At 36.1% G+C, this 57,671-nt stretch carries 52 protein-coding genes, 2 pseudogenes, 1 riboswitch and 1 other annotated feature (2 of these 56 cut by a window edge); of the genes and pseudogenes, 47 read left to right on the forward strand and 7 right to left on the reverse strand.

Going from position 1 to position 57,671, the window contains the following annotated elements; genetic code table 11:
• The 4 genes from G5W_RS0106795 to G5W_RS0106810 all read left to right on the forward strand — a co-directional run.
• Positions 1-258 carry the end of a sugar ABC transporter ATP-binding protein gene (locus tag G5W_RS0106795; protein WP_010095295.1) on the forward strand. The gene continues 1,263 nt to the left of window position 1, outside the view, so the window shows 258 of its 1,521 coding nt (coding positions 1,264-1,521); the start codon falls outside the window, past its left edge; it ends in the stop codon at positions 256-258.
• Positions 255-1,325 carry an ABC transporter permease gene (locus G5W_RS0106800; protein ID WP_010095297.1) on the forward strand — a complete coding sequence of 357 codons (1,071 nt, stop codon included), beginning with the start codon at positions 255-257 and terminating at the stop codon, positions 1,323-1,325. The genes G5W_RS0106795 and G5W_RS0106800 overlap by 4 nt, the downstream gene beginning before the upstream one ends.
• A 250-nt stretch (positions 1,326-1,575) precedes the next feature.
• On the forward strand, positions 1,576-1,899 hold the full coding sequence (locus G5W_RS0106805) for a hypothetical protein (protein WP_010095299.1): 324 nt from the start codon (positions 1,576-1,578) through the stop codon (positions 1,897-1,899).
• Positions 1,900-1,938: 39 nt separating this feature from the next.
• Positions 1,939-2,310 carry a hypothetical protein gene (locus G5W_RS0106810; RefSeq protein WP_010095300.1) on the forward strand — a complete coding sequence of 124 codons (372 nt, stop codon included), beginning with the start codon at positions 1,939-1,941 and terminating at the stop codon, positions 2,308-2,310.
• An 18-nt stretch (positions 2,311-2,328) separates the two neighbouring features.
• Here the strand turns inward: G5W_RS0106810 and G5W_RS0106815 are convergent, their stop codons facing one another.
• Positions 2,329-2,790 carry a divergent PAP2 family protein gene (locus G5W_RS0106815; protein WP_010095301.1) on the reverse strand — a complete coding sequence of 154 codons (462 nt, stop codon included), beginning with the start codon at positions 2,788-2,790 and terminating at the stop codon, positions 2,329-2,331.
• Between the two features lie 192 nt (positions 2,791-2,982).
• On the opposite strand from G5W_RS0106815, the gene G5W_RS0106820 reads away from it, so the two are divergent.
• From G5W_RS0106820 to G5W_RS0106885, 13 genes and pseudogenes are all read left to right on the forward strand, one after another.
• Positions 2,983-3,420 carry a hypothetical protein gene (locus tag G5W_RS0106820; protein ID WP_138918981.1) on the forward strand — a complete coding sequence of 146 codons (438 nt, stop codon included), beginning with the start codon at positions 2,983-2,985 and terminating at the stop codon, positions 3,418-3,420.
• Between the two features lie 337 nt (positions 3,421-3,757).
• On the forward strand, positions 3,758-5,500 hold the full coding sequence (locus G5W_RS0106825; RefSeq protein ID WP_010095303.1) for a methyl-accepting chemotaxis protein: 1,743 nt from the start codon (positions 3,758-3,760) through the stop codon (positions 5,498-5,500).
• Positions 5,501-5,745: 245 nt separating this feature from the next.
• Positions 5,746-6,204, forward strand: coding sequence for a chemotaxis protein CheX (locus tag G5W_RS0106830; protein WP_010095304.1), 459 nt, complete (start codon positions 5,746-5,748; stop codon positions 6,202-6,204).
• A gap of 96 nt (positions 6,205-6,300) precedes the next feature.
• On the forward strand, positions 6,301-6,660 hold the full coding sequence (locus G5W_RS0106835; RefSeq protein ID WP_010095305.1) for a response regulator: 360 nt from the start codon (positions 6,301-6,303) through the stop codon (positions 6,658-6,660).
• A gap of 186 nt (positions 6,661-6,846) precedes the next feature.
• Positions 6,847-8,523, forward strand: coding sequence for a glycoside hydrolase family 13 protein (locus G5W_RS0106840; RefSeq protein WP_010095307.1), 1,677 nt, complete (start codon positions 6,847-6,849; stop codon positions 8,521-8,523).
• A 128-nt stretch (positions 8,524-8,651) separates the two neighbouring features.
• Positions 8,652-9,641, forward strand: coding sequence for a LacI family DNA-binding transcriptional regulator (locus G5W_RS0106845; protein ID WP_010095309.1), 990 nt, complete (start codon positions 8,652-8,654; stop codon positions 9,639-9,641).
• Between the two features lie 192 nt (positions 9,642-9,833).
• A pseudogene (locus G5W_RS22050) lies at positions 9,834-11,233 on the forward strand (sucrose-specific PTS transporter subunit IIBC).
• A gap of 15 nt (positions 11,234-11,248) precedes the next feature.
• Positions 11,249-12,700, forward strand: coding sequence for a glycoside hydrolase family 32 protein (locus G5W_RS0106855; protein ID WP_010095311.1), 1,452 nt, complete (start codon positions 11,249-11,251; stop codon positions 12,698-12,700).
• 20 nt (positions 12,701-12,720) lie between these two features.
• Positions 12,721-13,677, forward strand: a complete 957-nt coding sequence (locus G5W_RS0106860) for a carbohydrate kinase family protein (RefSeq protein WP_010095312.1) — start codon at positions 12,721-12,723, stop codon at positions 13,675-13,677.
• Between the two features lie 121 nt (positions 13,678-13,798).
• Complete coding sequence (locus G5W_RS23185) at positions 13,799-13,960, forward strand: aspartyl-phosphate phosphatase Spo0E family protein (RefSeq protein WP_010095313.1); 162 nt, start codon at positions 13,799-13,801, stop codon at positions 13,958-13,960.
• Between the two features lie 204 nt (positions 13,961-14,164).
• A complete protein-coding gene (locus G5W_RS0106870) occupies positions 14,165-15,508 on the forward strand; it encodes a short-chain fatty acid transporter (RefSeq protein WP_010095314.1) in 1,344 nt (447 codons plus the stop codon).
• A gap of 376 nt (positions 15,509-15,884) precedes the next feature.
• A riboswitch (cyclic di-GMP riboswitch) is annotated at positions 15,885-15,972 on the forward strand.
• Positions 15,973-16,237: 265 nt separating this feature from the next.
• On the forward strand, positions 16,238-21,613 hold the full coding sequence (locus G5W_RS0106880) for a diguanylate cyclase (protein WP_010095316.1): 5,376 nt from the start codon (positions 16,238-16,240) through the stop codon (positions 21,611-21,613).
• Between the two features lie 252 nt (positions 21,614-21,865).
• Positions 21,866-27,214, forward strand: a complete 5,349-nt coding sequence (locus tag G5W_RS0106885; protein ID WP_010095317.1) for a diguanylate cyclase — start codon at positions 21,866-21,868, stop codon at positions 27,212-27,214.
• Between the two features lie 57 nt (positions 27,215-27,271).
• Here the strand turns inward: G5W_RS0106885 and G5W_RS0106890 are convergent, their stop codons facing one another.
• Complete coding sequence (locus G5W_RS0106890) at positions 27,272-28,507, reverse strand: TraB/GumN family protein (RefSeq protein WP_010095319.1); 1,236 nt, start codon at positions 28,505-28,507, stop codon at positions 27,272-27,274.
• 196 nt (positions 28,508-28,703) lie between these two features.
• Here G5W_RS0106890 and G5W_RS0106895 point away from each other — a divergent pair, with 196 nt between their 5' ends.
• From G5W_RS0106895 to G5W_RS0106965, 13 genes are all read left to right on the forward strand, one after another.
• A complete protein-coding gene (locus tag G5W_RS0106895; RefSeq protein ID WP_420178212.1) occupies positions 28,704-29,645 on the forward strand; it encodes a DMT family transporter in 942 nt (313 codons plus the stop codon).
• A 169-nt stretch (positions 29,646-29,814) separates the two neighbouring features.
• Positions 29,815-30,032, forward strand: a binding site (T-box leader).
• Positions 30,033-30,126: 94 nt separating this feature from the next.
• Positions 30,127-30,492, forward strand: coding sequence for a hypothetical protein (locus tag G5W_RS20630; protein ID WP_010095322.1), 366 nt, complete (start codon positions 30,127-30,129; stop codon positions 30,490-30,492).
• Positions 30,493-30,526: 34 nt separating this feature from the next.
• Positions 30,527-31,456, forward strand: a complete 930-nt coding sequence (locus G5W_RS0106905) for a phosphotransferase enzyme family protein (RefSeq protein ID WP_010095323.1) — start codon at positions 30,527-30,529, stop codon at positions 31,454-31,456.
• A gap of 75 nt (positions 31,457-31,531) precedes the next feature.
• Positions 31,532-32,110: a hypothetical protein gene (locus G5W_RS0106910; protein ID WP_010095324.1), complete on the forward strand. Its 579-nt coding sequence runs from the start codon at positions 31,532-31,534 to the stop codon at positions 32,108-32,110.
• 135 nt (positions 32,111-32,245) lie between these two features.
• Positions 32,246-32,530 (forward strand): DUF3784 domain-containing protein, encoded by a 285-nt coding sequence (locus G5W_RS0106915; protein WP_010095325.1) that lies wholly within the window; start codon positions 32,246-32,248, stop codon positions 32,528-32,530.
• Positions 32,531-32,826: 296 nt separating this feature from the next.
• A complete protein-coding gene (locus G5W_RS0106920; protein ID WP_010095327.1) occupies positions 32,827-33,201 on the forward strand; it encodes a hypothetical protein in 375 nt (124 codons plus the stop codon).
• A gap of 68 nt (positions 33,202-33,269) precedes the next feature.
• Complete coding sequence (locus G5W_RS0106925; protein ID WP_010095328.1) at positions 33,270-33,737, forward strand: GNAT family N-acetyltransferase; 468 nt, start codon at positions 33,270-33,272, stop codon at positions 33,735-33,737.
• A 408-nt stretch (positions 33,738-34,145) separates the two neighbouring features.
• Positions 34,146-34,784, forward strand: a complete 639-nt coding sequence (locus G5W_RS0106930; protein ID WP_029191045.1) for an O-methyltransferase — start codon at positions 34,146-34,148, stop codon at positions 34,782-34,784.
• Between the two features lie 310 nt (positions 34,785-35,094).
• Complete coding sequence (locus G5W_RS0106935; RefSeq protein WP_138918983.1) at positions 35,095-35,706, forward strand: hypothetical protein; 612 nt, start codon at positions 35,095-35,097, stop codon at positions 35,704-35,706.
• Between the two features lie 17 nt (positions 35,707-35,723).
• Entirely contained in the window at positions 35,724-36,353 is a 630-nt protein-coding gene (locus G5W_RS0106940) for a class I SAM-dependent methyltransferase (protein ID WP_010095332.1), read from the forward strand.
• A gap of 13 nt (positions 36,354-36,366) precedes the next feature.
• Positions 36,367-36,537, forward strand: a complete 171-nt coding sequence (locus G5W_RS23735) for a hypothetical protein (RefSeq protein WP_010095334.1) — start codon at positions 36,367-36,369, stop codon at positions 36,535-36,537.
• Between the two features lie 249 nt (positions 36,538-36,786).
• Positions 36,787-37,233, forward strand: coding sequence for an RDD family protein (locus tag G5W_RS0106960; protein WP_010095338.1), 447 nt, complete (start codon positions 36,787-36,789; stop codon positions 37,231-37,233).
• Between the two features lie 322 nt (positions 37,234-37,555).
• Positions 37,556-38,311, forward strand: coding sequence for an SDR family oxidoreductase (locus tag G5W_RS0106965; protein WP_010095340.1), 756 nt, complete (start codon positions 37,556-37,558; stop codon positions 38,309-38,311).
• A gap of 71 nt (positions 38,312-38,382) precedes the next feature.
• Here the strand turns inward: G5W_RS0106965 and G5W_RS0106970 are convergent, their stop codons facing one another.
• From G5W_RS0106970 to G5W_RS0106980, 3 genes are read right to left on the reverse strand one after another with little or no spacing between them, the layout of a single operon-like run.
• Entirely contained in the window at positions 38,383-38,739 is a 357-nt protein-coding gene (locus G5W_RS0106970; RefSeq protein ID WP_010095341.1) for a hypothetical protein, read from the reverse strand.
• Between the two features lie 38 nt (positions 38,740-38,777).
• Positions 38,778-39,482 carry a DinB family protein gene (locus tag G5W_RS0106975; RefSeq protein ID WP_010095342.1) on the reverse strand — a complete coding sequence of 235 codons (705 nt, stop codon included), beginning with the start codon at positions 39,480-39,482 and terminating at the stop codon, positions 38,778-38,780.
• 55 nt (positions 39,483-39,537) lie between these two features.
• Positions 39,538-39,828, reverse strand: a complete 291-nt coding sequence (locus G5W_RS0106980) for a hypothetical protein (RefSeq protein WP_010095343.1) — start codon at positions 39,826-39,828, stop codon at positions 39,538-39,540.
• A 450-nt stretch (positions 39,829-40,278) separates the two neighbouring features.
• Here G5W_RS0106980 and G5W_RS0106985 point away from each other — a divergent pair, with 450 nt between their 5' ends.
• The 5 genes from G5W_RS0106985 to cbpA all read left to right on the forward strand — a co-directional run bounded on the left by G5W_RS0106985 (position 40,279) and on the right by cbpA (position 42,646).
• Positions 40,279-40,563, forward strand: coding sequence for a hypothetical protein (locus G5W_RS0106985; protein ID WP_010095347.1), 285 nt, complete (start codon positions 40,279-40,281; stop codon positions 40,561-40,563).
• Positions 40,564-40,577: 14 nt separating this feature from the next.
• Positions 40,578-40,799 carry a hypothetical protein gene (locus G5W_RS0106990; protein WP_138918984.1) on the forward strand — a complete coding sequence of 74 codons (222 nt, stop codon included), beginning with the start codon at positions 40,578-40,580 and terminating at the stop codon, positions 40,797-40,799.
• A gap of 17 nt (positions 40,800-40,816) precedes the next feature.
• Positions 40,817-41,044 (forward strand): DUF3953 domain-containing protein, encoded by a 228-nt coding sequence (locus tag G5W_RS0106995; RefSeq protein ID WP_010095349.1) that lies wholly within the window; start codon positions 40,817-40,819, stop codon positions 41,042-41,044.
• A 241-nt stretch (positions 41,045-41,285) separates the two neighbouring features.
• Positions 41,286-41,789, forward strand: a complete 504-nt coding sequence (locus G5W_RS0107000) for a B12-binding domain-containing protein (protein WP_010095350.1) — start codon at positions 41,286-41,288, stop codon at positions 41,787-41,789.
• A gap of 230 nt (positions 41,790-42,019) precedes the next feature.
• Complete coding sequence (cbpA, locus tag G5W_RS0107005; RefSeq protein WP_010095351.1) at positions 42,020-42,646, forward strand: cyclic di-AMP binding protein CbpA; 627 nt, start codon at positions 42,020-42,022, stop codon at positions 42,644-42,646.
• 61 nt (positions 42,647-42,707) lie between these two features.
• On the opposite strand, the gene G5W_RS0107010 is transcribed toward cbpA, so the two are convergent.
• Complete coding sequence (locus G5W_RS0107010; protein WP_010095354.1) at positions 42,708-43,097, reverse strand: RNase H family protein; 390 nt, start codon at positions 43,095-43,097, stop codon at positions 42,708-42,710.
• Between the two features lie 252 nt (positions 43,098-43,349).
• Here G5W_RS0107010 and G5W_RS0107015 point away from each other — a divergent pair, with 252 nt between their 5' ends.
• Both G5W_RS0107015 and menC read left to right on the forward strand, forming a co-directional pair.
• A complete protein-coding gene (locus tag G5W_RS0107015; protein WP_010095355.1) occupies positions 43,350-44,489 on the forward strand; it encodes a M20 peptidase aminoacylase family protein in 1,140 nt (379 codons plus the stop codon).
• Between the two features lie 80 nt (positions 44,490-44,569).
• Entirely contained in the window at positions 44,570-45,685 is a 1,116-nt protein-coding gene (gene menC / locus G5W_RS0107020; protein WP_010095356.1) for an o-succinylbenzoate synthase, read from the forward strand.
• Between the two features lie 111 nt (positions 45,686-45,796).
• On the opposite strand, the gene G5W_RS22725 is transcribed toward menC, so the two are convergent.
• Positions 45,797-46,927, reverse strand: a complete 1,131-nt coding sequence (locus G5W_RS22725; RefSeq protein ID WP_010095358.1) for an N-acetylmuramoyl-L-alanine amidase — start codon at positions 46,925-46,927, stop codon at positions 45,797-45,799.
• A gap of 323 nt (positions 46,928-47,250) precedes the next feature.
• Between G5W_RS22725 and G5W_RS0107030 the strand changes: the two genes are divergently transcribed.
• The 10 genes and pseudogenes from G5W_RS0107030 to G5W_RS0107075 form a co-directional block, all read left to right on the forward strand.
• Positions 47,251-48,018, forward strand: coding sequence for an IclR family transcriptional regulator (locus G5W_RS0107030; protein WP_010095359.1), 768 nt, complete (start codon positions 47,251-47,253; stop codon positions 48,016-48,018).
• A 386-nt stretch (positions 48,019-48,404) separates the two neighbouring features.
• Positions 48,405-49,307, forward strand: coding sequence for a fumarylacetoacetate hydrolase family protein (locus tag G5W_RS0107035; protein ID WP_010095361.1), 903 nt, complete (start codon positions 48,405-48,407; stop codon positions 49,305-49,307).
• 21 nt (positions 49,308-49,328) lie between these two features.
• Positions 49,329-50,354 (forward strand): alcohol dehydrogenase catalytic domain-containing protein, encoded by a 1,026-nt coding sequence (locus G5W_RS0107040; RefSeq protein WP_010095362.1) that lies wholly within the window; start codon positions 49,329-49,331, stop codon positions 50,352-50,354.
• A 29-nt stretch (positions 50,355-50,383) separates the two neighbouring features.
• Positions 50,384-51,571 carry an L-rhamnonate dehydratase gene (gene rhmD, locus G5W_RS0107045; RefSeq protein ID WP_010095363.1) on the forward strand — a complete coding sequence of 396 codons (1,188 nt, stop codon included), beginning with the start codon at positions 50,384-50,386 and terminating at the stop codon, positions 51,569-51,571.
• An 89-nt stretch (positions 51,572-51,660) separates the two neighbouring features.
• Positions 51,661-53,004 (forward strand): GntP family permease, encoded by a 1,344-nt coding sequence (locus G5W_RS0107050; protein WP_010095364.1) that lies wholly within the window; start codon positions 51,661-51,663, stop codon positions 53,002-53,004.
• A gap of 102 nt (positions 53,005-53,106) precedes the next feature.
• Entirely contained in the window at positions 53,107-53,826 is a 720-nt protein-coding gene (locus G5W_RS0107055; protein ID WP_010095365.1) for a (Fe-S)-binding protein, read from the forward strand.
• A gap of 14 nt (positions 53,827-53,840) precedes the next feature.
• Positions 53,841-55,276 (forward strand): annotated as a pseudogene (locus tag G5W_RS22055) (LutB/LldF family L-lactate oxidation iron-sulfur protein).
• Positions 55,263-55,967 (forward strand): LutC/YkgG family protein, encoded by a 705-nt coding sequence (locus G5W_RS0107065; RefSeq protein ID WP_010095369.1) that lies wholly within the window; start codon positions 55,263-55,265, stop codon positions 55,965-55,967. The pseudogene G5W_RS22055 and the gene G5W_RS0107065 overlap by 14 nt, the downstream one beginning before the upstream one ends.
• A 204-nt stretch (positions 55,968-56,171) precedes the next feature.
• A complete protein-coding gene (locus G5W_RS0107070; RefSeq protein ID WP_010095371.1) occupies positions 56,172-56,942 on the forward strand; it encodes a basic amino acid ABC transporter substrate-binding protein in 771 nt (256 codons plus the stop codon).
• A 34-nt stretch (positions 56,943-56,976) separates the two neighbouring features.
• Positions 56,977-57,671, forward strand: the 5' portion of a protein-coding gene (locus G5W_RS0107075) for an amino acid ABC transporter permease (protein WP_010095373.1). 31 nt of this gene lie beyond the right edge of the window; only the first 695 of its 726 coding nucleotides appear in the window; the start codon lies at positions 56,977-56,979; its stop codon lies off the right edge, out of view.

The raw sequence follows: 57,671 nt of genomic DNA on the forward strand, positions 1-57,671 counted from the left end.
AATCCCACACAGGGTGTCGATGTTGGTGCAAAGGAAGATATTTACGATATTATTTTGCAATTGGCAGAAGAGGGTATAGCTATTGTTGTGCTATCAAGTGAAGCACAGGAAATTATTAGAGTGTGTGACAGGGCGCTAGTCATGTACCATGGTGCTATTCAGGGCGAATTAAATAATGAGCAGATGAATGAACAAACCATTATGCACTTGGCTACTGGCGGAGGACTTGGTGAAGAGAAGGGAGTACACCAAATATGAAACCAATTTTAAAACCTACTATCGAACAAAAAACGGAAATGGGAAAGACGACCTTTTTAGGATGGTTTAAAAATAAATGGTCTAAGGACCCGTTATTCAGTATTCTAATCGCACTCATGATTATGGTAGTGCTACAAACGATTACCCTTGGCTTTGATTATGGATCATTTGGTGAATGGCTCCAAGCATGGACGAACAACTGGATTAATATTTTACGAAATAATGCTGGTGTTGGAATTGTGGCACTTGGAATGACATTGGTTATTATGACTGGAGGAATCGACCTTTCTGTAGGGTCTACCTTAGTTATTACAGGTGCATTTGCTATGTATCTCTTGGATACAGGTGCACAAGGAATACTAGGTTCTGTCGGAATCACTGGAATTCCAGCAATTTTGCTTACTATTGTTCTTGTACTAGGATTTGGATATTTATTAGGTGCTCTCATTGGAGTGTCTATTACGAAAGGGATGGTTCCCCCGTTTATTGCTACATTAGGAGCAATGATGATTTTTCGAAGTGTTACACAACACTTTACTCAGGGATATAATACATCAGTTCCTGCCGAGTTCTTACAAATTTCAAGTTTTAAGATTGGTAGCTTCATGATTATGCCAATAGTTTATTGGATTATCATTGCAATCATTCTTTACTATGTGTCCAAACGTACAACATTTGGTAGACAGATTATTGCAGTTGGTTCAAATGAAAAAGCAGCCAAGCTTTCCGGTGTAAAGGTTGAAAAAGTGAAGCTACGTGTATATGCATTAATGGGGCTATTAGTCTCAGTTGCTGCAATAATTCAAGTATCACGTATCGGTTCAATGGATTTCTCTAATGCTGGAAGAGGAATGGAAATGGATGCGATAGCTGCTGCAGTTGTCGGAGGAACGAATATGTTAGGTGGTAGAGGGTTTATTCTAGGTACAGTGTACGGAATGTTGATTATCGCAGTTATGAATAACCTACTTAATCTGTTTGGTGTCCCTCCATTTTTAAGGGAAGCTTTTAAAGGAGTAATTGTCATTGTCGCTGTATTATTGCAACGAAAAGAAAAGACTGCTTAGAGAATGTGGATAGCGATGCCTGTTTATTCTCCATGCGAACAAAAAGGGTACAGAGATTCTATAAAGGATCATCATTAACGGTCACCATCTATTTTGCTTTCTCTTGATAGGAGACTAGCAAAATAGTGGTGATCTTTTATTATTTTTGAGTACTTGCCAACTTCATAAATTAAATAATGGTTAGATAGGTATCAGAATTTTATGTTAATATTTAAATGATAATATAAAGTGGGACAAAAGGAGTTATGGTATGTTTCTAGAAGAAGAAGTCTATGAGATGTTAAATTGGGGGTTCGGGTTTGGGATAGGATTACAGTTGATTTTATTTATTGGGATATGGATTAGGTATAAATATGATACGAGATCGTTTATTAATTTTATCGTTTATATCCTTCTATTTTCTGTTGCAGGGTATAATTTACTTTTATCTATTAATACGATTGAAGCCCAAACGGGATTTGGATCAGAGGAAGCATCCTTTAATATGGGGGTTGCCGGTGTATTTTGGATTCTGAGTGCGCTTTTCTTATTGATGGGTGTTAATCGTCTTGTGAAATCCAAAAGGAACATATAGTAAATAAAATATTTGGTGGGTGAATTAGGGGAGGGGAAGATGAAAAAAGTAAAAATAGCTTCCGTTTTTCTGCCTATTGTATTTATTCCTCTGTTAATCTATTACACCTTAAGTATCTTATCATTTAAAGGAAGTATTGCAGAGATAGAAAGTAATGGTCATCTCCTAATTGATTGCCCAGTCCTAGATTTTGGTGCTAGAGATGACCTTGGATATGTTTGTAGAGTTCAGCTATCTGATGAGACGATGATTACGAATGGGAATGGTGATATATTGTCTTTCCATAACCTAGAGTTAGGGGATGCCGTATCCGTTACGCTTTCTAAAAGACAAATGCTCGGAAAAGATGTGAAGAAAAGAGAGGTAATAGCAACAAAGATTATACGTTTGCGACAAGAAGAGAGTCCCTAAAAGCAGGGACTCTATGGTCTAGTCTTCTCTTTCCAGCATATGACTAACTGCACCAATGAGAATACCAAGAGCAGCCCCGCCAATAACCTCAACTGGCATATGACCAAGCATTTCTTTAAGCTCCTTTTCTCGTTTCCGATATGTATATCCTGGATGCTGCTCTGCTAATTTCTCTAACTCCTCATACATATCATTAACCGCAATGGCTGTTTGACCAGCCTGCCATCGTATTCCCATAGCATCATACATCACGATTAAGCTAAAAATACTACTAATTCCAAAGTCCATCGATGAGAAACCATTTTTAAACCCAATATAACTGGATAAGGAAGTAACAGCTGCTGAGTGGGAGCTTGGCATATCGCCAGAGCCGAACATTTTTTTCCAATCCCAGATACCAGTTTCCTTGTAATGCAATGGAACCTTTAAAAATTGTGCTGCACCAATTCCAATTAATGCCGTTGTCATGGCACGATTCAACATAAAACCACCTCAACATAATCTTGTGCATAATGATGTTAGATTATGTGCTTGATAAGTTTCGTATTAACCTTTTTTAATGAAAAAACGCTATTTATTTGAAATATATTTGTAATGAAAATAAACATCACTTTTTATGGGAAATGTTGTATGATAAGTGAAGGATTCTTACTACTTTATAGGGTGATGGCAATGAGAAAAAGAAACAGACTTGATGTTCATCCTGAGGGGTTTAATGAGGAAATTATCGAGGCAATCGAACAGCTTGGAGATTTAAGAGATTTGGAATTAGAAAATTTTATTAGTAGTTTAATCAAACGAAACGACGCGATAAAACGTGCTATTGAGATTCTCCAGTTCTTAGAAACCGTTAATCATGAGAGCACAAGAATTTCGGATAATGATAAGAAGAAATACCAAATCAAAATCAATCAATTGGCAGCAAATCTAAAACCAAAACATCTAACTCCAATGGAGAGACGCTACATATACGAAGAGATTGCAGATCTCATTCGGGATATGGAATCGATTAGACGATATTGGCTACAGAAGTCTATTAAAGGCGTCAAATATGTCGGGGCAGCAGGAGCAGTGGCAGCAGCAGCCATATTCTTACGGAAAAGAAAATAACCGGAAAGAAAACCATTTGCCTAGTTGTGCAAGTGGTTTTTTACTTCGAGTGAATTATTTAAAAATTGCACCTCTACATATAATTTATAATACATTTAACCTTCCTATTTTTGCTTTTACTATTGATTTTTAAAATACGTTGCTCTAGTATTATCTAGTACAAAAATCCTATGCTGAGTCTTTAGACCTATTCTTTGTAGGGACTGATAACTAGATAGGATTGTAATACTAAAAACGTATAACTCCAGGGCCAACTACTTGTGAACCTATTTCACCACTTCACATTAAGGCGGTACCTAGGTTTTCTGTTTTTACTTATCTAGGGAAGGTGATAGTGATGGTGAAAAAGAAACAAGGTTCAATGAAAAAAGGAAATGGTAAAATATCATTTCAAAATATTACAATTGGCAGAAAGTATGGCATCGTTCTCGCGATCATTCTAGTATTATTTGGTGCATCATCAAGTGCTGGTGCTATATTAATTGGGAATATAGGCAGCAATGTTACAGAGGTAGAGCGGAGTGGAGCCCGTGCCATTGAAATGACGGAAATGGGTTCTTTAACAAGAGCAAAAAGTATTCGGATTGTAAATTATTGGGCTACAGGAAATGAAGCGCTTATCGATGAATTCAATGAGCGCCGAGAAAAATTCAACCAGCTAGAAGCAACTTTAAGACCAATTATGGATACAGAAGCACAGATAGAGCTATTTGACCAAATTATCGAGCAAGACAAATTGCTCAATGATTTATTTGAAAGTAACATTGTTCCAGCTGTTCAAGAAGGTAGCACGGTGAAAGCAGAAAATTATGTTGGACAAGCGAATAAAATTAGAACTGAAATGGTTAACTTATTAGAAAAACTAAAAGAAATTGTCATTAAGGAAAGAGAAATAGCGGTAAACGAAGCTAAGGATAGTCAAAGGATCACTTTTATCGTACAAATATCATCCCTAGTTGTATCTATAATTATCGGAATAGCTTTATTTGCCGTTATTAGTAGAGTAGTATCACGTAATTTAAACAAAGTAGTTGAAGTAAGTGATAAGATCTCTTCAGGTGATTTAACCATAGAACATATCGATTATGAAGGTAAAGATGAAATTGGACGACTTGCAGCATCCATCAATGGTATGGGAGATAGTTTACGTACTATTATTACCCAAGTGACAAATGTATCTGAAACGGTTACAAGTCAGAGTGAGGAATTAACTCAGTCGGCAAACGAAGTAAAAGCAGGATCAGAACAAGTGGCAACAACGATGCAAGAGCTTTCGGCTGGAACAGAAACGCAGGCCAATAGTGCTAGTGAATTATCTTCTGTAATGGGATCGTTTGTCATGAAAGTAAGAGATGCAAATGGTAAAGGAATAAGCGTTGGGGAGAACTCTAAAGAGGTTCTACATTTAACGAATGAAGGGCATCAACTAATGTTAAGCTCAACAGAGCAAATGAAACGAATTAATCAAATTGTACGTGAAGCAGTACAAAGAGTAGATAGTTTAGAGAAACAGTCACAGCAAATTTCTAATTTGGTAACCGTGATTAAAGATGTTGCCGAACAAACAAATCTTCTAGCATTAAACGCAGCCATTGAAGCAGCAAGAGCTGGTGAACATGGTAAGGGTTTTGCTGTGGTTGCTGATGAGGTACGAAAGCTTGCTGAACAAGTATCTAGTTCTGTAACAGATATTACAAGGATTGTATCAACTATACAGAACGAGACAAGTCTCGTAACCGAGTCACTTCGTGGTGGATACGATCAAGTTCAGGAAGGAACAAACCAAATTGAAACAACAGGTCAAACCTTTGAGACTATTAATGAAGCAGTAGCCCACATGGTAGAGGATATTACTAGTATATCGGATAACCTGGCAGAAATTGCAGAGAACAGTCAGAAAATGGGTGCTTCCATAGAGGAAATGGCGGCTATTTCTGAGGAATCAGCAGCAGGAGTAGAACAGACATCTGCTTCTACACAACAAACGAGTAGTATTATGGAAGAAGTTGCAGGTAGTTCGGAGCAATTATCTAAATTAGCTGAAGAATTAAATCGATTAGTAAGACAATTTAAATTATAAATTATGATAAGGTCATAGCTCTCTAGCTAGAGCTATGACCTTTAGCATTACTGGGTTAAATATTTCCAATGTAATATTTTGTAGAATCATATTGATTTTTGTTAGTACATGTATATATACTGGGTAGTATAGTTCTTTTTTACTATGACTATCGAAAGTGAAAATTATAGCTAAAGTTGATATATATATAAGTTTTTTAACAAAAGTGGGGAGTAAGTAGCCTTATATTAAAAGGGGGAACTTTAATGACATCGACAGAGGAAAGAAGTAAGGCCATAACGAGTCTATTAAACGGAACGATTATGTCCGTTAAAAATACAATACCAGTCCAACATACCATTGGAAAGCCGCAATTATCAGGTGAATCATTAAAGCTTCAATTTGGCGTTCTTATTGGAATCACTGGTGATATCAAAGGGAAATTAGTTCTATCTGGTGAGTCCAACGTATTTAGCTCTATTGGCGAAGCGATGTTTGGCATGCCAATACAGGATGAAATGCTTGTCTCATTAAGTGGAGAACTAGGGAATATTATCGCAGGTGGACTCTCAACTAATATTGTTCAAAGCGGATTAAAAACAGATATAACTGCGCCAACTATTATTGAGGGAAATATGACGATTTCAGGCTACGAACGAGTTATTCAATTACCAGTTTTATTTAATGCAATTGGTGAACTAGACCTATTCCTAATCATTGATTAGGATTCTAGTTCTTACATAGTTGTTGTTAATATTTGACAAATTACTACAATATAGTGGAATATCATATCATAGATATTATTGTAATGGGGGATAAAAATGGCAAGGGTATTAATCACCGATGATGCCGCATTCATGCGCATGCAGTTAAAAGATATTATTTCAAAACTTGGGCATGAGGTTGTTGGGGAAGCTGACAACGGTGCCACTGCGGTACAACTAGCAGATGAGTTAAAGCCAGATTTAATTACGATGGATATTACTATGCCGGAGATGAATGGAGTCGATGCGACTCGCTCCATAAGAGGGACTAACCCCGACGTGAAGATAATCGTTTGCTCCGCAATGGGACAACAAAGCATGGTTGTTGATGCGATACAAGCTGGGGCAAATGACTTTGTTGTGAAGCCTTTTAATGCTGAACGTATAAAAGAATCAATTGATCGCGTGTTATCATAAAAAGTAGGTAGTTGATTAGGGATAATCAACTACCTACTTTTTTCTGTTTTTAGTAAAGAAACATGCCTATATAAGGGAAATCAGTTATGGAAACCTTTTCAAATTCATATCGTACTGTTTGAGGTTTCGGAGGAGTATATGATACATTACTAATGTAATTACTAGATTGATATAGGAGTTGGCATAATGCATAAGCAGTGGTGGAAGGAAAGCGTTGTATATCAAATATATCCTCGTAGTTTTAAGGACAGTAATGGGGATGGAATTGGTGATATTAAAGGGATTACAGAAAAACTAGATTATTTAAAAGAACTTGGAATTGATGTGATTTGGTTATCGCCAGTCTATCAATCGCCAAATGATGATAACGGTTACGATATTAGCAATTATCAAAGTATTATGGATGAATTCGGTACGATGGGTGATTGGGAGAATCTACTTGCTGAGATTCATAAACGAGATATGAAATTAATTATGGATTTAGTAGTGAACCACTCTTCAGATGAGCATGCTTGGTTTATCGAAAGTCGTAAGTCAAAAGATAACCCATACCGGGATTATTATATTTGGCGTCCAGGTAAAGATGGGAAGGAACCGAATAACTGGGAATCTACGTTTAGTGGAAGTGCATGGGAATATGATGAAGTAACGGATGAATATTTCCTACACCTTTTTAGTAGAAAACAACCTGACTTGAACTGGGAGAATGAGAAGCTTCGCGATGAAGTGTACTCGATGATGAAATGGTGGTTAGATAAAGGCATTGATGGATTTAGAATGGATGTCATCAATTTAATTTCGAAAGATCCTGAGTTACCTGATGCACCGAATCCTGAAGGAAGACCATATGTAGGTGGTGGACAGTATTATGTAAATGGTCCACGCATTCATGAATACCTACAGGAAATGAATCAAGAGGTATTATCCCAATACGATATTCTAACAGTTGGGGAAATGCCTGGAGCAAGTGTTGAGGATGCAAAGCTTTATACGGATCCAGAACGTCATGAGGTCAACATGATATTTACATTTGAACATATGGATCTTGATTCGGGTCCGAAAGGAAAATGGGATTTAAGACCGTTTAATTTACTTGCCCTTAAAGAGAATATTACGAAATGGCAGACTGGTTTACATGGTGTTGGTTGGAATAGTTTGTATTTGAATAACCATGACCAACCAAGAATGGTTTCTCGTTTTGGCAATGATAAAGAATATCGCTTAGAATCAGCCAAAATGCTTGCTACCTTCCTTCATCTGCTACAAGGTACGCCTTATGTCTACCAAGGGGAAGAAATAGGGATGACGAATGTACGTTTTGAGTCAATTGACCAATATAAGGATATTGAAACATTGAATATGTACCGGGAAAAGGTAATCGAAGGTAACGAATCTCATGAAAAGGTAATGGAGTCTATCTATACGAAAGGCCGTGACAATGCACGTACGCCAATGCAGTGGGATGCTAGTGAACATGCTGGGTTTACAACTGGAACCCCTTGGCTTGAGGTGAATCCAAACTTCAAAGAAATTAATGCAGAACTAGCGGTACAGGATGAGAACTCTATCTTTCATTATTATCGTAAACTGATCGCTTTACGAAAGGAAAACCCGATTATGGTATATGGAGAGTATCAATTAATAGACGAAGAAAATGATAAGGTTTACAGTTATTTGCGCAAATATGAAGACCAAACTTTATTAGTGATAACAAACTTTACTGGTCAAGAAATTGCTTATGGTATCCAATCAGAGGACTTGAAGAGAGGTAATCTGTTAATTGGTAATTACCAAGATGCCCCAGTGACATTCACAGGTTCAGTAACATTACGTCCTTATGAGGCACTGGTTTACAAATTCTAATTTTATAATAGCAATGTATCCACTCAGATACATTGCTATTTTTTCTTGAATAAATTAATCTTGAGATAGAATGGAAAAATATTGTATTATTATGCTCAGGGAGCATTGCCTTAAAAGGAGGACTTGGTTTGGTTACAATAAAGGATATCGCGGAAATGGCAGGAGTATCTCGGACAACTGTATCCCGTGTATTAAATAATTCAGGATATGTTAGTGAAGATGCCAGGAAGCGTGTGGAAAAAGTTATTGAAGAAACAAGCTATGCACCAAGTGAACATGCAAAGTCTCTACGTACCAAGAAAACGAAAGTCATTGGTGTTATTCTTCCAACTATCCAAACCGAAACTCCTAGTAGGATTGTAACAGGACTTGGAAAAGAACTATCGGAAAATGGTTATCAAATATTACTAGCGAACACGAATCTAGACAAAGCGAAAGAACTAGAGTATCTGGAACTACTTCGTTTGCGTCAAGTGGATGGGATTGTACTAATTGCTACCAATACGGAATCAGAATTATTAGATAAAATCAAAACATTGAATATACCAGTGGTGATTGTTGGGCAAGAGGTAGAAGAAGACATCATGTATGTCACTTATGATGATTATCATGCTGCACGGGATCTAACATCCCTACTCATACAGAGGGGACACAGTAAGATTGCGTTTATCGGAGTAGACGAAGCGGATCGCTCAGTTGGGTATTTACGGAAAAAAGGCTTTTTAGATGAAATGAAGGCAAGTGGTCTAACTGTAGAGCCTGAATGGGTACAAAAAGCAATTTTTAACATAAATTCAGGTCATCACGCAATGGAGAATATATTATCTAAGGCGGTTGATACGCCTACTGCTACCATCGCGGTAACCGATCGTCTTGCTATAGGGGCAATGAGTTATTTAAGGGAAAATGGAATTGGAATACCAGATCAAATGGCTATTGCGGGATTTGGGGCATCAGAAATGTCTCAATACCTCATTCCATCTTTAACTACGATTGATTATCAAAATGAAATGGCAGGCGAGGAAGCGGCTAAACAATTATTGGCTAAGTTGCACTCTAAAAAATATCAAGAACAAATTATATTAAGTTATAGACTTCTTGTCCGGGACAGTGTATGATAGTAAGTGAAATCGATTCCATATGAAAAAAGTATCATGATGGAATCGATTCCCATACTATTTTTAAGTATATATTCATACACTATACAAAACATAATAATGGAAGCGGCTCCATAAGGGAGAAGAGAGAACATTATTTTTATTCTTTATCCAAAATGTGAAATCGATTCCATAAAAACGGGAGGGAATTTTATGTCAGAAAACAGAAGAATAGCACAGGAAATTATTCAGGCTATAGGAGGAACAGAAAATATTAAATCTGTCACTCACTGTGCTACAAGACTACGTTTCATCATTCATGAAGAGGAAAAAGTGAATAAGGATCAAGTTGAGAATGTAGATAAAGTAAAAGGGGCATTTTTCAACTCTGGTCAATACCAGATTATTCTTGGTACAGGAACAGTTAATAAGGTCTATGAAGAAGTTGAGAAATTTGATGTGAATAAGATGACACAGGAAGAACAAAAGGAAGAAGCTAATCAACAGAGAAATAAATTCCAACGTGCCATTCGTACATTTGGAGATGTTTTCGTCCCAATCATCCCAGTTCTAGTAGCAACCGGTTTATTTATGGGACTTCGTGGTTTATTAATGCAAGAACAAATATTATCTCTATTTGGATTAACACCTGACGATATTTCAAGCAATTTTCTTTTATATACAGAAATCTTAACGGATACTGCATTTATTTTCTTACCTGCGTTAATTGCTTGGTCTACATTTAGAGTGTTTGGTGGAACACCGATTATTGGTATGGTTCTAGGATTAATGTTAGTTAGTCCATCGCTTCCAAATGCTTGGGGAGTTGCAACTGGCGCTGAGCCACTTTATTTCTTTGATTTTATTCCAGTAGTAGGATATCAAGGTGCAGTACTGCCGGCATTTATTGCTGGTATTATCGGGGCAAAGTTAGAGCGAGTAATTCGTAAGCGAGTTCCTGAAGCACTAGACTTAATTGTTACGCCATTCTTGACATTATTAATTATGAGTATTGCAGCATTATTTGTAATTGGTCCTGTTTTCCATACAGTGGAAGGATATATTTTAGATGCAGCATTATGGGTATTAGATTTACCATTGGGACTTGCTGGTATTCTGCTTGGTGGGTTAAACCAAATTATCGTTATCACAGGGGTACACCATATTTTCAACATGCTTGAAATTCAACTACTTGAAAGTCTAGGAAATAATCCATATAACGCGATTGTAACAAGTGCCGTAGCTGCACAGGGTGGTGCAACATTAGCTGTCGCACTTAAAACAAAACGAAAAAACTAAAAGCATTAGCAATGCCTTCATCATTATCAGCATTTTTAGGGATTACAGAGCCGGCGATATTCGGGGTAAATCTCCGCTATGGAAAACCATTTCTTATGGGATTAATTGGTGGTGCAGCTGGTGGATTTGTAGCATCCATTTTAAATCTTGCTGGTACTGGAATGGCGATTACTGTAATTCCAGGTACACTCCTATATTTAAATGAACAACTACCATTATATATTTTAGCGAATGTAATAGCGATCGGAGTTGCATTTGCTCTAACTTGGATGTTCGGATATTCCGATAAGAAAGCCGAACAACTAGAAAAGTAAGAGAAGGAGTTAGCTATGAAGCAGACATCGTTAGAAATGCAAAACACGGTTTATCAAAGAATAGCTGAATATAAACAAATGGTTGCAAGCGATCCTTATCGCTTGCATTACCATTTGATGCCACCAATTGGCTTATTAAATGACCCAAATGGGTTTGTATTCTTCCGTGGCAACTATCATATCTTTTACCAGTGGAACCCGTTTGAAACGGCACATGGTGCCAAGTTTTGGGGGCATTATATTTCTAATGATTTAGTTCACTGGCAAGAAGCGCCTATCGCACTTGCTCCAGATAGTTGGTATGACAAAAACGGATGTTATTCCGGTAGTACGGTTGTCCATGATGATAAAATGTATGTATTTTATACGGGTAATGTGAAAAATCAGTACGGTGAACGTGAATCATACCAATGTTTGGCCATCTCGGAAGATGGGATAATCTTTGAAAAAATGGGGCCGATCATTGAAGTCCCTGAAGGATATACCGCACATTTCCGTGATCCGAAGGTCTTTCAGCAGAACGATAGGTGGTATATGGTACTAGGAGCTCAAACACTTGAGGAAAAGGGTGAGGCTGTTCTATATTCCTCTTCGAATCTCTTGAACTGGAATTTTGAAGGAACAATAGCTGGTAGTGAAAAAAATGCGTTAGGCGAATTTGGGTATATGTGGGAATGTCCTGATTTCATTACATTAGATGGACAGGATATATTGCTTGTCTGTCCGCAAGGGTTAACTCAAAAAGGATACGATTATCAAAATATATTTCAGTCGGGTTATTTTGTAGGTAAAGCAGAATTGAATAAAGCTACTTTTCGTCATGGAGAATTTCATGAGTTAGACCATGGATTTGACTTTTATGCACCACAAACTACGACAGATGCAAAGGGAAGACATTTATTGTTTGGGTGGATGGGAAATGCTGAAGAAGAAGGGGTTATTCAACCAACTGTTAAATATGAATGGATCCATGCGCTAACCATTCCACGTAAGCTAACATGGCAGAATGGAAAACTTCTACAACAACCAGTTGAAGAGCTCAGGCAACTTCGTACGAACGAACTTCGCTATGTGAACACGGATCTTTCGAACATGAAATTGGAAGGTGGAGAGGTTTTTGAAATGCTATTAGAAGTCAATCAGTGGAAGGGCAAAAGTTTCTCCATGAAGATTGGGAATACGACTTCAATTTCCTATGACGCTATAACCAAAACACTTACCTTTGAAAGGCAATCATTTCATACTAACGGTAAGCTTGAGCAACGGTATTGTGTGCTGGATAGTTTACAATCCTTTCATATATTCAAGGACACATCATCAATCGAGATTTTTATCAATCACGGTGAGAGAGTCTTATCATCTAGAGTTTTTGACAATCTAGACAATAAAGAAATTATTTTTCATGTTGATGGTATGGTAGAAGCAACCATAAGTAAATGGAATCTGACCCGAGTAACTGCATATTAAGGGAAAGGAAGTGTTTTGTGGTGCTGGATGTAATTGGGTTGGGGGAGATTTTAATTGACTTCACCCCTCAACAACTAGAACAAGGTAATCCAAGTTATGTAGCTAATCCTGGTGGTGCACCAGGAAATGTGATGGTAGCTCTATCATGTCTCGGGGAACGTACTGGAATGATTGCTAGTGTTGGCCAAGACCAATTTGGGGAAATGCTAAAGGAAACTCTCAAGGGAAAAGGAGTTAATATTGAAGGGATCGTCCAAGTGGATACACCGACAACACTAGCTTTCGTGCATATCGGCAACAATGGTGAACGTTCCTTTAGCTTTTATCGGAAACCTGGAGCAGATATGATGCTGAAGAAAGATGATGTTCCCTTAGAATTAATTAAAGGATCTAAGGTGTTTCATATAGGGTCAATTTCGTTAACAGATGAGCCAGTAAGAGAAGCAACCTTAGCGGCGGTTTCCTATGCTAAGGATAACGGAGTTCTTATTTCATATGATCCTAACCTTAGACCGGCTCTTTGGTCCAGCTTAGATGAGGCCAAAAAATGGATAGAGGAAATTCTTCCAATTGCTGATATTGTCAAATTATCGGAGGAAGAACTTGAGTTTCTTACAGATATAAAGGATATAAAAGATGCTGCAAATAGATTGCTTCTAGCATATAATATTCCCTTGTTACTGATAACATGTGGAACAAATGGAAGCTATGTTTTTTCAGGTGAAAAAAATGTGTATGTTCCAGGGTTTACCGTGAATGCTATCGATACTACTGGATGTGGAGATGCATTCTTTGCAGGTGTTCTCCATATGTTACTGGAGAAAAAGTTAGTTGGAAAGCCAGTATTAACGAAAGACTTGAGAGAAATCCTTCTAACTGGCAACGCGATGGGAGCAATCGTTGCAACCAAAAGAGGCGCTATACCTGCTATGCCGGATAAAAAAGAGCTAGAAAAGTTTTTACAATCACATACATGATCAATAGTACCAGATATAACAAAACGGAAGAGTGTTTTGTTGTATCTGGTACTTTTTACTTAGATTATTTTTTGTAAAAAAAGGAATATAACGTATAAGTTGATAAAAATAGGAGGTCTGCATGAAAGAAAATAAACGGATGAAGAAGCTATCGTTAGAAGAAATCGAAAAAAAGCGAATCGAAATGCTTGAAGAAGCGAAGTATCATGGTATAAGCAGCCCGATTGTACTAAAGAAAAGTGAAGAGTTGGACAAGCTAATTATAGACTTCATGAAAAAGTAAACTTTCCTCTTACTAAATGCCCCTTGACTCCCAATTTGCCTAGTTACAAAAACCTCTATATTTCTGGAAAAATATTTTTCCTACTCATTCTAGTAGGAAAAATATTTTTGCAGAAATTATAGAAAACGAATAGAATAGTAAAGGTCCCTGAATAAATAAAACTTCCATGAATAGAATGTTATAAAAACTGTAAGGAGGGATTTTATGCTTGGTTCTATAACGAATTTTTTTGATCGAATCGTTCGTAGGTATTTACCAGATGCATTTATTTTTGCAATCATACTTACCTTTGTAGTACTAGTTTTAGGACTTGTTTTTACGGAAAGCTCACCTGTTGATATGGTAGAATACTGGGGTGGTGGATTCTGGGACTTACTAGAATTTGCTATGCAAATGTCATTAGTTGTTGTGACTGGTTACATATTAGCTAACAGTCCAGTAGTAAAAAAGTCTTTGGAGAAAATTAGTAGTCTAGCCAAAACACCTGGACAAGCAGTGGTCCTTGTAACATTGATTGCTACGATTGCGTGTTTAATTAACTATGGGTTTGGGTTGGTTGTAGGAGCACTGTTTGCCATTCATGTTGCGAAAAGAGTACCTTCTGCTGACTATCGACTATTGATAGCTAGTGCCTATAGTGGATTTTTAGTATGGCATGGTGGATTATCTGGGTCTGTTCCACTTACCATTGCAACAGAAAGTCATGTATTAGAGGAAAAGATAGGGATTATCCCAGTGACGGAGACATTATTTGCTGGTCCTAATCTATTCATAGTGGGTTCTCTTCTCATAACATTACCATTATTAAATCGATTATTAATGAAGTCCACACAAAGTGTTGGGAAGATTGATCCGGAATTATTGGCACTTCAACAAAGCAAAATGGAAAATGTAGAAGTAGAAGAAACAGTCTATGATAAGGAAAAAACTCCAGCAGATCGCTTGGAGAACAGTCGATTTATTTCCTACCTGGTAGGGATCCTTGGCTTAGCATTTGTTATCTATCATTTCGTTGAGAATGGCTTTGATCTGAATATTAATATTGTTAATTTTATCTTTCTATTCTTAGGCGTCATTTTTCATGGTACTCCGAGAAATTTCTTAAACAGTGTATCTGGAGCAGTTAAAAATGCTGGAGGGATTATCGTTCAGTTTCCTTTCTATGCAGGTATTATTGGTATGATGCAAAGCTCAGGGCTTTCTGATCAAATTTCTTTTTGGTTTGTAGATATCGCTAACGAATTTACTTTGCCATGGTTAAGCTTTATGAGTGCAGGATTATTGAACTTCTTTGTGCCATCTGGTGGTGGTCAGTGGGCAATTCAAGGTCCCATTATGATGGAAGCGGCAATGAACCTTGGAGCAGATACCGCCAAAACTGCGATGGCAGTTGCATGGGGAGATGCATGGACAAATATGATTCAACCTTTCTGGGCACTACCTATATTGGCAATTGCAGGGCTAAAGGTTCGTGATATCATGGGATTCTGTGTCATGGTATTATTATGGAGCTTTATCCCAATATCAATAGGGTTATTACTGTTCTAGTGAAGAAAAGCAGCAAAACAGAAATGTTTTGTTGCTTTTTTTTGCAGATAGGAAAGTATAATAATCTTTCTCGTCTGAATAAGAAAAACTACCGCACTCACAAAAGGACGAATGAATGCTAGTTCATCTAGTGTTTTTTTATAAAATCTTGCTAGGGAAAATATTGAAGCCAAGTATGATAAGAAAGAACGTACAAGATCTGAAAGGAAATAATGGTTTAAATAATGTTTGATTCTAATAAGGAATGGGTATATATAACTAGTTATCAAAAAATCAATTGTAAATATTGAAAAAATTGTTGTAAAAGTAAAGATTAATTATTGAATTATTGGAAGATTGGTGTAGAATAGGTAATAAGTATTAGTAATTAAATACCTAATGAAAAAGGCAAACTATTCGAAAGGGTAGGACGCAAAGCTTAGGGTCTAATGGCACACAAAGCCAACGATCGCCTGGCTACCAAAAATAGTATTGTATTTTGGCTGTTCACTTATACGAACAGTCATTTTTATATTGTGATGCTGCCCCTTTAAATTACCTAGACAACTAACAGAAATTGATTGAAATATTGGAAGATAGCGGCGACATATTATCATTACTAGCGTTCAAGTAGGAAGGTTAGGGTATCCTGCTACAAGAACACTGAGGAAAAAGTCCTAGCTAGCTGCGGTTTAAAAACGATATCAACATCGAGATTAAGCATGATATTGATTCACAGAGGTGAAAAAAATGGAGATTATCAATAATAGATATAGGCTAAAAGAATTAGTAAACCAAGAGATGCATGTAACAACCTACACCGCCTATGACATGCGCGATGATAATAAAGTCATTCTTCTAAATATATTAAATTCAGAATACTTACCGGAATCATTGATTGACTTTTTTATCAATCGTTTTCTTGATATTAAGGACTTAGCTAGTAAAAGTATTATACGAAATTATAGCTTTAATGCTGTTTCTTACATAGATAATAAAATACAGCAAGCAGAAAGACAGTATTTTTATACTACGGAATATATAACTGGTACAGAAGATTTATTTCAATATACTCAGAACAAAAGTTTCCGTGAAATAATGGATTGCTTTATAGACTTGAGTACAGCCGTTCACTACCTCCACTTAAAGGGGTTTATTTATGGTGCTTTAAATCGCGAAACGATACGTGTTAGCACTTTGGATTCTGATGTACAGATCTTATTAAAAGATGTTGCGACTGTAAAGATGGAACGAATGAATCATTCCGAGAGATTGGAGGATTCGGTATTTAGGTCACCAAAGGTCTTAGCAGGAATGCCTGATAACGAAGAGTCAGATATATATTCACTTGGTGTGATCTTAGTGGCAATGCTAAGCGGAAACTCGGCATTGCGAAATCCTAGGGCAGAAATAGCAGTATTAGCTGAAAAACATCCTGAAGCAAAACCGCTTATTCCAATTTTGGAACGGATACTGGAGACGGAAAATACAACTGGATATGAAAATTTATATGAATTAATCGTGGATCTAAATGTAGCACTAAATACTGAATATTCAATTGTTAAAATGGATGAATTCCCTGGGCTAAATCTTAATACCAAGCTTGTGGGAAGAGATAATAAGGTAAAAGAAATATTTAAGGCATACGAAAAGATGGTCTCTTATCAACCAGGTAAACGAATCTTCTTTGTGCAAGGTCCGAATGGTATTGGTAAGACTCGTTTTTTACAGGAGGTTAATTTCCTCTTTGAATTAAGCCAAGCTAGCGTTTATTCCAGCTACAGTCTAAGTAATCTAACCGATGGTAGTAAAGATATGTGGATTGATATATTACGCAGGCTGATTATGGAGACGGATACCAGTACGGTAGAGAAATACAACAAAGAATTAGTGAAATATTTCCCGGAATTGGCTGATAAAAGTTTTGCCTCTTCCGCAAACTACATGAGCGAGACGAATACAAAGTACCGTTTATTAAACCGAATCGCCGGTTTTATTAGTGAGAGTATTCAGGACAGACCGGCAGTTATAATTGTTGATAATATTCATTTAGCAGATGACTTCACAATCGATACGTTTCATTATTTATGTACGGAAGTATTAGAGAACACGAACCTCTCTATCATCTTTTCATGTGATGACAGTGAAATCACATCGAACTCCGTTTCGTCAGATTTTATTGTCAATATGAAGCGCCGTGCTGATTCGGAAACGATACGTTTAGAACCCTTAGATGAGAAACAAACGGGTGAAATGATTCAAAGTATATTATCCATCTCCTTTACTCCAAGGAATATTTCTAGACGAATATATCGTCAGTCATACGGAAATCCACTTTTCATTACAGAAATAATGAAAGACTTATATAGTCGCCACATTATTTTTGTAGGAGAAGAGACTGGTAAATGGCAGATCGATTTACCTGAAGATGATAAGAACTATAATTTGTTGGAGCTTCCAAACAGTGTGGAACATGCTCTTGTTAACCAGTTGAAGGATTTAGAACCTACTAGTATTGAAATATTAATGAGTATCTCCTTGTTCTCGAAGCCAGTTTCAACTGAAATGATCGAAAGTTTAGTAAGGGCAAATGAGAACCTAGAAGATAATTTAGGAGAATTGGTTAGTAAAGGTGTACTACAACGACTAATTGATGATAGTTCCTATTTATATGATTTTCGTAGTAGAGTTCTAAAGAATATTGTTTACGATAGAATTGAAGACTCGGAGAAAGCGAAAAAACATAAAAAAGCAGCTGAATTATTAGAAGAGAAGATTGATATTGAGTATGCACCTAATTTAGATGAACTGATTCTGCATTATGTGAAAGCGAATGATCGGGAAAAAGCAAGATCCTATTATTTGTTAAATGCAGAAAAGTTAAAAGCCGCTCGAAATACAAAAGCGCAAATCGAAAACCTAAGGAGTGCATTAGATTTTACTCCAGAAATTGAGAGTACAAAACTACTCATTGAAATTGGTATTTTGCTTTCTGATATTGGAGATGTTCAACTCGCAACTGAACATCTAGAAAAAGCAGAGCGTTTAGCGATAGAAAAAGATGAACACGAACATATCATAAAAGCTTATTTAAACCTCGCTAATGTAAAAATATCATCATACGAGAATGATAAAGCAGAAGTGTACATCGCAAAATTAGAAAAAGAACTTGAAATCCATGATAATGAAGAAGCTAGACTTGAATTGAAGCGGATGAAGGCTCTAATTCTATTAGATACGAATCACATCTCCGAGGCTAGAGAAGCTTTTGAAGAAGTAATTGAAGAATGTGGAGACCGTTACCCTAAAGTAAAAGGTAACGCGTACAGAACCTTAGGGTTTATTTATATGTATTTAGGAAGAGCAGAACAGGCACTAGAAGTTTATCATAAGTCTATTGAGGTATTGGAGCAAATAAATAATACAAGAGGTGTTCTGTTAGGTCTTAATAATATTGGTGCAGTGTATGCGGATGTCTATGAAGACTTCGATAAGGCAATGGAGTATCACCTCCAGGTTAAGAACCTTAGTGAAGAATATGGAATCTATACAAGTGAAGTATTTGGCCTAATCAATATCGCAGAGTCTTATTTAAATAAATATGACTTTGATACGGCATTCGAGCATTTTCATCATGCCTATACAAAAGCAGAACGATATCACATGGCTTCCGAGACATTTATGATAAATAACTTCCTCACGCAGGTAAGTTTGGAACGGGACCATTATACTGATGCCATTTTATACTATGACAAACTGAGAATGGAGTTTGAGGAAAACCCAATAAAAGGGTTTGATGTTGGAGAATACTACACTTCTTGTGCGAAGTTATATTACAAGCTAGGGAATTACGAGAAAGCTGATTACTTTTATAAAAAGGTTATTGAATTCCACAGTGAGCATGAGAATCTATTGAAGTATATTGCTACTGTAAAAGTGTTAATCAATGAATTGCGACAGCCAAATAGGGATATGACGTCGATGTTAACGGAACAAATATTAACTGTCACAGAGAAAATCACAAATAAGTCAGCTAATATTGAAAACTTGTGTGAGGCAATCATCATTCTGAGCTATAAGCGAGAATATGAAGATGCGACAACTCTTCTAAGAAAAGTAGAAGAATATATACATGATGAAGCACCACATCGATTAAAAGCTATTTATATGCATGCAAAAGGTGCCGTTGAGTTTGGGGTAAATCGAGATAATGCGATTTGCTATTTAGAAGAAAGCTTGGAGTTAGCGAAAAGGTCAACGAGTAAAGAACTGACATCTCGTATATCTGCTGACTTAGGTGATTGTTACTTTATTTTTGAGAAATATTATGAAGCTGCCAACTATTATTTAGAAAGCTGTGAAGGAATTAAGAATTTGATTCGTCAGTTGCCGGATGAATATAAGCTCAATTTTATTAATGGTCGTGACTTTTCCAAAGGCTTCTATCGTTTAGGTGAAATATGGAAGTGGATGGTTACAAATGGTGATGTGACAATTGACCAAGAAGTATCAACTAGTAAAGTACAAACGCTAGATGAGTTAGAAAAAATTATGCATACTGACCAAGTGAGTGCATTCATTGGACATCAGGCGTTTATGGATTATATCAGTAATCAATACATGGACAAACTATCTAATAATATATTACATCGTGGTGATATTATTAGAAATTTAGAAAGCGATGTATTAAAGAATTTAGATATGCTTGGAAAGTTCCTCGCTGGAAGACTTCTTGCAACGAAGGGGTATATTATTGCAGAAAAGAGAGGTCAGGAATTAGTGCTGCTTTCATCTACAGATGGTAGCAAAAAGCTGCCTGATAATTTACCAATCATTAACAGGGTACGTGCAACATTGAAACCAGCTCTCATTACAGCAAATATGGTCGATGATAAGGTTGATTTCCATTTGCTAGCAAATGATCAAAAGGCAATCATGTGTATTCCAATTGTGAAGAAGCTCGATTCTGAAGATAATGTTATCAACTTTGGTTACATTTATTTAGAAACGGATAGAATTGTAAATAACTTCAGTGAGGTTGGTTTAGAAATAAGCCAGGAATTGATTAATCTATTGGTACTACTATTGGAAAAACGTCAATTAAAAATATCTGCTTCTATTGATAAACTAACTGGAGCACTAACTAGGAAGTATTTGGAGGATGCGTTACAGAATACACTTGATGTATCCAGAAGAAATCGAAAAGATTTTAGTGTTATCATGTTTGACCTTGATAAATTCAAAGGTGTAAACGATCGTTATGGCCACCAAATAGGCGACCAAATTTTAAGAGATGTTTCTACTGTTATTCTGAACAATATAGATGGTATTGGTACGTTAGGACGTTATGGTGGAGAAGAGTTTATTATAATCCTTCCATCTGTGGAAATGGATGAAGCTCATGTGATTGCAGAAAAATTAAGGACCACCGTGCAAGAGCAAAAACTTTTAGGAGACAAGCAAGAAGTTACCTTAAGTATGGGGATTGCATCTTATCCGGAGCACGGCCAAACGGTTAGAGAAATCATTTTAAAGGCAGACCAAGCGTTATATATCGCTAAAGAAAAGGGGCGTAACAATTCTCAAATTTGGCAGAAGGATTTTGAGAATAAAGTAAAACCAGCCAATAGATTAACCGGTATTGTCTCTGGCGATGAAATCCGGGATTCTAGAAATGTTCTAGCATTAGTTGAACTTATTCAACTAACGAACAAAAATCTACCATTAGAAGATAAATTTTATCAGTTTATTGGTAGAATAATAGAAATTATCGAAGCGCAATATGGTTATATCTTACTTACTGATGGGATTACGGTCGTTGATGCCTTTGGTAGAAAATCTCAAGAAGAAGATTGGATTCATGAAGCTAACTATAATAAGGAGCTTGTTGAATCTGTTATCAGTGATGGACAAGGAGTCTATACAATTGACTGGGATCAAACCGATAAGATTAATATGGTGAATGGATTACCAGATTGGGATTCGGTTATTGCAGCTCCAGTAACAACAAATGGACGTGTAAAGGGTGTTATGTACCTTTCTGTTCCTGCTCGAGTGAAGGAATTTGGAGCAGACGAACTAAATGTATTGAATATTTATAGTGAATTAATGGCCAGTATTATATAATATAAATAGAGGGAATAATGAATATATTTTCTGCGCAAATAGCTATAAATATTGAAATTGATAATAAACACTAGTAAAGCCATATAGAAGAGTACATCATTGGGGCAATTGAAAGGAATATGTGGCTCTATTATGTCGTAATTGTTTTTATCGAATAGCTATTCGTTTTACGGATAGCTATTTTTTTAGTAGATAGAATAGTTTTTATTACCGGGGGACATCTAATCATGAAAACTTATGGGGGTGGGAATCGTGGAAGTCATCGATAATCGTTATCGTCTACTGGAGTTATTGGAACAAAGTGAATATGTATCCACTTACTTAGCGATTGATATGCTGGAGGGTAATAGGTATATCCAATTATATCTATTAAAATCAGAATATACTCCGGAACCGTTAGTGGATTTCTATCGACAACAGTATATACCGATTACCAATTTAGATAGTAAGTTAATAGCAAGAAACTATCATTTCGGTAAAGTATCATTTACTGACAATAAAGTTCAAACTGACAATATATTTTTTTACACTGCTGAACACAACACACGTAGAGAATCGTTTCTTTCCTTTATCGGAAAGTTGACTCCTGAAGAGGTAATTGATAAATTCATCGAGCTTTGTACCGCTGTACATTATTTACATGTAAACGGCTTTGTCTATGGTGCAATCAATCCTCATACCATTCATGTTGTAGAAGATGGAGATAATGCATTCCTACAGTTAAAAGATCTTGCCACTGTTGAATTAGAAAAGTATACCCGTAACAATATCGACTATTCTAATTTTATATTACCAAGAGCACTAGTCAATGATAACTATGATATAGAAGCTGACATGTTTGCGTTGGGGACTATTTTACTATGGATGTTAAATAAGGAAACCTCTTTTACCTCCCCGTCGGAGGTGCTTTATAAGATTGAGAATGAAGTCAAGGTGGGAGGAAAGTACTCCGTTCTCTTTAAGGAAATTCTCCCTATCATTGGGAAACTTATTTCTACTGAAGGTGTATATCCATATCATTCCGTTCATGAAATGATAGTGGAACTTGCTAATACTCTAGGGAGAGAGATTTCCATTTTGAACTTAGAAACGATGGATAGGCTTCATTTCTTTACCAAACATATTGGAAGGGATATGGAAAAAGAAATAATCTTACGAAACGTGAAGAATTTGATCGACTTTCAGACCGGGAAGCGTACTTTTTTCATCCATGGTGAAAATGGAATCGGGAAGACTCGGTTCCTTCAGGAAATGGAGTTTCTATTATCCCTTGAAAAAGTCAAGGTGTTTGCTAGCTATCAACTAAAACCATCTGGAAGTGGTAAGCAATTATGGCTTGATATTATTCAAAAGCTTATGAGCTATGCTGATCAAAATGTGATAAGAAAGTATCGGACAGAACTTTTGACGTATTTTCCAGAATTAGATCGAAGAGAAGCCATTACTTCACATGATTATTTATTAGAGGGGAACTACAAGTACCGTATACTGAATCGGATTTCATCCTTCATTCAGGAATGTATTCGTGGAAATACAGCGGTTATGATCATTGATGATCTTCACTTAGCAGATGGATTTACTCTAGAATTATTACGTTATCTAAGCACGAATATCGTTCATCATAACAATTTAATGTTCATATTATCTGGGGAAGTACGTGAAGATAGTGTAAATACTGTTTTTCTAGAGAATATAGAACTATTAAAGATGCGTACGGATGCTAGTGTGATTCGATTAAATCCTTTAACGAAAGAAGAGACGGCTCAGTTTATCAAACATATTCTTTCTTTGTCCTATAAACCTATTAAACTAACAGAAAAAATCTACTCACGTTCTTATGGAAATCCGTTGGTTATCCAAGAGTTTATAAAGGACTTGTATGTTCGTAACATATTAAAGGTTTCGCCTAATAGTGGAATGTGGAGTGTTCAACTTTCGACATTAAATTATGATTCACTCGATATTCCAGATAGTATAGAACAAGCACTACGTAATCAACTGAATGAACTATCGAAACATCAGATTGAATTAATGAAGGCTGTTGCTATCTTTCATAGACCAATTCCTATTGAAAGAATAGCTACATTTCTATCATTAGAGAAATCAATAGTCGAGCAGACGATAGAGGAACTAATTAAGAAAGGTATATTTCAGCGATTGGTATCGGATAACGGCTACTTTTATGAATTCCAAAATAAAATGTTGAAGCAGATTGCTTATGAGGGGATAGTTTCAGAAGATAGAATAAAGATGCACCACAATGCAGCGATAATTCTAGAGAATGAAAAAGAAATAAAAGTAGATGAACTAATTTATCATTATGAAGGTGCTGAGGATAAGCAAAAATGTAGGAAGCTTTATTTAGAAATCGCCAACGATTTACATGAAAGGCATGAATTAAAAACCGAGATTCAGTATTTAGAAAAGGCCGTAATGATAATCGTAGATAAAACGGAACAAATCCAGTTGTACATGAAGATTGGAGAATTGTGTTCGGAGATTAACGAAATGACCAAGGCTACCCAATCGTATGAAACAGCAAGTAAATTAGCATTAGAAATAGACGATCAAGTACATATCATGAAGGTTAATTTAGCATTAGCCGCACTGCATGCTGCATTATATCAATTTGATCATGTAAAACGATATCTACAGAAAGTAGAGAAAGCAGAAGACTTCTCTAATCCTGAGTTTAAACTAGAATATAAACGGCTTCAAGCATTCTTGCTCAATATGGAAAATCAACCTGACGAGGCTTCGGTAATACTTGAGGAAATTATTCAAGAAAGCGAATCGCCTAAAATCACAGCAAATAGCTATATGCTACTAGGATTCTCTAGTATACAACATAATAAAACAGAGGCTGCTATCAATTATTATAAGAAGGCTATTGAACTAATTGAGACAACTGGATATATGAAGGGATACCTAGGTGCACTCAATAATATAGGAGTTATATATCAAGCCTATCTTTCAGAGTTTGATACTGCAAGAGAATATTTTCTAAGGGTTCGAGACTTGAGTGAGGAATATGGAATATTTGAAACCGAAATCCGTGCCGTTTCAAGCATCGGAAATATTTATTGTGATTCCCATGACTTCAAAGAAGCATATAATCATTTTAAGTACGCTTTACAAAAGGCTGAGTTTAGTAGTTCTACATGGGTTAAGAATCATCTTTATAATTTATTAAGCTATGTGTGTGCAGAAATGAGTAATTACAAGGAAGCATTTTCATACTATGATGAAATCGTTGACCTTAAGAAAAAGGGTATTCTTAGTGAGCTGGAAACCTTTGATTTCTATAAAACTAGTATGAACCTTTTCCAACTAATTGGTGATCATGAATTAGCTAACAGCTTTAGCCAAAAGGTACTAGAATTTCATCACGGTAGGGATAATATTTACACTTATACTGCAAAGGCATTTGAGATTATTAATCGATTAAGAGTATCAAGCATAGAAAAAATTACCGAATTGAGTGCAGAATTCTTTGATCTAATTTTGAAAATACCCCGTAGGCAATTAAATGTAAAGTTGTTGACGAAGGCAGCAATTGTCTTACTGGAAGAAGGTAATTATGAAGTAGCGAATCTCTTTATTAAAAAGCTTGAAGCTTTTCTAGATGATGATATTCCTGACAATTTAAGAGCAGAATATTATTACTTACTAGGCATGAAAAAGAATAATGAGGATTCTATCCAATTATTGTTACAAAGCCTAAGTCTAGCTAAAAATGCCGCTAATCGTGAATTAACGGCAAAAACTTTATTATTACTTGGTGATTATGCTTTCCAGGTAGGGAAGTTTTATAATGCTGCAAATTATTATTTAGAAGGAACTGAATTAGTAAAGTTATTATTACAGGAATTACCAGATGATTATCATCTTACATATGTTAATAGTCATCGATTTGTAAGAGGTTTTGTCCGTTTAGAACGGATTCACGAATGGTTAATAGGGGACCAAGTTGAATTTGTTAACCTGGATAATCTTGCCCATCACGTATTTTCATGGACCGAACTCTCTAATGCACTTCAGAACAAATATGTAAATGCTTTTATGGAGCATGAGAAATTTATAGAGCATATTAGTGATCAACATATGAAGAGGTATTCTGACAATATCCGTAACTCTAGTGACGTCTTATTGCATGTTACTTCAAATACGATGAAGAACATTGAAATAGTACTTCGTTACTTTACAGGTATTACACTTGCCACTAAGGGACTCATATTAATGGAAAATCAGCTATCCGAATTAGAGGTATTACTATCTACGGATGGGAGGCGAGAAATTCCTACCAATCACAATCTGATTAATCGTGTTCGACAAACAAGGGAAGTACTTTTAATAGACAAAAAGGTTAACAACGATAGAAGTAACCTCATTTCAAAAGAATTACAGGCTGTCTTGTATATTCCAATTATTCAAATGCAAGGTACAACTCATAAGCATAGAGCTGTCCTTGGATATATTTATTTGGAAACGGATCAACTTATCCATAATTTTAATACGCTTGGAATAGCGAAGTGTGACGAACTAATGGGATTCCTTGCCGCAATGCTCGAGAAGCATCAATTGAAGCTATCTGCAACCATTGATAAACTAACAGGAACATTGACCAGAAAGTATTTGGATGATGCTCTTCAGGAAATCTTTGAATTCTCAAGAGAATCAAGTGAACCATTTTCAATTATCATGTATGACCTGGACCGATTTAAACAGGTAAACGACCGATTTGGTCACCAAATTGGAGATAATATGCTAAGCAAGGTATCCTCTCTCGTTACGAACAGCTTAGATGAAGCACAAATAATTGGTCGATATGGTGGAGAGGAATTTATCATCATTTTACCTTCTTTGGAGGCGGAAGAAACAAAAAGGTTTGCAGAGGAGTTACGGGTGAAAATAGCTTCAAAGAAATTACTAGGCGATAAATTCGAGATAACCGTAAGTATGGGGATAGCTTCTTACCCAAAACAAGGTCAGACTGTGAAAGAACTCATTGAAAAGGCAGACCAGGCATTATATGTAGCAAAAGAAAGAGGGCGAAATAATTCGCTAATTTGGCAAGAGGATTTCCAAGTAAAGGCCAAGCCCCAAAATAAACTGTCTGGTATATTAACTGGTGATGATATTAAGGATTCTCGTAATGTACTGGCAATGGTTGAATTACTACAGCTACATCGTAAGAATTTATCACTAGAGGAGAAAATATACCATTTCCTTGGTCGGATTATCGAAATTAGTGAGGCCCAAATAGGGTATTTATTGATTCAGCAAGGTAATGATCAAAAAATCTATGGTAGAAGAGCACAAGGTGAAGATTGGCTAGCGGAAATAAAAGTAGATATGGAAATAGTAAATTCCATCTTATTAGAAGAGCGGGGTCTCTATATGATTACCTTGGATAGAGAAGACCAAAATTCTAATAGGAATGGCTTACCAGAATGGATCTCCATTCTAGCAGTTCCAATTATGACTGATGGAATTGTCCGAGGAGCAATCTACCTGACAACTCCAACGAGAATCAAAGAGTTTGGTGCCGATGACCTAAATATGTTAAACATATATAGTAATATTTTCGGTAGTATGTAAAAAGACGCCTATCACTTTCAGACTTTGTCGTTAGTGATAGGTGTCTTTCCACTCGGTTTACAAGACCTGTTCGATTACATACCCTTCTTCCTCTAATATGGAACGGATATGTGGTTCCATGATTAAATGTAGTGCTCCTACAATAACAAAATAAGTTTCTCCACTATCCTCTTCTAAAAAGCTAGCGATTTTTTCTGCCATTTTATAGTTTCTATTATCATTTAATGCTTCCATGTAAGCCTGTTCCTCAGGTGTAGGATCTACGTCTTCTGCTGTTAAATAGGTTAGCAATTCATCCGCATCTCCTGCCTTATATAATTCAAACATTTCCGTCATTTGTTGTTCATATTCTTCAAGCTCTATTAACGATTCTTTTAGCATTTCAATTTGGAATTCATCTGATGTGTCTGCGAAGACTGATAACTGCTCTTCTACTGTTTCCAGTCCTATTACTTCTTTTTGATCCTGTTCAGCACGGTCAAGGAAGTAAAAATCAACGCCATCGATGTAGCCTAACTCTTCCGTCATTAATTGTTGGATTAATGTAGAATGGAACCAAGGTTGATACGTAGCAAACATATCCATGGACATTCCTAGCTCTTCATATACTGTAGCAACCTCTTGGTAAAGTTCCTCCGAGATATGCTCATCAATAGTTGAACCATCCGGATACATAGCAAAGTCCATATAGGTTGCTTGCATATCAAACATATTAATATTATTGAAATCAATCTCGGGAACAATAATATCTGCGTTCGCATAAGCCTCTTCAATCTTTTGGTTTAACGGGAAGAAATCCTCTGTTGCAAGATGAATGGTCCCTTGTAAGTAAACAGTGGTATCACCATTCTCTACTTTCCATAGATACCCACCTGGTCCATCTGGATCGCCTTTAACCTCTACCTCAACCTTCGTATGGATAGTTATTTCTTTTTCTTCAAGTGCTGCAAGGTCATCTGCATCATAAGGGTTTCCAGCGATGTTTACTTCTTTGAGGCTATCCATCCCCTCTAATGGTGATAAATCCTCAATCTTATTTTGTTGGATGTGAAGCTTTGTGACACCGTCTAAATATTCCAGACCTTCAATTGATTTTATCCGTTTATTTGCTAAATCTAATTCCGTAATTTCTCGTAAGTCTTCCTGAAGTATATCTCCATCTGGCTGTGATATTGCATCGCGAATGGCTTTTTCTAGCTGATAATCTGAAAAGATTACGGCATCTTCATTTTGACATGCTACTAGAAGTATCAGAAATAAAAATAAAGCGATACCCTGAATAATACGTTTCATCTTAACTCCCCCATTGCTGCCTTTAACTAACAGTATTTTCCACCACTATATCAAAATGTAACAGGAAAGGGCAACAATCATCTTGTAAAAATTCTGTAATTTCTCTTTGGTAAAAATTGTCCTGAGCTAGTTCATTGTTTAGGAGATTGATATACGATAGAATCTTACATTGGGCATTATTCTATATTTTTAGGAGATGAAAGATTTGAAAGGTATTTTTCAACATAAAGCCTCTGTAATCGGTATCGCAGTGTTCTGTTCGATACTATGGGGCAGTGCATTTCCTGTTCTAAAGGTTAGCTATGAAGAGCTACAGATGGCACAAACTGATATCATCGCAAAAATAGTATTTGCTGGTGGTCGCTTTTTATTGGCAGGAATATTAGTATTACTGTTCTTATTAGTGAGTAATCGAAGACAGATTCGCGTAACAGGAAAGCAGTTTTTCGTTCTATTCATACTAGGGATAGTACAAACATCGTTACAATATTTCTTTTTCTATAATGGGTTAGCAAATGTTTCCGGTATGCAGGGAGCAATTCTTAACTCTGCAGGTACATTTTTCACTGTAATCCTAGCTCACTTTTATTACCGAAGTGATCGCATGAATTGGAAGAAAATCGTTGGCCTAGTTGCAGGATTTACGGGGATAATTGTCGCCAACTGGGGTCAGGAATTACAAATTAGTTTTCAATGGGACGGAGAAGGATATATGATTCTCTCGGGACTTACTGCAGCTGTTGCAACAATTATGGCAAAAGAACTGGCAACTGGAATCCATCCGTTTGCCATTACAGGTTGGCAATTGTCCTTAGGTGGAACAATTATGTTAGTAATTGGGTTACCTTTCCTACAAGAGGGAGCGATAACCTTCACACCGTTTGGTTGGGGATTATTTATCTATTCGGCATTGCTATCCTCTGTGGCATTTGCGCTTTGGTATTCATTATTGAAATATAATAACGCTGGGGAACTAAGCATGTACAAGTTTATTGTACCAGTGTCTGGTGCTGTTATGTCAGCGATGTTTATACCTGGAGAAGTTCTGAATGGATTTATATATGCTGCAATTTTATTAGTTGCTTTAGGGATAATTATTGTAAATTATCATGGAAAAGTACGTAGTCGTGAAGGTTAAGTTTTAATACTTGATAAATAGCATATCATCTTGTTGATATGCTATTTTCTATTTAAAGAGGCAACAGCAACACTATTTCAACCGTTTTAGTCCGACTAGTAATTCAGGGGAACAATAGCAGTTGACAAGCATTGAAATAAAATATAGAATATTTTAAAAATATATAAAACAAAACACTATGAGTAGGAGTATTAAGGAAGAGTTATTGTTCAGAGAGCTGTCGGTAGGTGCAAGACAGTCAGGTAACCTCCCCAACTCGCCTATGAGTGGATAGATTGATATGTAAATCTATACGGGTAACTTCCGTAAACAAGTCCAAGATGTTTCATTTTTATGAAGTGAAACAAGAAGAGTGGTACCACGATAAATAGCCCTATCGTCTCTTTATGAGATGCTAGGGCTATTTATAATAGCTAGGAAAAATACTGAAATCTTTCTTGTCTACTTAAGAAATTTTATTTAAGGGGGATGTCACTAATGAGTGAAGCCATCTTTTACGAAAGCATGGGAGGATAGTATCCTGTCCACTAGTACATATAAACAATGGAGAGAGCCGATACATAAGGCAGAGAAAGAAATAGCAAAGAGAACAGCGTATTTTAAAATGCTCGACCCATTTGAACAGATGCGTAGTTTTGCTCCTAAACCATTATTAATGATTAACGGTGATCAAGATACTGACTCACTATTCCTATATTCTTTAGAACTCTATAAAATGTTGTTACCATTATATAGTAGACATCCCGAGAAACTAAGTCTAAGCATGCCCTTCGTTGATCACCAATTTAATTATCATATGAAGCTAGAAGCCTGTATGTGGTTTGAAAAACACCTAAGTTTAGACTAAGGGTCTATTCATTATTAGTAGGAGGGAGAGAGTTTTGAATCATAAAATTGTATCAAAAGGCGCTAATCTATTTAATGCGAGAGTAAATAGATTAATTGGTGGATTCTCGAACAATGTTTTTGAGTGTCATCAGAATGACGACGTTATTATTCTAAAATACTATCATGGTGCGACAAATCATAAAGAATCAATTCTAGCGGAGTTAGACTGGATAAAGTATCTACATCAATCAGGAGTAAATGTAACGGCTCCCCTCCCGTCTGTTAATGGAAATTTTATCGAGATAATTAATGACATTCATAACGAAGAATTTTACGTAACGGCATTTGAAAAGGCAAAAGGTTCTCTTGTGGAGACATCCAATAGCGATGTTTGGAACACGGAATTATTTTATTGTTGGGGAAAAACACTTGGAAGAATACATTCTTTATCTAAAACTTATAGGCCTTCTGATGAGGGGATCAAGAAAGAGTGGAATAATGGCATATTATATTCTGCAAATATCGGCGGTGTTAGTAAGAAGATTATTAAAGCTTTGAGTAGCTATATTAATGAAATGAATAAGTTTCCAACGGACACAGATAGTTATGGAATGATCCATCATGATCTCCATCATCAAAATTTCTATATAAATGGTAAAGACATAGTTTTATTTGACTTTGGCGATTGTGAATACCATTGGTTTGCATATGATATAGCAATTGTTATCTATCATGCGGTACAAACCATCAATCAGAAAAACACACAAGGAAGAAAGGAATTCGCTATCCGCTTTAGTAAATCATTTTTACAAGGTTATGCTACAGAAAATCGTTTAGATGAATACTGGATATCAAAGATTCCATTTTTCTTAAATTATAGGCAGGTATACTCTTATATTTATCTTGTTAATTTCCTGGGTAAAGAGCAAAAAAGTAATAACAGAGTTAAAGATGTTCTTGAGGGCATGAAGACTAGGATATAGAATGATATTCCCTATTTAGAAATAGAGTTTATGACTATTTTCGGTAATAAATGAAGGTGAATGGAGTGAGTAGATATGGAAAACACATTGGAAATGAGAACGGATGCAACTTATTCATTAAATTTTTTGATCTATATCCAAAATATTTTCCTCAATCAAGTTCAAAGCGGAGATGAACGAAAATTCCCTTATATGCCAACCATTTATGGATTTCGAGATGACTTTGAAGTCCGTTTTAGAGAATTGTGGGATGAAGCATCAAGAAGAATCTCCGAAAACTCAAGGAATGACCTAACCATCTTCTACGATGAGAATGAGTTATTTTATCAGATGTTTTTCGTAGAAAGTGAGGATACACGAAATGAATTTAATCAAATTCATCAATCCTATCTAGTTTGGTGGGATAGTTTTGCGGGGCGTTTTTCCATTGAGAGGTCATTCGATGAACAAGGTCAAAAAATCTACTATGATATAGCTGAAATTCTTCTCCAAAAGGGAATAATACCACAAAAACGACTAGAAATTAGTCTGATTTATGATGATTGTATGTTAAGTGATACAAAGGCATCTTCTTATTTTGCTGTGATTTCTATCCGTGATAGTTATCTGAAATACGAGGGGTTAATTCAAGCGTTAGTCCTATGTATGGATTAGGTTTAAAGCTCCACCTAATCCCAAAATAATTAGTTGTATATCAATACTCCTATATAAGAATTGATAATGGAAACGAAACTTTATTCATTCAAGATCGTACTGCAGGTATTATAAAATTTTGGTGGAGGTGAAAAGATGGACTACGGATTAATGGTTATTGGAATAGCATTATTACTTATTTCCTATTTAGTGGCAATTGGAAAACAGACTTGGCTTTTAGCAGGCTTCAATGAAAAAAATATTACGAATAAGTCATTATTAGGTAAAATTGTAGGTGGAGTGTTTTTCCTACCGCTAGGATTATTAGTAGTTATCCATAGTTTTATGGACTACCAAAATGAAACAACTGTTCTTGTGATTGCTATGTTAGTGTTATTGGCAATAACATATATAATTATTAACAAAAGGGTGTATGATTAGTGTTTTTACAATACTAAGGTGTAAAATCAGACTGCCTATTTGAAATAGATAGTCACAGAATGACCTCCGTATCTCCCCGTTCATGACTACTTTAACGTATTGTTTATCCATCCTGTTGATAATCTTCTTGCGGTCAGTAATTACAAACTAAATACTTTCCTTGATAGATGTGATTGGCTATTTCTACCTTCATTATTTTTGGAATATTTATGTTATTATTTAGTAGAAGTTGATGTATGAAAGTATATAAATCGGGTTACATAAGGGAGTCATTACTAATATTTGAGGTGGATTAAATGAAGAAGTGGTTAATCATTATTGGAGTAATAATAGTAGTTGTAGTAATCACATTTGTAAACAAATACTATTATCCTGACTTGCCAATCGATACAGTGAGTAAAAAAGAAGTATTGGATACTTTATATGATTCATCAGAAGATATTGTGAAGATAGCGGAAGAACAGGATTATGATTGGTATATTACTCGAATGGAGCAAGGGAAAGCATATGAGAACTTAAAGAATCTTATTACCAAAAGTGGTTGGGAATTTCAACAACATGATGGTAGCGGCTACTTTTTTGAAAAAGATGACAAGACCCTAATTGCAACAACCCAAATGTGGACAGAAAACTATGTAATGGTAAAGATTCCTTCTGATTGGCGAAAGTAATTATTAGAATCTATAAATATCCTATTTGTTTACGTTGTAGACAAGTAAATTGGTAAGAGGTGTTGAACATGAAAATCTCGATCATTAAACCAAATGCTAAACACACAAACGATATTAGTAGAATTTGTGCGACAGGATGGAGGCAGACCGTCCAAGGTGTACATAGTGAAGCGTATCAATTAAAAAATGTAGAATACTGGTATAACCACAAACGAGTGCTGGAGGATATTGAAAAAGGTACCTATACACACGTAGCATTAGTTGATGATAAGGTTGCTGGAACAATTGGTGGAATCATGACAGCCCCAAATATAAGTGAAATTTATGTGTTTTATGTGGACGAAGTGTTTCGATACAAAGGTATAGGTACTAAACTTCTTCATGAATTTACAAACATACATATTAATTGTGGCGCAACAGAACAAGTTGTATCTGTGGAAGAAGGAAATACACTTGGAATACCTTTTTATCTATCACATGGTTTTCGACAAAGGGAGCAGGATAAACGGTATTGGAGGAAGATTGGGAACAAGTAGTATTCCCCAAAGAGGTAAGAGTTACATGCTCCCCTGAAGTATAAGTAAGATAACTTCAGGGGAGTTTTTTATATTGACATAGATTATAAACGAATAGGATACTTAATATGAAAAGTGGAACACACGATAACGGTAGAAGACATACAAACCACTGCAACGGTATGTATAGTAAAGATAATCATCATCACACCATGGTGCCAACATATTTCGTATAAGAAGAGCCACTACCTTTTTAGAGTGAATGAAACCAGAACTACAATCAACCCATCCGATATTAGTTGGAGAATTAAAGTATTGATTTGGTTATGGATGAATTCATTCAGATATTTGAGCTTGATGAATTTTTAGAGGAAAGTACAGAAAATGAGTAGGAAGGAAACTAATAAACTTGGAGGAGAAAATTACGTTATGAAACAAATTAACCGCTATATAGATTCAGTTTTTTACAGCGATGATAAGATATTAGAAGAAGTCTTGGCTTCTATCAAAGAAAATGGGATGCGTTCGATTTCCGTATCACCTTCAACCGGTAAACTACTTACAATGCTAGTATCGATTTCAGGAGCAAAAAACGTTTTAGAAATCGGTGCGCTTGGTGGATATAGTGGAATTTGCTTGTCTAGAGGTTTTGGTAGAGACGGAAAATTAACTTCATTGGAATTGGTGGATGATTATGCACAATTGGCCAATCAAAATTTATCAAAAGCAGGATTTGAAAACCAAGTATCTTATATGGTCGGGCCAGCATTACACAGTCTTGAGAAGCTGGTTAGCGAAAATAAACGATTTGACTTTTTCTTCATTGATGGAGATAAAGAAAACTATGAGAACTACTTGAATTATTGTATCCAGTTAGCGGAGAATGGAGCTATTATTATTTGTGATAATGTACTTGCAAGGGGAACTGTAGCAGATGAACAAGCTGAACCAGCGCGTCATACAGAATTTATGAAAAAATTTAATCAAACGGTTGCGAATCATGAACAATTAGAATCTATCCTGATACCTATTGGAGATGGACTGACGGTTTCAAAGGTTAGAAAGTAAATATATATGATATGTGGAGACTAACACAATGGAGTTGGTCTTTTTTTTACTACTTATAGTACGGAAGAAGTCCAATAAGGAATTATCTTATCATACGAATTGGATACTACATTCTGAAAATTATGTACTGTAATTGGGATATTATGTTAGGATAGAATTGTTAAGGTTATTTAAAATATAGTTTTTAAAAAAGAAGACAGTGTAGAGTACACTAAACTATAATTCGTCAACTTACATCATACACCCATTTGTAAGGTAATAAACAAAAAAGCTAATTCATTAAGGGATTGATTTGATAATGGGTTTAGAAATGAAGATTAACTTTCGAAATCGTTTCGTATTGCTGACCATTTTATATATGATTTTTATTTTAATAATGACTTGGTTTTATCCATATTCTTTCTTCAGTATTTATAAGCGTTATTCCTGGGAAACATATGAAGTCTACTCAAACGGTAAGTCCTATAAAGAATTACTTGATGAATTTAAAGCTATCCATGAAGCGGATTTAATGGCAGAAAAGGATAACGACTCATTACCGAATATGATTATTGATCATACCGTGGGGCTACTAGATTTTTTTCAACAGGAATGGTTATTGAATGATGACCCGACTCAGATGGATGATAAAGAGTTAAGTGATATGGAATTTAATTTGCAAATTGCAAAGCGTAACATATTAGACCTCCTCGTGCAAGTGGACTTTTCTATTGATGGGAAGTATTACTTAGTTGAAATGCTTCATCATATAGATGAGATGGAAAAGACAATTAGCGAATTAAAACAGGCAGCTTATTTTACTAGAAATGATCTGAGACGCAATTTTAATAATTTATATGGTGAAATGTTATTCTTATTAGATTTTTACAGGACTTTTTATGAGAATGTGAAGAATGGGGAATTTAATATAGAAGTTAGTTGATTGTAGGGGGGAGGTCAATGGATGGTCTAAACGTTAAAGATATTATAGATTCTTATAACCAAAAGGCGAATGAAAGAAATATTTCTCATGTGCAAGATTGGAAAAAAATTGAAAGAGATTTGTTTTTGAACTTTCTAAAAGAAAATAATTGTATTAATTTATTGGAGCTTGGGGCAGGACCAGGAAGGGATAGTTTCTTTTTTAAGGAACAAGGATTAAATACCCTCAGTACCGATATATCGCCTGAGATGGTCAAGTTATGTCGAGAAAAGGGATTAGCTGCGGAGGTTATGAGTTTTGCTAAACTAAATATACCCGATGTAAGCTATGATTCTATTTGGGCACTTAATTGCCTACTTCATGTGCCGAAAAAGGAACTAAAAAATGTCCTAAAAGAGATTAAACGAGTCTTAAAGCCTTCAGGTTTATTTTATTTTGGTGTGTATGGTGGAGAAGATTTTGAGGGGATATGGGAAGATGATCCATATGAACCGAAGCGATTTTTCTCCTTTTATGAGGACGAAGCCATCAAAAAAATACTATCAGAATTCTTCTCAATTGAATATTTTAAAGTGATACCGAGGAAAGTTGTTGGAGGAAACTATCATTTTCAATCTATTATATTAAGAAGTAAGTTGGGAGACTAGGAGGTTATTATTCATGATAGTAGGAATAATACTGTTAATTTTATTTATCCTTTATGTCGTCTATAGGCTAGAATCGATTCAAAATCAATTAAATAAAATTATACCGCATGAAGAAGATACTGAACCTGTTTCCGATGAAGAGATAGAGAAGGAATTAGAGAACTCATGGAACAAGAAAGGATGATATCATGGGTTGGATGTTTATTGTCATGATAGCTTATACACCTATTATTTATCGATTACAACGTAGAATAAGAAATTTAGAAGAGGAAGTCGAAAAATTAAAGAGGTAGATATTAGTCTAAAACGGATTCTACAAAATAATAAAGAAGGTTCAATCTATGGGAGTAATAACGGAACAATTAATCTATATTGTTTATAGCATAGAGAAGATAGAAGTGATAGAAAAGTATATCACCAAGGGGGAACATTTATGGATTTTTCAGTAGAAAGCCCAGTTAGTGTAGGATTAACTGAGCGTTTTATTGCGTATGTAATAGACTCCGTTATGATAGCGATCTTAAGTACGGTTTTGTTTTGGCCACTAAGTTCAAACATCACGTATGAAGGGTTTTATGTGGTGTTATTTGATTATCTGTTCTTTTTATTATTTTCTTTTATTTATTACCTTTTATTGCCATTGATTTGGAAAGGGCATACGGTTGGCAAGCGGATAATGGGCATTCGAATTGCAGATGTATCTGAAGAGGAATTAATCATGAATCAGATTGTAATTCGAGCAGCATTCCATGGTGCGCTTTATCTCGTAATACTTCCTTTGGTCATTTGGAGTATTTCATCAATCGTGAATAGAGAGGATAAGCGGGCATTGCATGACCTGGCTTCCGCAACGTACGTGGAATATTCTCATAAAAAATAGTCTTGTAATTCTCCAACAGTATCGTATGATAGTAATAGAGATGTATTGGAAGGGGAATGTAACGCTATATGTGGCTAACACTGTAATATTTATTCCATTAAGCAAATAGATGATATGAAGTTCTAAGGGACGAGTATCTCTATTTGAGGATATGAAACATTACGGAGTTGCATCGTATGGAGTTTTAGATAGACGAAGCAGATTCCATTTGGATCTGCTTTTTTTATCTCTTCGCTAGGTAAGTAGAATATGTTATCTAGCATACAACGAAAAACTACATCTCTACATACTCCTTCTTTGCACGGAAATAGGAGGTATTATGATGGGTCACCGAAACAGTAAAATAGCAATTGTAACAGGGGTCAGTACACCTAAAGATATCGGAACAGCAATATGCAGAAGATTAGCCTCACAAGGGATAGATATATTCTTTACGCATTGGAATTCAGATGAGAAATGGTTAGAAAGTTTTCAACAAGAACTGGAAAGTATGGGCGTTCGCTGTGCTGGAGTGGATGTTGATTTAGCGCAAAAGGATGCAGCATTTAACATATTAGATATGGTAAAAGAAAAATTAGGAAATCCAACTATATTAGTAAACAATGCAGCACATTCTACAAGGGATGGTTATCGCTTTCTAGATGCGCAGATACTCGATGATCATTATGCAGTCAATATGCGATCAACATTCCTACTAAGTGTTGAGTTTGCTCGTCGCTTTGAAAAATACAAATTTGATTCAGGAAGAATTATTAATATGACTTCTGGTCAGGATATTGGACCGATGTCAGATGAGTTAGCATATGTTGCGACAAAAGGTGCCATATCAGCCTTTACGAGGTCTTTATCACAAGAACTTGCTCCGCTTGGTATAACCGTAAACGCTGTAAACCCTGGACCAACAGATTCTACATGGATGGATGACGGAATTAGGAAACATTTATTACCAAAATTTCCTATGGGTAGAATAGGAACCCCTGATGATGCTGCTAGGCTAATTGGATTTCTTGCTAGTGATGAAGCGGCATGGATAACAGGTCAGGTTATACACTCCGAGGGTGGATTTATACGTAGCTAGGTAATGCCTCAAATAGATCGTAAAATAATGGAGGGCATAACATAGTGTTCATATGTTATGTCCCCTATTATTTAACTCCAATAATTTTTAATAATCCAATTGGCGCAAATACAATAGAATTTCATTTTCATTCCATTTTTAATCGAATATTTACGGATAAGACTATCTATTTTCTTTTGTTCTAAACTTCCCTTACCGAATCTATTGATAATCTGAAAAAAGACTTCTCCCCAAATACTTGCAGTTCCATTGGAACCTAAATGAAATCCCATCTGTTCATTTTCTGAAAGAGGTAATTGCGTGTTTTCCATAAATTCTTCCTTAAAATCTTCCTGAATGATAATGTGAGATTCTTTATGTTTTAATGCGTAAAGCAATTCCTCCGTATTAGTTGCTTTATAATAATTAACCTTTTCTTTTTTCTCCACTTCAGCCACCCCTTATTATTCTTAAAATAAGTAGAATGTTAAACTTCAATATTCAACTGCTTTTGCAGTCTTTCTTTTATACGAACACTTTTATTTAAATGTAAGAAATTATGCCTTGTAGCAGGCATTAATAGTAAACCAGCCACGTTTTTCTTATTCCAATAGTTCGCAAGCCATTCTGATTTAGGAGCTACCGCTTGCTCATCAAATAACCGTTCCATTCTTTTTGATTCAATGGCTAATTGAAAATCTCCGGTTTTTAAAGAATTAACAACAATTCGTGTTTGTTTGCCTACTTCTAGTCTATATGCTAAGAGTGCTTCCAAATCAATGGATTTACTTAAGCATGCAATTTCTTCTTCAGTCATATCATTACCTGAATGAGCAAATGGGATATTTAGTTTGGCAAGCCAATTCTCAGATTGTAGTACTTGAGGAGCATCCGCAATCAAGATGTTCATGGTCATATCTTCTATACGGCTGATATGCCATAAATGCCAAGCAATAGAGTTTTTCGTATCCGGATTGGAAACGGGATACTGTCGAAAAGTTGTCTCATCTAAGTTTTTTAATAAATGTTCTACAAGGGTGACTTGTTCCGAATGTCCGACTTGGTTATTGTGTAATAAAGCATGCTGGCTTAAGAAGATGGTGACTGCCTCTGAGTGTGTTTCGGGTCTTACTAAAGCTTTCCTTAAAAGTTTATGATTATCATTCCAAATTTTGCGTTGTAATTTACCCATTATTTCGCACTCCTATTAAATAATAATCTTATGGAGAACTGATTCTAGTTGGTGTTTAAAAGTGGTAATCTCTTATTAGGAACCCTTGCTTCTTGGCATAGTCATTAATGAGCCGTAGTAGTTTATTTTTCTGGATGGAAAAAGACTGGTGTATCTCCTTTTTGCCATCTATGGTGTATTCACAATAAATAATGAAATTATTAAGATTGAATTTGTGAATAATATATAGATTTCCTTCATATTCTCCACATCTTATATTCCCTGAATAGATAAAACGAATAATTCCATCATAATATTCCTGATCCGATATTTCACTATTTAGAAAATCTTGCATGGTTTTATGCATTTTAATCCTCCTCATGTTTCGTAACTGGGTGAGTATATTCTGTTGGTGTCCATATCAATGATATACATTACTTTAGTATCCACATTGAATGGTAATGGCCTAAAACCGTGGAGCTTGCAAAACACAATAGGAAGCTCTTGCATATCTTCGGTAATACTGGTTGCTTGTAGATACATTTCTGCTAATTGTTGTTTGGTGCACATTTTTCCTATAAGAAGGGCTTGGTGGTAATAACCATCTAATTCTATAATCAAAATTCAATCACGACCGGTGCTAATCAGTCATTCAGCTTATTTTTTTAGTCAGTTTGTTATACAGTTTCACTTCTATATATTAAGTATAGCAAATTCATTTGGTTAAGCTTGCTTTTTTGTATATAAATTATCAATTTATTCTGTTAGTATGTGTCTAGGTATAGTATTTCCAATAAAAGGTTATGGGGAGAACGATATGAAGATAGTCTTTTTCTTTGGATTAATGGTAATGGCTTTTTTCATTTCCATATATTTAGCTCGTTTCTTGGTTAGAAAAACGTATAAAATTCAAATTGCCCTTATTATCATTTTAATCGTAAATATAATTATCTTAGGTTTAGGAAGTTTATGGTGGCTTGTCACAGAAACAGATGGGATAAGTCAGGGGATTGGAATAATCATGTATGGTTTTGCATTTGTAGTAATTAATCTAATAAGCCTATTTTTTCTCTCTGTCTGGAATGGGAAAATTAATGAATGAATGGAGGTTTTAGTTTGTATCTATTTGTATCGATACTAATTTGTTCCGTGCTTGCTATAATATTGTTCTTATTAGGGCCAGTGGTTGGAGGAATCATTGGTTTTGGAATTGTACTAGGGGTACTGTTTAGAGTTCTTTATTTACTAAACGATATACATAAAAGAATCTCCAATCTTCTTCCAAAGCGCGATAAAGTGGAAGAAGCCTTCCGAGCGTATTTGGAGAAAACGAACTAAGAAGGGAGAAGGTCTCTTTGTTAACTATCATAAGGATAATCCTGGCACTAACAGTTATCATCCTTGCTACTTATGGGCTAATTACACAGGATTTCAAGTATCAGTCGCTGATGATGTTTGTCTTAAGTATGATGATGTTAGTGATAGCGATATCTGAATTCAAAAAAAGTCGCACAGGATATGGCTGGGTTAGTTTAATCGCATTTGTATTCTTGCTGCTAGTTTCATTGCAAGGTTTGTTTTAAGCTTTCATAAAAATATCTAAAAATAAATCTTTCGAACTATTAGAATGTAATATTTTGTAAGATAAATAGATCAATATACCCCTAGAAATGAAGATGGATTTAGTGACGAAAAGTTACTACTGTATATCTAAATTAAGACTATTGTACTATAAATTAACAAGCAAAAATTTTAACCCAATTGACAGTTTTGTGAAAAGCTTTAAAATGACATAGGAGTACATAAATAAAAGGGGATATTTATATGAAAAAATTAGCATTACTTGCTGGGTTAGTACTAATGATGGTTCTTGCGGCATGTTCACCAGAAGCAGACGAGGTATTGGATTTTCACAATGGAGTAGTAGATAATGTTAAACCTAAAATAGAAGAAATTCCAGAGATTTATAATAATGTTTTTGCTGCTGCGACAGAAGAAGAAGCAATCGAAGTATTTGATAATGAGTTAATGCCACTTATGAAAGAAATTGAAGATTACTTTAACAAGCAAGAATTAGAACATGATGTTGCAAAAGAATATCATGGTTTATATGTTGATTTGGTTAAGTCGATGAGCGATGTTCTTGCAAAGGAAAAAGAGTATCTTACTGCTTTAACTGATCCGAATTCTTCAGAAGATGATGTATTAGCTCTTGAGGAAGAGTTAAATGAGTTAAATAAAGTAGCGGAAGATAAAGATAAAGCTGTAACCGATCATTGGGAATCTTTACAAGAAGAATATGACTTTGTAGACGAAGAAGAAGAGTAATATTATCAAAAAAGGGACTATTGGTTTTGTTTATCAAAACTGATAGTCTTTTTTTAGTAAGTAGTGTTTATAAACTAACTCGTTCACCAAAACAAAAGAAAATGATATTCCTATAATATAAGATTATTTAGAAAAAAAGCTATCTTGATATTTTTCAGAAAATATAGGAAAATAATGGTGTGGGAACATAAATGGTATGTAGTCCCTAATTTGTCTTAGGAGGGATAGGTATGCTCGTCAAAAATGATTATGTTAATAAGAAGGATGTTGTGTTTGTAAGAGAAAATGATAGTTTAGAAGCGGTAATGAAGACATTAGATGATTCTGGATATCGTTGTATTCCAGTCCTAGATGAAGCGGAAGAAAAGTATGTCGGCAATATTTATAAGGTTGATTTACTAGAGTATGAGCTTGATCACTCTTTAGTTGGTGAATTATCCAAGCTAATAACAGATCGAGAAGGATATATAAAGGAAGATGCCCCTTTCTTCAAAGTGTTCTCATCCATTAAGCAATTACCTTACTTAGCTGTTGTAAATGATGACTTAGAATTTTTAGGGATACTAACCAACGGTAATGTTATTCAAGTATTAGAAAATGCTTGGGGGGTACATAATGGTAGCTATTCCTTCACTATTGGTACAATTGAATATGCAGGTGCATTACAGAAAATGCTTAAAGTAGTAAATAAGCATTGTAACGTTCAAAGTGTTATTTCCTTAAATAATAACTCTCATTATGTTCGTAGGGTTTGTATCGTGCTACCAAAGGAAGTGGATGAATCACTAGCAAAAAAGATAAGTGCTGATTTAGAAAAGAATAACTTTACCGTTACGGATATTGAGAAGTTAAATTAATTTGCAGAATAGCTACTGGATCAAGTCTGATTCAGTAGCCTTTTGTTTTTACAAGTGACTTTTATGTCCGAACGATAGCCTTTCTCGCCAGTCGGTCAGCATTACCGTTTTCTTTTTCAGGTATCCATTTAATAAAGAAATATGGAAATTGATTTGCTTTTTCTTGTATACGTTCAACAAGTGGGAGAAAGGTTTTATTTTTCGTGAAATTATTATCAACCGCGTGTACCACTGCCTGTGAGTCAGAGCGGAAGGATAATATTTCGTTTGGAAAATCCTTTTCACAAATGTCAAGTGCTGCAATTACCGCATGAAACTCAGCTTCATGATTGGTCATTTCTCCCAATGGAATACTGTATTCAAAACGATTCCCACTTGCCTTAATATATACACCAGCACCACTGACACCTGGATTGCCACTTGATGCCCCGTCCGTATATACTTCAATCAAATATCCCCACTCCTCCCCTTATCGGTATTGTATTTTCAATATAGTAGAAGCTAGTAAGAAATGCAATATCTAAACAACTGCAATTATGTAACATGGTATAGGGGTGTACGTAAGTATGGAAGCATTAGACTGACTCGAAAATTCATTTAACATAAGATTGGGAAAACAAAATGGATTAAATAGCCGATATAAGGGTATAGAGAAAAAGAGGAAACTGCATAGGATAATAAGGAAAGGGGTTTAGGGGAAATCATGAATTCAGCGTCTACAATTGCTAAATTAAAGCCATTGCTTAAAGATATATTTAATCATTTACATGCTAACCCAGAAGTAGGATGGAAGGAATATAAAACGACTGAGTATATAAAAGGATTGCTAGAGGATAAACCATGTAAAGTGAGAACATTTCATGATTGTACTGGATTAGTAGCGGAAATTGGGAATGGAAAGCCGGTCATTGCCATTAGGGCAGATATTGATGGATTATGGCAGGAGGTAAATGGCGAATTTCAGGCAAATCATTCTTGTGGTCATGATGCACATATGACGATTGTTCTTGGCATTCTATTTACATTGATAGAGGACGGATTCCCTAACCAAGGGACATTTCGCTTCATTTTTCAACCTGCTGAAGAAAAAGGAAATGGTGCTATTTCCTTAGTTGAAAAAGGTGTCGTGGATGATGTGGATTACCTATATGGCATGCATTTGAGACCTATTCAAGAATTAGAATATGGCCAGTTCGCTCCTGCTATTCGTCATGGGGCATCATGGTCATTACAAGGTGTTATTACAGGGGAGGATGCCCACGGTGCTAGGCCACATCTAAATGCCAATGCAATACAAGTCGGTAGCGAATTTTTTCAACATCTATCTAATATCTATCTGGATCCGATGATTCCGCATTCGGTCAAGATGACTAGCTTCCATGCAGGGGGAGAGAGTACCAACATTATTCCAGGGAATGCAACGTTTTCAGTGGATATGCGTGCTCAAACAAATGAAGCAATGGAAGCCTTGTTTGAAAAGGTAAAGCGAATTGCGACTATGTTGTCGGATTATCACGAAGTTAACATTAAGCTGACGGTGGAGACATGTATTGCAGCTGCAGTAATCAATAAAGAAGCAAGTTCCTTGATGGAGAGTGCTATTATCGATACAGTAGGAAAAGGACAACTTGTTCCAATGATCACCACAACTGGTGGTGATGATTTTCATTTCTACTCGATTAAAAGACCTACCATTAAAGCAACGATGCTCGCTATCGGTTGTGACCTAGAGCCTGGATTACATCATCCATCGATGACGTTCAATTATGATGCAATTGAACCAAGTGTCGAGATTTTGGTAAATGCGTTATGGAGAACAGTGGATAAATACTTTAAAGAGTAGGCAGGAACTAGTGTGTTAGACTTATAGAAAAGTTTTTCTAGTGGTGCAACCTGAATATATCTGAGGAAGAAGTGTATAACATGGCAATACCATTGACGAAGTTTATTTTGCATCGATTAAGAATGCGGATGATTGACCCTTTTGCAACTAGCTTTGGTACGATGCAGGACAAAGAATTCTTTGTTATCGAGGCTGTGGATGAAGACGGTTTTAGGGGATATGGTGAGAGTGTTGCTTTCTCCATCCCTTGGTATACAGAGGAAACAGTAAAGACTACTAAGCATATCATAGAGGACTTTTTAATTCCTTTAATAAGAGAGCAAAAGATTGAGCACCCGGATGAAGTTTTTTTAGCTTTTGAACGATTAAGAGGAAATAATATGGCAAAGGCTGCTATCGAAGGGGCTATGTGGGATCTCTATGCAAAACGACAAGGGATACCATTAGCAAAGGCACTGGGGGGAGAGAAGGAAACAATCGATGTCGGTATAAGTATCGGATTACAACCTACAGTGAGTGACTTGTTGAAGAAAATAGAAGGGTTTCTTGATGAAGGTTACAAGCGGATAAAACTAAAAATTAAACCTGGTCATGATGTGGGATTGCTACGTGAGGTAAGGAAGGCTTTTCCAGATACACCGATTATGGCTGATGCGAATTCTGCCTATACATTGGAGGATATAAGCTTATTCAAACAATTAGACGAATTGGATTTAATTATGATTGAACAACCACTACAGCACAACGATATTATTGACCATGCAAAGCTTCAAAGGGAAATTAATACACCAATTTGTTTGGATGAAAGTATATACTCCCTTTATGATGTACAAAAAGCTATTGAGCTAGGCAGTTGTAAGGTTATGAACGTCAAAGTTGGTCGGGTCGGTGGCTTATCTGAATCTGTAAGGATACATGATTATTGTAAGGAGCATGGAATTCCTGTTTGGTGCGGTGGTATGCTGGAAGCTGGTGTAGGACGAGCCCATAATATTGCCATTAGTTCGTTATCGAACTTTGTCTTACCAGGGGACACAGCAGGATCTTCTCGTTATTGGGAAAAAGATATCATCAAACCGGAAGTCACAGTAGAGAATGGAGTAATCCATGTACCTTCTGCTCCAGGTATTGGTTATGAGATAGATGAATCTGCTCTGGAAGAGTTCCGTATCGAAAAAATAATCATTCCTATATAGGAAAGAGGAGAGTCTTCCGTTGTAAGATGAAGGACTCTCCTTTTCCAATATAAAGGGAGGGTAAACTAGATCATACCAAGCATGTTAAGCCAGGATTATTCCATTGAAGCATTACTTCTTCTCTTCAAAATAATCCACTAGACCATCCGTAATTGCTTTAGCGACATCTTCTCGGTAGGCATCTGTTTTCATTTTTTCAAGATCACCGGGATTAGTCATAAAGCCTAATTCTAATAGAATTGCAGGCTTTCGATTATTGTGTAATACATAATAACCTTCTTGTCGAATTCCTCGATCATTCATATTGAGATGATCGGTTAGAGCACTATGAACTTTTTCTGCCAGCTTAGCACTTGATTGTTGATGGTAGAAATAGGTATTGATTCCATTTACTCCAGGGTCACTAAAATAATCGTAGTGAAGGCTGATAAATACATCGGTGTCATTTGAATTACTTTGGTTTACTCGATCTTGTAACGATTGAAATGAATCATCTTCTCTAGTGAAGAGCACGTTCGCACCTTCTTGCTCTAGATATTGCTTGATTACTTTAGCAGTCGCTAGTGTAATGTCTTTTTCTAGTAATCCGTTACTTACTGCACCTGGGTCCATTCCACCATGCCCTGCATCGATCATAATGTTATATCCATCTAATTGGTATTTTGTTACTTGAATGGTATCCTCGGAAATTTGAACTTCTTTTGGCTCGATATAACCAACTGGTATTTCCATCCTTCCAGTGATAGCATGTTCTGGTTTGAATCTTTCTAGTAGGAAATCCTCTTGACTGTCTATTTGATTATAGTCTGCTTCCACTTCTTTATCAGGTGTTTCTATTTCCTCAACTTCTTTATTACCGCTATCCTCACTAGGTTGCTCTTGAGCTTCACTTGTCTTATCCGTATTTTTTTCCACTTCTATTTCTTTGTTCGTATTCTCTACTTGTCTTTCTTCTAAAATCTTTAAATCTTTTGCATAAACCCATACAGGTTGTCCATCATAGAATGTTTTGACCCAACCTTCTTGTTCGGCAAAAGTTCTAAGTCTATCCCCGACGTTTAATTCACCAACGATATCTGCATTTTCAGAAGGAGATACATACATGGTAACATCATCGGTTACTACTTCTAATAGTTTCTCATGGTCTTGTGTTAACTCCTCTGCATGTATGGTTAAAGTAGGCATTAGGGATATTAGGAATATCAAAATTCCGAAAGCGAAAATTAAGTTTGCCTTTCTCATATTCTATCAATCCTTTCTCGTAGATTATGAATCTATCAAAAAGGATGGACAAAAAATAATAGATTTAAACAGGAAAAATAAAAAATCTATATCATTACTAATTATAATGAAATTTATGTTGAAACAACGGATATTGGAAATCTCTTAAGTAATTAGGGATTGCCAAAAATCTAATTAGGATTAGATACATATTATGTATTTAACTTTATTAAAAAACGATTTACCTAGTGATATTGACAATTTCTTGAATTGTCTTTAAGATGAATCTAAGTTTTTATAGTAAACTAAGTTTAGAATAATGAATATTTTTGGAGGTAGCGTTTGTGGATAAGAAGAAATACTGGGTACCCGCAATAGAAAGAGCAAATTTGATCATAGAACAAATTGCGAAACATCCAAATGAATTGAGATTAATCGATTTATCTAATCGATTAGAAATAAATAAGAGCTCTATGTTTTCGCTATTACATACACTTGAAACTCTAGGATGGGTAACAAAGGAAAAAAGTGAAACGTATACGCTAGGTTCGGTCCTAGGTTTTATTGGCTCAACCTATTTGAATCAATTTAATATCCTAGAAGTCTTCTCTCGTGAAGCTAAGGAAGCCATTACAAGAGTGGATGAGCATGTCCAACTTGGCAAACTAATAGGAAGTGATGTTTTTTATATTGCAAGAGAAGAAGGAAGTTCGCCGGTGAGACTGGTAACAGATCCTGGAACACGTTACCCAGCTTATGCATCTGCAATTGGAAAAATTCAATTATCAAAGTTTAATTACGAGGAATTAAAAGCGTTATATTCAAATGAGCAGTTTCAAAAGAAAACCTTATATACAGTTGATAGCCTGGATGCGCTATGGGAGCAACTGAAAATAGCGAAAGAGCAAGGATTTGTAATAGAGGAACAAGAGGGGGCAGAGGGCTTTTATTGTGTTGCTGCTCCAATCTATGATCATAGTAATCGGATTGTATATGGTGTTAGCTTTACGATGACCGAAAATAGTTGGATGAAAAAGAAAGAAGTGGCGAAAAAAGAAATTATCAATTTAGCAAATAAACTTTCGGTAATTGGTGGATTTGTAGGCAGTTAAATTGATTGTCTGTGAAGCCCTATTATTGATGCTAGTTGGGTACATTCATATTTGATGAATATAAGTGATGAAATTATAAAGAGGAACAATTCAATGAATGCGACATTATAATGAGTCGCATTTTTTTTATTGGTGCCATTAATTTATATATCCTAGTAGAGAGGATAGTAAAAGAATGATATTTTTACATCTTTATAGAATTCATAAAATTATTTGACAATGACAAATAGATTAATTATAATCAGTTTAGTTATAAAAACTTGGTTTTATATAAAAAACCATATATAGCTACAAGCTATATATTTTTATAACTATCTGAAAGCGTTAACAAACTTATATGTTTTCTAAACAATAAATATTGAGTCATAGAAAGGAGTTATAAAGAAATGAGATTACTAACATTTCAGCATTATGGACAAGAAAAGGTAGGTATTCAAGAAAAAGAAAGCGTTTACGATTTGGTGGGTTTAGTATCTCTCTATAATAATGTTAACGGGGAGAATTACATGATAGAAAATGACTTAGATCATATCATAACCCATAATGTAGAAACAATGGAGATTATAGAAAAGGTGTGGAAATGGGCTCAATTACATACAGAAGAAACTATAGAAATTACCTATAAACTAGATGAGGTTAAGGTTCTCGCACCATTACGCCGTCCGGGCAAATTAGTATGTGTTGGAAATAATTATATGGACCATTGTATCGAACAAAATGTAACACCACCGAAAAAGCCAATGATCTTTTCTAAATGGGCTTCATGTATCGTAGGACCAGGTGAGGCTATAGAATTGCCTGAGGATTCTGAGCAAGTTGATTATGAAGCAGAACTTGCTGTTGTTATCGGTAAGAAAGGTAAGGATATTTCGGAGGAAGAAGCTTTTGATTATGTTTTCGGATATACCATCATAAACGACGTAAGTGCTAGAGATGTACAGTTTGAGGATGTACAGTGGGTACGTGGTAAGTCCTATGACACATTTGCACCAATTGGACCTTCAATCGTTACAAAAGACGAAATTGAAGATCCGCATAAACTTGATATTAGTTTAGAGCTTAATGGTGAAAGGCTACAGGATTCCAATACGAAGCATTTAATCTTTAATATTCCGTATATCATCTCTTATTTATCAAAAGGTTTTACGTTTGAGCCAGGTGATATTATCGCAACTGGCACACCACATGGAGTAGGAGTTTTCCGTGATCCACAGGTGTTTTTGAAGAAAGGTGACACTTGTAAAGTTGAAATTGAAAACATTGGGGTTTTAGAGAATACAGTTCGTTAATAACAACTAGGGGGATATAAAATGAAAGTACTGTCGTGGAATGGGCCGAAACAAATGGATATAGAAGAAAGACCAGTCCCAATACTAGAACGAGATGAAGTGTTAATTAAAGTAGATGTAGTAGGTATTTGTGGTTCGGAAATAGAAGGATTTTTAGGGCATAATAGTCTCCGAATTCCTCCTTTAGTGATGGGACATGAATTTAGTGGACATGTCGCAGAAGTTGGAGAGGCAGTGACTGGTGTGACGATTGGTTCTAAGGTAGTTGTTAATCCTTTATTAACTTGTGGAAACTGCAAGCAATGTGTTCGGGGAAATGAAACACAATGTGAAAATAGACAGATTATCGGAGTTCATCGTTCTGGAGCTTTTGCAGAATATGTAGCTGTGCCAGCTAGTAGCATTGTAGAAGTGCCGGAAAACTTGGATTCCTATACAGCAGCATTGGCAGAACCATTAGCATGTACATTTAGAGCCGTTAAAAAAGCAATGGCGATGCATTCTATTCCAAATGTTCTTATCTATGGGGCAGGTGCTATTGGATTATTAAGTGCATTTGTTGCAAAGGAATTTGGGGCAAACAAAATTATCATGGCTGACATAAATGACGAAAGGCTTCAAACAGTAAGAGAAGTTGGTATCGAGTATACCTTAAATAATGGTATTGAAAAATTTGAAGCAAAACTGGAAGAGATAGTAGGCTATAAAGGAATTGATGTGGTAATTGATGCTGTTGGATTCCAACCAACTCGTACACAATCCGCTAAGGTCGTTAATCCTGGTGGAGTTATTATGAACGTTGGGCTAGGAATTGATGACACGGTTGTCCCAATTAACCATTACATTCGTAGTGAAATTACAGTAATGGGTTCATTCTGTTACTCCAGGCAAGATTTTCAAGACGCAGTACAGCTACTAATAGAAGGGAAAATTTCACCTGGGGGATGGACAGAAGTAAAAACGTTGGACAAAGGTGAACAGTCGTTCATGGAGCTAATAGAAGGAAAGGTCAAAAAAAGTAAGATCTTTTTAGCATTAGACAAATAGAAATAATTTAGTTAAGGGAGGAAGTAATCATGAGTGTTACAGGATGTAAAATTGTTGATATCCGAGCTTATGTAGTTGGTGGTGGTGGTGCGGACTACCATGATCAGGGGCAAGAACACTGGATAGTTAACCAAATTGCAACGCCTATGAGTATTTATCCGGAATACAAAATGACCCGAACAAGTTTTGGCATTAATGCTCTAAAAACATTAGTAGTGGAAGTAGAGTCTGATAATGGTGAAGTAGGGGTTGGAATCTCCACTGGAGGATATCCTGCAGCCTGGATTGTTATGAATCACTTAGATCGTTTTATAGTTGGTCAACAGGTCGAAGCGGTTGAAAAAATGTGGGACCAAATGTACCGTTCTACCATGTACTATGGCCGTAAAGGTGTCGTGATGAACGCGATTTCTGCTATCGACTTAGCATTATGGGACTTGCTAGGGAAAGTGAGACAAGAACCGGTCTATGCCATGATTGGTGGTAAGGTACGGGATGAAATATCTTGTTATGCGACTGGACCTCGTCCAGATTTAGCGAAAGAGATGGGCTTTATTGGTGGAAAAATGCCTCTAGTATTTGGCCCTGCAGATGGAGAAGAGGGATTACGAAAGAACATCGAACAATTGGCAGCCATGCGTGAAAAAGTAGGAGACGAATTTTGGTTAATGTGGGATTGTTGGATGGCTCTTGATTTACCGTATGCACAAAAACTGATGGAAAAATCAAATGATTTCGGTCTTCGTTGGATTGAAGAATGCTTTAATCCAGATGATTACTGGGCATATCGTGATCTGAAAAAACGTGCACCAAACAGTATGATGGTCACTGGAGGGGAACATGAAGCTACTCGTTATGGCTTCAAAATGTTACTAGAGTTCTCTGATCTAGATATCATTCAACCAGATGTAGGTTGGTGTGGTGGATTAACAGAGTTAATTAAAATTGGTAATCTAGCAGAAAGCTATGGTAAATACGTCATTCCACATGGTAGTGGTGTTTATAGCTATCATTATGTCATTACGAAGACGAACAGCCCATTTGCTGAGTATCTTGTGATGAGTCCAAACGCTGATAAGGTTGTCCCACAATATTACCCATTATTAGAAGGTGAAATCATTCCAGTAAACGGTAAAGTTAAGCTTGATGAACGTCCTGGTTTTGGTGTAACGCTATCAGAGAATGCTGATTTACAACAGATACATAAGAATGCTTAGGGGTTACAGTTAAATAGAAATACCTAGCACTATTAATTTAAAGGGGAAATGTAGTGCTAGGTATTACTTGAAATAGGGGGAGTAAAAACATGGGTGGAGACATGATGTTACTAGTATATCTAGTTGTAGCATTGGTAATTATGTTAGGTTTAGTAGTATTTGTTAAATTAAATGTAGCTATTTCATTAGTTATTGCAAGTTTATTTATGGGGATTGCTTCAGGGCTCGGGCTCTTGGGCACAATTAACGGTATCTCAGATGGTTTCGGGAGTATGATGCGTGACTTAGGTATTCCTATAGGTTTAGGAGTTATATTAGGTAAACTAATTTCGGATTCTGGCGGAGCATACTCAATAGCCCATGCTATTGTAAAAAGAACATCAGAGAAGCTAGCGCTTTATTCTATTGGTCTAGCAGCATTTGTTTTAGCAATTCCAGTATTTTTTGATGTTGCATTTCTTATTTTAGTTCCATTAGCTGTTCAAATTGGAAAGCAGCTTAATAAACCAATTCCATACTCAGTTGGGGCTATTATTATCGGTGCAGCTTTATCTCATACTCTAGTACCACCTACGCCAAATCCATTGGCAGCAGCTAGTATTCTAGATTTTGACCTAGGTCTGATGATTTTAGTAGGGGCAGTCGTTGGTGGAATTGCAACCCTTATTACAACGAAAATCTATTTTTTTATTCTAGATAAAGGGTTTTGGAAGAAGGAAACAGATGAGGATCCAACAATGGAAAATCCTTATGGTAATATGGAAATTCCAGAAAACCCACCTTCTGCATTAGTAGCAATCATTCCTATTATTTTACCTAGTTTAATGATTTTGTTGGGGTCAGTTGGTAGCGTTTTCTATGATGAAAATCCGGAGATTATTACATTCTTAAGTGACCGAATAATCGCATTATTAATTGGTACAATAGCAGCGTATTTTGTTGCAGCTAAAACATTGAATAAGCAACAACGTGATAATACGGCATCGGAAGCTATGCAAGCTACAGGTATTGTATTGTTAATTACTGGTGCTGGTGGTGCCTTTGGTGCCATCATTAGAAGTACAGGGATTGACCAGGCTATTTTGGATATTTTTGCAGGGGATGCACAATCGACCTTAAGTATTATCCTAATTGCCTTTTTCATGGGAGTATTATTCCGTACGATAACTGGTTCTGGAACCGTAGCAGGGATAACTACTATGACAATAATGGCTGGGGTTGTTTCAGGTGTAGACATTCATCCTGTTTGGGTAGCGATGGCATCTCTATCGGGTGGTTTAATGCTAGGACATGTTAATGATAGTGGTTTTTGGATTTCCACAAAAATTGCTGGCTTGTCTGTTAAAGGTGGTATAAAAACCTATACCGTGAGTGAAGCAATTGCTGGGCTTGTTGTATTAGTTATAACAATTATTGGTGCACATATATTCTAATAACATACTTACATATCCCTTGAAGAAGATTACTTTTACAAGTCTCTATCTTCAAGGGTTATCCTTATTTGTATCGATAAATAATCGAAGAAGGTGTACAGAATGAAAGTTTCATTATTCATTACATGTTTATGCGATATCTTTTCGACCAATGTTGGAAAGAATACTGTAGAAATATTGGAACGGGTTGGATGTGAAGTTGATTTTCCAGAAACACAGACTTGCTGCGGTCAACCGGCATTTAATAGTGGATATGTAAAAGAATCCAAGGAAGCAATGAAGCAAATGATGCGTGCCTTCAAGGATTCTGAATACGTTGTTGGTCCTTCTGGTTCATGTGTTGGGATGTTACGGGAGTATCCTGAAGTCTTTAAAGGAGATTTAGAGTGGGAGGAAGAGGCACAATCTCTAGCAGCTAAGTCCTATGAGATTACACAGTTTTTAGTCGATGTTCTTGGTATTACCGAAGTAGGATCTACTTTTAAAGGTCGTGTTACATACCATCCATCCTGTCACATGACTCGTATTTTAGGGGTAAAGGATGCTCCAAGGAAATTACTAGAAAGTATTAAGGGTGTTGAGCTAATTCCACTTCCAGTTAGTGAGGATTGCTGTGGTTTTGGTGGGACGTTCGCTGTGAAAAATGCAGCTATCTCGGAACAAATGGTTTTGGAGAAATCAGAGCATGTTACAGAAACTGGAGCAGATTATTTAATTGGTGGAGATATGGGTTGCTTGTTGAATATAGGTGGTCGAATGGCTAGAGAGGGTAAGAATGTGCAAGTCATGCATATAACGGAAATTTTAAACTATCAGAAATAAATGGAGGGAATCGTATGAATGTAAAAATTGGAACCGCTCCATTTGACCAACGTGTCCATGAAGGAATCCAGAATGACTTTATGCGAAAGGCGGTATCCTCTGCACAAAGTAGGTTCAGAAGCCGTAAGCATCATGTCGCTGAGGAATTGGGTAATTGGGAAGACTGGAGAACATTAGGTGAAGAAATCCGGAAACATACATTAGAAAATTTAGATTACTATCTGCAACGGCTAAGTGAGGAGGTATCAAGACGTGGAGGGCATGTGTTTTTTGCTCAAACTGCTCATGAAGCCAATGAATATATCCAAAAAATAGTAAAAGAGAAAAATGCGAAAAAAATAGTAAAGTCAAAATCTATGGTTACAGAAGAAATTGGTTTAAATCATGTTCTTGCCGAAACTGGCGCAGAAGTCATAGAAACTGATCTCGGTGAATGGATTTTGCAGCTCGATGAAGATCCTCCCTCCCATATTGTCGTGCCAGCACTTCATAAAGATAGAGTACAGATTAAGAAAACGTTTATGAAAAAAGAGGTTATGAAGGAACAGATAATCCTGAAGAGCTAGGGTTATTTGCCCGAGAGCAACTTCGAAAGGACTTTTTATCAGCTGATATCGGAATAACTGGTTGTAATTTTGCTGTGGCAGAATCCGGAGCCATTACACTGGTTACTAATGAAGGAAATGCAAGACTTGTCACTACTTTACCAGATACGCAAATAACAGTAATGGGGATGGAAAGAATTGTACCAACCTGGGAGGAATTAGAAGTAATGGTAAGCTTATTAACTCGCTCTGCGGTCGGGCAAAAGTTAACGAGTTATATTACCTCCTTAACTGGAACGAGATTAGATGGCGAGATAGATGGTCCTGAAGAATTTCATTTGGTGATTCTAGACAATGGGCGATCGAAGATATTGGGGACAGAATTCCAAGCAGCATTACATTGCATTCGCTGTGCCTCTTGTATTAATGTATGCCCTGTTTATCGTCACATCGGTGGTCATGCATATGGGTCAATTTATCCGGGTCCAATTGGAGCGGTATTGACCCCATTACTAGATGGATACGATGATCATAAAGAACTACCATATGCGTCTTCCCTTTGTGGGGCATGTACGGAAGCGTGTCCAGTAAAGATTCCGTTACATGAAATGTTGATTCGACACCGTCAAATCATTGTTGAAGAGAAGAAAAAGTCACCAATTCCGGAAAAGGCAATGATGAAGGGGTATGCGAAGTGGGCATCTAGCCCGGCAGCCTATAAATTGAGCACGAAAATGGCACGACCAGCTTTGAAGTTATGGACAAAGGATGAGAAGATTACAAACGGACCAGGTCTATTAAAAGGGTGGACCGATTCCCGTGATTTTCCTGCTCCAAGTAAACAATCCTTCCGTTCTTGGTATAAAGAAAGGGAGAAGGAGGTTAAAACGAGTGACAATCCTTAATCGAGATAGTTTCTTAGATAATGTAGCAGAAAATTTAGGTCGGCCAAGGCGAGAAGAAATGGTGATTCGGCCTAATTGGAGTGTTCGCCCACAATGGGAAGTCTTACGTGACCTTTCACAGGACGAGTTAGTTGATGTATTGGAGAAGCAATGCCAAGAAATTCATACTACCTTTATACGAACTAATCGAGCAGGACTTGGTAAAGTGCTTCGTGACATTATTGATAGTTATGAAGGGAAAGCTATTGTCACTGCAAATGATAGTCGCAATGAAGAGTATGGCTTGGTAGAGTTGTATGAGAAGTTTGTAACAGAAGGAAAAGAAATACATGTATGGAAGCCAGAGTTAGGGGAGGAAAATCAATTGTTTGCTGAAAGAGCAGATGTTGGGATTACCTTTAGTGATGTTACGCTAGCGGAATCTGGTACCGTTACATTATTTAATCATAAATACAATGGGAGATCTATCAGTTTATTACCAAGAACTTATATCGCTATTATACCTAAAAGTACACTAGTACCGAGGATGACACAAGCTGCTAAGTTAATCCATGATGCAACTGTTGGTGGAAAGGATGTCCCATCATGTATTAGCTTTATCACAGGTCCCTCCAATAGTGCCGATATTGAAATGAACTTAATTGTAGGTGTTCATGGGCCTGTGAAAGTAACCTATATTGTAATCGACTAATCTATTGTTGAAGAAATTAACCTAAGCTATTTTACGCTTAGGTTTTTTTAGTTCTATCAAAGCTTTACAATTCATGTAAACCTATGCCTTTCAATTTCTCATTGATAATGAAAACTTGTTCGTTTATAATTATGGTAATCATCTAAATTATTAGATTATTTAAATAAATAGATGATGTATAAATTTGAGAGGGGATAAAGTTCAATGAGAATGTTAAGAAAATCTGGTGTTATTTTACTGATAGTCATAAGTATTAGTCTACTCTTATCTGGTTGTGGCTCGACAAGCTCAGGGATTGAAGATGGCAAACTAGTGGTTGCGACAGATGCTGCATATGCACCAATGGAATATTTAGATGATGAAGGTAATATTGTCGGACTGGATATTGATATTGTAAAAGCTATCGCGGAGGCTGTAGACATCGAGGTAGAATTCAAAAACTATGGTTGGGAGCCACTGTTCTCAGCAGTGGAAAATGAGGAAGTAGATTTTGCAGTATCCTCTATTACCATTACAGATGAGCGGAAAGAATCATTCGATTTCAGTGAACCATATTTTGTTGCAAATCAGCTTATCCTAGTACCTGCTGATTCTCAAATTGAAACATTTGAAGATCTTAAAGGGAAAAAGGTTGCTGTTCAAATCAATACCACTGGTCACGAAGTCGTGAAAGGGCTACTTGGAAAAACAAGTTCTGACATAGTAGCACCGGAATCTATGCCATTAGCTATAACGGAAATGCTTAATGGTAATGCGGATGCAGCAGTTGGCGACAACACAGTCGTATTAGAATATGTCAAAAACAATCCCAATGTAGAAGTAAAAACAATTGAAGATGATAGTTTTGAAAAAGAAAATTATGGTCTAATGGTGAAAAAAGGGAACGAAGAAGTGGTTGAATTATTAAATGAGGGTATCCAGGAAATAAAAGACAGTGGAAAATTACAGGAGATCATTGATTCGTATTTAAAATAAAGTAGTAAATGATGCAATAATCTTGGGGGTGTTGATGATTGATTTTATAGAGGGCATTCGCTTTGATATGATATGGAGTTATAAGGAATATTTTATCCGAGGACTATGGATTACACTGAGTCTAACTATCATAGGTTATCTTGGTGGGGTCATATTAGGACTTTTCCTCGGAATGGGTAAACTTTCCAAGGTTAAGTGGATTTATTATCCAAGTAAGCTTTATGTAGATTTCTTCCGGGGGACACCTTTATTAGTACAACTTCTCCTTATTCACTTAGCTGTAATACCAACAATATTCGGAAGTTCTTTAGGCCCCTTTACATCAGGTGCAATAGCACTTGTGTTAAACTGTGCTGCATATAATGCAGAAATTATTAGGGCTGGTATACAGTCTATTGAAAAGGGACAAATGGAAGCGGCTCGTTCTCTAGGAATGCCACATAAGGAAGCAATGCGACATATTATTTTACCACAGGCATTTCGTCGAATGATTCCCCCATTAGGGAATGAATGGATTGCCTTGTTAAAGGACTCCTCCCTTGTTACCGTTATTTCAGCAACGGACCTATTATTTGCTGGAAAAGTTGTGGCAGGAGCATACAGCCGTTTTTGGGAGCCATATATTACAATAGCAATACTTTATTTACTCTTAACCTGGGTCTTTACTAGAATAATTGCTTATGTAGAGAAGCGCTATAGTAATAGCTATATTCCTTCACAAAGACGAGG

This window comes from Ornithinibacillus scapharcae TW25 (genome assembly GCF_000190475.1).
Taxonomy (GTDB): domain Bacteria; phylum Bacillota; class Bacilli; order Bacillales; family Amphibacillaceae; genus Ornithinibacillus; species Ornithinibacillus scapharcae.

What these genes read in the sequence shown, in the direction of transcription:
- G5W_RS0106965 (WP_010095340.1), top strand. Translation starts at nt 37,556, where the DNA reads ATGGGTCACCGAAACAGTAAAATAGCAATTGTAACAGGGGTCAGTACA.
- G5W_RS0106855 (WP_010095311.1), top strand. Translation starts at nt 11,249, where the DNA reads ATGAAGCAGACATCGTTAGAAATGCAAAACACGGTTTATCAAAGAATA.
- G5W_RS0106805 (WP_010095299.1), top strand. Translation starts at nt 1,576, where the DNA reads ATGTTTCTAGAAGAAGAAGTCTATGAGATGTTAAATTGGGGGTTCGGG.
- G5W_RS0106960 (WP_010095338.1), top strand. Translation starts at nt 36,787, where the DNA reads ATGGATTTTTCAGTAGAAAGCCCAGTTAGTGTAGGATTAACTGAGCGT.
- G5W_RS0106835 (WP_010095305.1), top strand. Translation starts at nt 6,301, where the DNA reads ATGGCAAGGGTATTAATCACCGATGATGCCGCATTCATGCGCATGCAG.
- G5W_RS0107070 (WP_010095371.1), top strand. Translation starts at nt 56,172, where the DNA reads ATGAGAATGTTAAGAAAATCTGGTGTTATTTTACTGATAGTCATAAGT.
- G5W_RS0106880 (WP_010095316.1), top strand. Translation starts at nt 16,238, where the DNA reads ATGGAGATTATCAATAATAGATATAGGCTAAAAGAATTAGTAAACCAA.
- G5W_RS22725 (WP_010095358.1), bottom strand. Translation starts at nt 46,927, where the DNA reads ATGAGAAAGGCAAACTTAATTTTCGCTTTCGGAATTTTGATATTCCTA.
- G5W_RS0106915 (WP_010095325.1), top strand. Translation starts at nt 32,246, where the DNA reads ATGGACTACGGATTAATGGTTATTGGAATAGCATTATTACTTATTTCC.
- G5W_RS0107050 (WP_010095364.1), top strand. Translation starts at nt 51,661, where the DNA reads ATGGGTGGAGACATGATGTTACTAGTATATCTAGTTGTAGCATTGGTA.
- G5W_RS0106895 (WP_420178212.1), top strand. Translation starts at nt 28,704, where the DNA reads ATGAAAGATTTGAAAGGTATTTTTCAACATAAAGCCTCTGTAATCGGT.
- G5W_RS0106825 (WP_010095303.1), top strand. Translation starts at nt 3,758, where the DNA reads ATGGTGAAAAAGAAACAAGGTTCAATGAAAAAAGGAAATGGTAAAATA.
- G5W_RS0106810 (WP_010095300.1), top strand. Translation starts at nt 1,939, where the DNA reads ATGAAAAAAGTAAAAATAGCTTCCGTTTTTCTGCCTATTGTATTTATT.
- G5W_RS0107000 (WP_010095350.1), top strand. Translation starts at nt 41,286, where the DNA reads ATGAAAAAATTAGCATTACTTGCTGGGTTAGTACTAATGATGGTTCTT.
- G5W_RS0106910 (WP_010095324.1), top strand. Translation starts at nt 31,532, where the DNA reads ATGGAAAACACATTGGAAATGAGAACGGATGCAACTTATTCATTAAAT.
- G5W_RS23735 (WP_010095334.1), top strand. Translation starts at nt 36,367, where the DNA reads ATGATAGTAGGAATAATACTGTTAATTTTATTTATCCTTTATGTCGTC.
- G5W_RS0107035 (WP_010095361.1), top strand. Translation starts at nt 48,405, where the DNA reads ATGAGATTACTAACATTTCAGCATTATGGACAAGAAAAGGTAGGTATT.
- G5W_RS0106985 (WP_010095347.1), top strand. Translation starts at nt 40,279, where the DNA reads ATGAAGATAGTCTTTTTCTTTGGATTAATGGTAATGGCTTTTTTCATT.
- G5W_RS23185 (WP_010095313.1), top strand. Translation starts at nt 13,799, where the DNA reads ATGAAAGAAAATAAACGGATGAAGAAGCTATCGTTAGAAGAAATCGAA.
- G5W_RS0106920 (WP_010095327.1), top strand. Translation starts at nt 32,827, where the DNA reads ATGAAGAAGTGGTTAATCATTATTGGAGTAATAATAGTAGTTGTAGTA.
- G5W_RS0106870 (WP_010095314.1), top strand. Translation starts at nt 14,165, where the DNA reads ATGCTTGGTTCTATAACGAATTTTTTTGATCGAATCGTTCGTAGGTAT.
- G5W_RS0106820 (WP_138918981.1), top strand. Translation starts at nt 2,983, where the DNA reads ATGAGAAAAAGAAACAGACTTGATGTTCATCCTGAGGGGTTTAATGAG.
- G5W_RS0106925 (WP_010095328.1), top strand. Translation starts at nt 33,270, where the DNA reads ATGAAAATCTCGATCATTAAACCAAATGCTAAACACACAAACGATATT.
- G5W_RS0107040 (WP_010095362.1), top strand. Translation starts at nt 49,329, where the DNA reads ATGAAAGTACTGTCGTGGAATGGGCCGAAACAAATGGATATAGAAGAA.
- G5W_RS0106800 (WP_010095297.1), top strand. Translation starts at nt 255, where the DNA reads ATGAAACCAATTTTAAAACCTACTATCGAACAAAAAACGGAAATGGGA.
- G5W_RS0106840 (WP_010095307.1), top strand. Translation starts at nt 6,847, where the DNA reads ATGCATAAGCAGTGGTGGAAGGAAAGCGTTGTATATCAAATATATCCT.
- G5W_RS0106890 (WP_010095319.1), bottom strand. Translation starts at nt 28,507, where the DNA reads ATGAAACGTATTATTCAGGGTATCGCTTTATTTTTATTTCTGATACTT.
- G5W_RS0106935 (WP_138918983.1), top strand. Translation starts at nt 35,095, where the DNA reads ATGAAGATTAACTTTCGAAATCGTTTCGTATTGCTGACCATTTTATAT.
- G5W_RS0106975 (WP_010095342.1), bottom strand. Translation starts at nt 39,482, where the DNA reads ATGGGTAAATTACAACGCAAAATTTGGAATGATAATCATAAACTTTTA.
- menC (WP_010095356.1), top strand. Translation starts at nt 44,570, where the DNA reads ATGGCAATACCATTGACGAAGTTTATTTTGCATCGATTAAGAATGCGG.
- G5W_RS0106940 (WP_010095332.1), top strand. Translation starts at nt 35,724, where the DNA reads ATGGATGGTCTAAACGTTAAAGATATTATAGATTCTTATAACCAAAAG.
- rhmD (WP_010095363.1), top strand. Translation starts at nt 50,384, where the DNA reads ATGAGTGTTACAGGATGTAAAATTGTTGATATCCGAGCTTATGTAGTT.
- G5W_RS0106930 (WP_029191045.1), top strand. Translation starts at nt 34,146, where the DNA reads ATGAAACAAATTAACCGCTATATAGATTCAGTTTTTTACAGCGATGAT.
- G5W_RS0107055 (WP_010095365.1), top strand. Translation starts at nt 53,107, where the DNA reads ATGAAAGTTTCATTATTCATTACATGTTTATGCGATATCTTTTCGACC.
- G5W_RS0106830 (WP_010095304.1), top strand. Translation starts at nt 5,746, where the DNA reads ATGACATCGACAGAGGAAAGAAGTAAGGCCATAACGAGTCTATTAAAC.
- cbpA (WP_010095351.1), top strand. Translation starts at nt 42,020, where the DNA reads ATGCTCGTCAAAAATGATTATGTTAATAAGAAGGATGTTGTGTTTGTA.
- G5W_RS0107015 (WP_010095355.1), top strand. Translation starts at nt 43,350, where the DNA reads ATGAATTCAGCGTCTACAATTGCTAAATTAAAGCCATTGCTTAAAGAT.
- G5W_RS0106980 (WP_010095343.1), bottom strand. Translation starts at nt 39,828, where the DNA reads ATGCATAAAACCATGCAAGATTTTCTAAATAGTGAAATATCGGATCAG.